Below are 45,686 nucleotides of genomic sequence, written 5' to 3' on the forward strand. Positions count from 1 at the left end.
CCCCCCCCCCCCCCCCCCCCCCCCCCCCCCCCCCCCCCCCCCCCCCCCCCCCCCCCCCCCCCCCCGCCCCCCCCCCCACCCCCCCCCCCCCCCCCCCCCCCCGCGACTCTACAAGACTCGTCTCAGCCCTGGCCGGCGAACACGCGCTCCAGCACCTCGGACAGTTCGTCTTCCGAGAACGGCTTGGTGATGTAGGCCTTGGCGCCCTGGCGCATGCCCCACATGCGGTCGGTGTCCTGGTCCTTGGTGGTCACCAGGATCACCGGAATATGCCGGGTCGCCTGGTCGCGGGCGAGCGTGCGGGTGGCCTGGAAACCATTGAGGTTGGGCATCACCACGTCCATCAGCACCAGGTCGGGCAGTTCGGCCTTGGCTGTTTCCACCCCGGCCGCGCCATCGGTGGCGGTCAGGATCTGGTGCCCGAGTTTCTCGACGATGCGCTGTATCCCCAACAGCTGCGACGGTGAGTCGTCGACGATCAGAATGCGTGCCATGTTGTTCCCCGTGTCATGCCCGCAGTGTAGTGCGGGCACATTGCGGGTGGGAACACGGCCGCTGCCGTCCGTCGCCTGCCTGCGACGTTCAGTCGATCCGCACCACCGTGCGGCCCAGCGAGCCACCGGCCAGCATCAGTTCGAACACACCTGGCAGGTCCGCCAGGCCGACCTCGGCGGTGCAGATGCGGTCCAGGTGCTGAGGCTTCCACGCGCCGCCCAGTCGCGCCCACACCGCTTCGCGCAGGTCGCGCGGTGCGCTGGCCGAGGACACGCCCAGCAGCGACACGCCACGCAGGATGTACGGCATCACCGTCATCTCCAGTTTCGGGCTGGCGGCCAGGCCGGCACTGACCACGCTGCCATAGGGCACGGTCTGCGCCAGCAGGCTGGCCAGCATCGATCCACCGGCATTGTCGAGGCCGCCGCCGAAGCGCGCCGACTGCAGCGGCGCGGTATCGGCCAGTGCTTCGCGCGGCAGCACCTCGGCAGCGCCGATGTCGTGCAGGAAGGCGGCCTGCTCCGGCTTGCCGCTGATCGCATGCACGTCGTAACCGGCACGGTTGAAGATGTCCACGGCCAGCGCGCCGACCCCGCCGGTGGCGCCGGTCACCGCCAGCGGGCCGTGTCCCGGGGTCAACCGGTTGTCCTGCAGGCGCAGCAGGGCCAAGGCGGCGGTGAAGCCGGCCGTGCCCAGCACCATCGCTTCGCGCGGGCTCAGGCCGGCAGGCTGGGCGATGACCGCGCGCGATTCCAACCGCACGTACTGGCTGTAGCCGCCGTCACGGGTCTCGCTGAGCCCGCAGCCGGTGGCCAGCACCGCGTCGCCCTCGCGCCAGGCCGGATCGCTGGAGGCGACCACGGTGCCGGCCACGTCGATGCCACCGACCAGCGGGAAGCGCCGCAGGATCTTGCCCTTGCCGGTACCGGCCAGAGCGTCCTTGTAGTTGACCGAGGACCAGTGGGCGCGGATCAGCACCTGGCCAGGGCTGAGATCGCCCACGCCCAGCTGGACCAGGCCGCTGCGGTAGCCGGCATCGTCGTTTTCGATCCGGAAGGCGGTGAACGGGGTGGTGGGGGCCATCGGCGCTGCCTGACTTCGAGGAAAACGCCACCTTACCCGGTCGTGGCCCTTTCAAACCTGCCAGTCCGCCCCATCTTGTATGATCGGTGAAGATTCACGGCTGGCGCCGCGGGAAGGGCCCGCGCCGCAGCCCACATATTGATGGAGCGTGCATGGCCTGGAATACACCCGGCGGCAACAAGGGCGGACAAGGCCCCGAGGACAATCGACGCGGGCCGTTCGGGTCGCGTGGCGGTGGCAATGGTGGTGGCTGGGGCGGTCTGCCCGGGCCGCTGAAGGACCTGTTCGATGGCGGCATCCTGCGTTGGGTGGCGGCGGCGGTGGTGTTGCTGGTGCTGTTCTCCAGCTTCCAGCTGATCGGCGAACAGCAACGAGGCGTCGTGCTGCGCTTCGGCCAGTTCTCGCGGATCCTGACCCCGGGCCCGAACTTCAAGCTGCCGTGGCCGATTGAATCGGTCACCAAGGTCAATGCCACCGAGATCAAGACCTTCTCGATCCAGGTGCCGGTGCTGACCCGCGACGAGAACATCGTCAACGTCTCGCTCAACGTGCAGTACCGCATCGATGATCCGCAGCAGTACCTGTTCGGTACCGTCGATGCCGACCAGGTGCTGGAACAGTCCGCGCAGAGCGCGGTGCGCGAGGAAGTCGGTCGCGCCGACCTCAATTCGGTGCTGAACAACCGTGGCCCGCTGGCCGTTGCCGCCGAGGAGCGTCTGCAGACGCTGCTGAGTGCCTTCAAGACCGGCCTGACCGTGACCGGCCTGACCCTGCAGGACGCCCGTCCGCCGGAGGAGGTCAAGCCGGCCTTCGACGAGGTCAACGGTGCCCAGCAGGTCAAGGAACGTCTGATCAACGAAGCCCAGGCCTACGCCGCCAAGGTCGTGCCGGAAGCCCGAGGCCAGGCCTCGCGTGCCCGTACCACCGCCGAAGGCTACAAGCAGGCCGTGGTGTCGAAGGCCGAGGGTGACGCACAGCGCTTCAGCCTGCTGCAGGCCCAGTACAAGGACGCCCCGGAGGTGACCCGCAAGCGCCTGTGGCTGGAAACCGTCCAGCAGGTGCTGAGCGAGAACCGCAAGGTGATCGGTGGTGATGGTCGCCAGCTGATCTACGTGCCGATGACCGGCGACACCCGTCCGGGCGCCTCGGCCCCGGCCCCGGTGCCGAATCCGGATGTGGTGATGCCGTCGCTGCCGGGTACCGCAACCGAAGTTTCCCGTGATCCGGGCCGGCCGGTGGCCCGCCCGACCGGGCGTCCGAGCGGCCGTGAGGAGGGCAGCCGATGAGAAGTTCTATCTGGATTGCCGTCGTCGTGGCGGCCCTGCTGGCCCTGCTGGGTTCGGTTTACGTGGTCCGTGAGGACCAGACCGCCATGGTCCTGAACCTGGGCAAGGTGGTGCGTTCGGACATCAAGCCGGGCCTGCACTTCAAGGTGCCGGTGGTGGAAACCGTGCGCGTGTTCGACCGCCGCTTCCAAGTGCTGGACACGGCACCGGCGCGTTACTTCACCGCCGAGCAGAAGGACGTCAGCGTCGACTTCTTCGCCGTGGGTTACATCTCCAACGTGGGCGACTACTTCCGTGCCACCGGTGGTGACCCGCGCGTGGCCAATGCCCGCCTGCAGCCGATCATCACCGATTCGCTGCGCAACCAGATCAACTCGCGCACCCTGCAGCAGCTGGTGTCCGGCGACCGCAGCGAGCTGATCGCCGCGCAGCTGAAGGACATCAACGAAGCGGTGTCCGGGCTGGGCATGCAGATGATCGACCTGCGCATCAAGCAGGTCGACCTGCCCACCGACAGCCAGGTGATCAACGACGTGTACGAGCGCATGCGCGCACAGCGCAAGCAGGAAGCCGCCAAGCTGCGCGCCGAGGGCGAGGAGCAGTCGCTGACCATCCGTGCCCAGGCAGACCGTGACAGCACCGTGCTGATCGCCGAAGCCGAGCGCGATGCCCAGCGCCTGCGCGGTGAAGGCGATGCCGATGCGGCCCGCATCTACGGCAAGGCCGGCTCCGCCGACCCGTCGTTCTATGCGTTCTATCGCAGCCTGGAGGCCTACCGTGGCTCCATGACCGACGGCAACGGCGTGATCGTCCTGGACAAGAACGACCCGTTCCTGCAGTACCTCAAGAACGACCGCTGAGTCGTTCGGCAAGATCCCACGGGGCCCGGCAAGATGCCGGGCCCCGTGTTTTTTCCGGAGTGCCCTGCATGAAAGATCTGTTCGCGGCCATCTGCCTGGTGGCCGTGCTGGAAGGCCTGCTGCTGTTTGTCGCCCCGCTGGCCTGGAAGCGCATGGCGGAGCGCCTGCTGGACCTGCCCAGCCCGGCCCTGCGCAGCTTCGGCGGCCTGGTGCTGCTGGCCGGCCTGAGCCTGCTGTGGTGGGCAAGGCACTGAATGGTGGGGTCGGCCGCGGGCCGGCAAGCCGGCCCGGTCGGGTGTAGCGCCCGAGCCTGCGCTCGGCGCTACAGGGGCGACCGGATGTAGCGTCCGAGCCTATGCTCGGGCGGCACAGCAGCCGAGCATGGGCTCGGCTCTACAGGGGCGACCGGATGTAGCGCCCGAGCCTATGCTCGGGCGGCACAGCAGCCGAGCATGGGCTCGGCTCTACAGGTGCGACCGGATGTAGCGCCCGAGCCTGTGCTCGGGCGGCGCCGCGTAGCGGCGGCACAGCAGCCGAGCATGGGCTCGGCTCTACAGGGGCGACCGGATGTAGCGCCTGAGCCTGTGCTCGGGCGGCTCCGCGCAGCGGCGGCACAGCAGCCGAGCATGGGCTCGGCTCTACAGGGGCGACCGGATGTAGCGCCCGAGCCTGTGCTCGGGCGGCGCCGCGTAGCGGCGGCACAGCAGCCGAGCATGGGCTCGGCTCTACAGGGGCGACCGGATGTAGCGCCCGAGCCTGTGCTCGGGCGGCTCCGCGCAGCGGCGGCACAGCAGCCGAGCATGGGCTCGGCTCTACAGGGGCGACCGGATGTAGCGCCCGAGCCTATGCTCGCGCAGCAGCGATACGGCAGCCGAGCATGGGCGCCTGACCGGCCGGTGAAGCCGTCCGTCGGAAAGGTGGCACCTGACCCCGGAAACCCGGATAATGCACAAAAGCCGGACGGGCCTCCCCGTTCGGCTTTTTCCGTGTCTGGGCCTTCCATCGCCGGCCGCTCCCCGTTTGGAGCCGCCATCCAGGTGCTGGCCAGCCCCGCCACGGTTTACCCGTCCGCGGCCCCGATGGCCGCAACAAATCGAGGAGCCCGTCATGGGTCAGTCTGTCGTAGTGTTGGGTGCCCAGTGGGGCGATGAAGGCAAGGGCAAGATCGTCGATCTGCTCACCGAGGAAATCGGCGCCGTGGTGCGCTTCCAGGGCGGCCACAATGCCGGCCACACCCTGGTCATCAATGGCAAGAAGACCGTCCTGCACCTGATCCCGTCGGGCATCCTGCGTGATGACGCGCTGTGCCTGATCGGCAACGGCGTGGTCATCTCGCCGGCCGCGCTGCAGAAGGAAATCGCCGAGCTGGAAACCTCCGGCGTCGAAGTGCGTTCGCGCCTGAAGATCTCCCCGGCCGCGCCGCTGATCATGCCGTACCACATCGCCCTGGACCAGGCGCGCGAACGCGCTGCCGGCGGCAAGGCGATCGGCACCACCGGTCGCGGCATCGGCCCGGCCTACGAAGACAAGGTGGCGCGTCGCGGTATCCGCATCGCCGACCTGCATTACCCCAAGCAGCTGGAAGAGCTGCTGCGCACCGCGCTGGACTACCACAACTTCGTGCTGACCAAGTATCTGAACACCGATGCGGTCGATTTCCAGAAGACCTTCGACGAAGCACTGGCCTTCGGCGAATACGTGCAGCCGATGAAGTCCGACGTGGCCGGCATCCTGCACGACCTGCGCAAGCAGGGTAAGCGCGTGCTGTTCGAAGGCGCGCAGGGCGCCCTGCTGGACATCGACCACGGCACCTACCCGTATGTCACCAGCTCCAACACCACCGTCGGTGGCGCGCTGGCCGGTTCCGGCGTCGGCGCCGATTCGATCGACTACGTGCTGGGCATCGCCAAGGCCTACGCGACCCGCGTCGGCGGCGGCCCGTTCCCGACCGAGCTGGACGATGAAATCGGCCAGGGCATCCGCGACCGCGGCGCCGAATACGGTGCTTCCACCGGTCGCCCGCGCCGCTGCGGCTGGATGGACATCGTCGCGCTGAAGCGCGCCGTGGCCATCAACGGCATCAGCGGCCTGTGCATCACCAAGCTGGACGTGCTGGACGGCATGGAAAAGCTGAAGGTCTGCATCGCCTACGAATACAACGGCAAGCGCACCGAGTACGCGCCGCTGGACGCGCAGGGCTGGGAAGACTGCACCCCGGTGTACCTGGAGTTCCCGGGCTGGAGCGAGAACACCCACGGCATCACGAACTGGGACGAGCTGCCGCCGGCCGCACGCGCCTACCTGCGTTCGCTGGAAGAGCTGGCCGGTTGCCCGATCAGCATCGTTTCCACCGGCCCGGACCGCGACCACACCATGGTCCTGCAGGATCCGTTCGCCTGAGGTAGCGCCGGGCCAAGCCCGGAAGCGCACTGGTAGCGCCGGGCCATGCCCGGCGTAGGTGACAGGAAAAGCCCCGCGCAAGCGGGGCTTTTTCGTTTTCGGTACTGTGGCGGCACAGCCGGCAGGGACGCGCAGCGATGACGGAGACTTCGGCATGAAGGGCGAGACGGTCGCACGGGTAACCCTGTGGCTGCTGTGGACCCTGTGGACGCTGGCCTGCATCGTGCTGGTGCTGGGCGCGCTCGCCAATTACCTGGCCTCGCGCACGCAGAGCCTGCCGCTAATGCTGCAGCCGGGTGCGACGGCCGAAATCACGGTCTACCGCTTCATCAACGACCCGCTGCGATTGCGCCTGCGTTATGTGGATGAGGGCGCCGATCCTGCGATCGATCCGGAAGTGCGGCTGCGCGCGGATACGCCGACTGACCGTACCGAGTTCCGCGCGAAGACACGCTCGGGCGCACCCGAACTGGAAACCACCCGCGCACTGGAATCGGTCGAGCGGGACCGGTTCGCCGCCTCGTACTTCGGCTATGGCCGCGGTGATGCACTGCCGCGCGGCCGTTCCTCGCTGCGGCTGACCGTGCTGGAGGTCGATCCGGCGCTGGCCGGCCGTGCGGCCTCGGTGGACCTGCTGCCGCCGATGGACGTGCTGAAGCTGACCGACCTGGACTACCTGTGGCTGTGGCCGTTCTTCTTCTGGCAGCCGGTGGCGCTGCTGCTGCTGATCGCGGGTGGCGGACTGGCGACGGCCAGCATCGCGCTGCGGGGGTGGCAACGCCGTCGCCGGGCACGCTAGCGCCGGGCCATCCCCGGCGGGGCAGGCCACTTGCAAAATGCCCAATATGGGTACGATAATGCCCAATATGGGTATTCGAGCTGCCAATGTGTCTTCCACCGGCCCCATCGGGCTGGCCGACGCGCTGTTCACCCAGACCCAGCAGCGGGTGCTGGCCCTGCTGTTCGGGCAGGATCGTCGTGACTTCAGTATTTCCGAGCTGATCAGCGGCAGCGGTGTCGGCTCTGGTGCCGTGCAACGCGAAGTGGCCAAGCTGGTCGCAAGCGGCCTGGTCGAGCAACGCAGGGTCGGCAACCAGAAGCGCTATCGCGCGTTTGCCGGCTCTCCCATCCATGCCGAACTGGTGGCGCTGGTGCACAAGACCATCGGCCTGGCGCAGCCGCTGCGCGAGGCGCTGCAACCGCTGCAGGATCAGATTGCACTGGCCTTCGTCTTCGGTTCGGTGGCCAAGCGCACCGACAGCGCGCACAGCGACATCGATCTGCTGCTGGTCTCCGATACGCTGGGCTATGCTGAGTTGATGGCCGTGCTCGATCCCTTGGAGGATCGCCTCGGACGGCCGGTGAACCCAACGCTGTACACGCATGACGAATTGAATGAGCGCCTGCGCAAAGGTAATGCCTTTCTGCAGCGTGTCCTGGAACAACCCAAGATCTGGGTGATTGGAGGAATGGATGACCTCGCCGTTGCAGAATCTGGTCGGGGCGGGTAAACCGCTTACCGCCGAACCGCCCGATCCGCACGAGATCGAAGGGCTGCAGCGCTCGGGCCTTGCGCGGCTGCGTGACGCACGCAATGCCACGCTGTCGTTGGAAAGCCGCTTCGACCTTGCCTACAACGCCGCGCACGCCCTGAGCCTGGCCGCGCTTCGTGCGCAGGGGTTCCGGCCCAGCAATCGGTACATCGTGTTCCAGTCGCTCAAGCACACGCTGGGCGTGGGTCCGGAAGTATGGCGCGTGCTCGACAAGTGCCACCAGCAGCGCAACATCGCCGAGTACGAGGGCCAACTCGATGTCAGCGGCCGCCTGGTGGAGGACCTGATCAAGGCCTGTGATGCGGTGCGTGTTGCCTCAGGCCTCTGAGCGAAACGGGTGCCGACGCGTCAGCGCCCCGCCTGCAGCAACGGAAACGGGTTGATCGATTCGCCCTTCCACCACTGCTTTTCCGGCCCCAGCACATGCACCTCGAAATGCAGGTGCGGGGCATCGGCGCTGGCATTGCCGGTGCTGCCGACATAGCCGATCACCTCACCACGCTTGATGACCTGCTTTTCGGCCAGGCCATCGGCATAGCGCTGCAGGTGGGCGTAGTAGTAGCACCAGCGGCCGCTGGGCTCGAACTGGTAGATCGTCAGCCCGCCGCGCTCGCTGTCGAACAGTTTTTCCACCGTGCCATCGGCCACCGCCAGCACCGGCGTGCCGGCGTCGGCCATGATGTCGATGGCATCGTGCACGCGGCCCTCGCTGCGTGCATCGGTGAAGGTGTCGCGCAGCTGCGAGGCCTGGATGCCCTGCACCGGCAGCAGCAGGCCGGTTGGCGCATCGCTGGCGCTGGACGGGGGCACGGTCGTGGGAACCGGGGCGTCCGCGTGCGGCGTTGAAGCCGCAGCCGGCGGCGCCGCGGCCACCGCGGCCACCGCAGGTTGAGCTGCGGGCCGGGCAACCGCCACCGGCTCACCCGCATCGCGGCGCAGCCACCAGCCGGCACCCAGCCCGAGCAGCACGCCCAGTACGATCAGCTGCGAAAGACGCATCGCCTCACTCCTGCATCACGACGGGTACCGAGGTATCCACCGCATCGGCCACGCGCAGCGCATCCCAGTTGGTCATGCGCACGCAGCCATGTGATTCGGTCTTGCCCACATGGCCGGGTTCGGGCGTGCCGTGCAGGCCGTAATGCGGCTTGGACAGGTCGATCCAGACCCGGCCCACGGGACTGTTCGGGCCCGGCGGCAGCGTGGCCTTCTTCTCACCCTTGCGCGCATCCCAGAACAGCTTCGGGTTGTAGTGGAACGGCGGGTCGCGCGACACCCCAAGGATCTTCCATTCACCGATCGGCAGCGGATCGTGCTGGCTGCCCGACGACACCGGCACCTGCGCGATGACCTTGCCCGCTGCATCAAGCAGCTGCAGGGTGGAATCGGATTTGTCGACCACCACCTTGGCCGCCTTCGGCAGTGGTGTCGGGGCGATGTTCGGCACCTGGATGCGGCTGCCAGCCTTGCCCAGGTCAACGCCGGGGTTGAGCGCCTTCAGCAGTTCGGGCGAGGCATGAAAGCGCTCGCCGAGCGACTCTTCCACGCTGCCGTAGCCCAGCGCCTTCAGCCTGGCCTGTGCGGCGGGACCCTTCGGCACCGGCTGGAACGGACCGGCCACGTCCTCGGGGGTCAGCGTGTAACTGGCCAGCGGTGCATTGGCATCGGCCTGCAGTGCCTTCCAGGTGGCATCGTCCAGTTCGCCGGTGACGGTCAGCCCGTGCGCGGCCTGGAAGCCGGACACCGCGCGACGCTGGTTGCTGCCCACCTCGCCATCGATCTGGCCGGGCGAGAAATTGGCGCGGTCCAGCAGTACCTGCGCGTGCAGTGGCGAGCGTGCGGCGATGTCCGGTCCGGCGCGTTCGGCGATGGGCGCGGGCAGGTTGGCCGGCGGCGCCTGCGCGAATGCAGGGGAAACCAGCAGCGACAGCGCAAGCACGGCAACGCGGGGTGAAACCATGGGAAGCTCCTGCAGAACGAGCCCCCACCATGCCTGCACCCTGCGACCAGCCCGCGTGAAAACACCAGCGTGTTGCTGAGCGGCAGATGAGCGCTCAACGCGTGGGGTGATCCTCGATGCGCCAGCTCTGCAGCACGCCGAAGCCGATCTCGGCCACGGTGAACAGCAGCAGGATCGCACTGGCACCGTGCAGCACCGCATACACCTGCCACAGCGCGAAAAGCCAGCGCGCGGCGGCATCGAGCCGGCCCAGCAGCGCGCTGGAGGCAAGCACGCGGGCCAGCGACCACATCACCACCACCGAGCCGAGCAGGTTGGCCAGCAGCATGTGCAGCGGGTCCAGCGCGGGCACCTGGCCGGGCAGCTGCCAGGCCTGGGCCAGCGCAGCCATGGCCGCATGCAGCGGTGCGAAGGTCCAAGGCAGGGCGAAGGGCAGGGTGACCACCAGGTCGTAGAACGCACTGGCGCGGACGATGCGGAGGTAGCGGGAGGTGAGCATGGACGCCTTCAACAGGGGGAAAGAGGGCGTACTGTCAGGGTTGAAGTAAACTTCAAGGTCAAGCACTTTCTGGACCCGCCCATGCAGATTGGAGAGCTGGCCCAGGCCTGCGGCCTCTCGCGCGAGGCGTTGCGTTTCTACGAGAAGCAGGGCCTGATCGGCGCGCGGCGCCTGGCCAATGGCTACCGCGATTACCCCGATGAAACGGCGATGCTGGTGCACTACATCCGCACCGCCCAGCAGCTTGGCTTCACCCTGGCCGAGATCGGCCAGCGCCTGCCCAGGCTGTGGGAGCAGGCCGATGCCGGCCCGTTGCTGGCGGCCGCGCTGCAGGAAAAGCTCGCCGACATCGATGCCCGCATCGCCGCGCTCAGCGCCCTGCGCCAGGACCTGGCCACGCGCCTGGCCAGCGCCTGCCCACTGCAGCCGCACGAGGTCGCTGGCTGAACGAAGAATGTGAACCGCCACCGAAGCGTTCATGCTTGAACGGTCAAGGCCAGCGAGCGGTGCGCCGATAAGGGCGCATCCCCTCCACGTTTGGATTTCCCCCCATGAACTACTTGAGGAATGTCAGGGTCGCCTGGCGTCTTGGCCTTGGCTTTGGCCTTCTGCTGCTGCTGGTGGCTGCCGTGGTCACCACCGGCGCCACCGCCACTGCCGTGCAGAAGCGCGCGATGCAGCAGGTGGTCGAGGTCAGCGTGGCCAAGGTGCGGCTGCTGTCGGAAATGCTTGACGCCAACAACCAGATGATGGTCGTGCGCCGCGAGATGCTGATCCGCCAGGGTGACGCGCGCGAGGCCGACGAGCAGCGCATCGCCGACCTGGTCAAGCGCTACGAAACCAGCTGGGCCGCCTACCAGGCACTGCCCGGCGATGCCGATGGCAAGGCGATGGGCGAAGCCATCGCGGCCATGCGTGCGGTTGCGCGCCCGCTCAACAAGCAGACCAGTGAACTGATGGCGCAGGGCGATTTTCCCGGCGCCATCGCGTTGACCCTGGGCCCGGTGCAGGAGGCGGCCAACGGCTGGAACAAGGCGCTGGCCGATGGCGTGGCCTTTGAAGAGAAGGAAAGCCGCGAGGCGGCCGCCGAAGCGATCCGCCTCGGCGAGCGCAGCCTGCTGCAGCTGCTGGTGCTGGGCGGCGTAGCGCTGCTGGTCGGCATCGCCGCCTCGGTGATGATCGGCCGCAGCCTGACCGGCCCGCTGGCGCGTGCAGTGCAGCTGGCACAGCGGCTCACCAAGGGCGAACTGGACCAGTCCTTCCACCTGGGTGGTAGCGATGAACTGACCCAGCTGGGCGAGGCCATGGGCAGCGTGCGGCAGAGCGTGCAGGCCGCCATCTGCGCGCAGCTGCGGATGGCCGAGCAGCACGAGGCCGGTGCCATCGGCTACCGCATGGATGCCAGCGCCTTCCCCGGCGATTTCGGCCGCATGGTGCAGGCCACCAACAGCCTGGTGGAATCGCACGTGCAGGTGGAACTGCTGATGGCCGAAGTCATGCAGCGCTACGCGATCGGCGATCTCAGCCGCGACCTGCCGCAGTATCCGGGCGAGAAGGGCGCGTTCACCCGCACCCTGGCCGCGGTCAAGCAGAGCCTGATGGCGATCAGCGCCCAGATCGACACGCTGGCCCGGGCCGCCGGCGCGGGTGATTTCAGCGTGCGCGGCGATGCCGAGGCGTTCCAGTTCCAGTACCGCGCGATGGTCGAACACCTCAACGCGATGATGGCCAGCTCGCAGGCCAGCATTGCCGATGTCTCCGACGTGCTGCGCGCGATCTCGCACGGCAACCTGACCGCACGCATGGACGGTGACTACGAGGGCGTCTTCGCCCGCATGCGCGACGATGCCAACACCACCACCGCGCAGCTGACCGGCATCGTCCGTGGCATCCAGGTGGCGGCCGACAGCATCAACAACGCCGCGCAGGAACTGGCCGCCGGCAACAGCGACCTCTCGCGCCGTACCGAACAGCAGGCCGCCAACCTGGAAGAAGCGGCCGCATCGATGGAAGAGCTGACCTCCACCGTGCGCCAGAACGCGGACCTGGCCCGCCAGGCCGACAGCGAAGCACATGCGGCCGGTGCGGCCGTGCGCGAAACCGAGCAGGCCATGGCGCAGATGGCAACGGTCATGGGCGAGATCGACCAGTCGTCGGCGCGCATTTCGGAGATCTCCACGGTGATCGATGGCATCGCGTTCCAGACCAACATCCTGGCGCTGAACGCCGCCGTCGAAGCGGCACGTGCCGGCGAGCAGGGCCGTGGTTTTGCCGTGGTCGCCAGTGAAGTGCGCACCTTGGCGCAGCGCGCCAGTGTGGCCGCAAAGGAGATCAAGGAGCTGATCGAGGATGCCGCCGCCAAGGTGCAGAGCGGGCTGGCCGTGACCGTGCAGTCCGAGGCGGCGATCGCCCGCCTGGCCCACGCCAGCTCGCGCACCAACCAGCTGATGAGCGACATCGCTGCGGCCAGCAAGGAACAGGCGGCGGGCATCGAGCAGGTCAACCAGGTGGTGGTGCAGATGGACCAGGTGACCCAGCAGAACGCGGCTCTGGTGGAAGAGGCGACCGCGGCCAGCCGCGCGCTGGAAGAGCAGGCCAACGCGCTGAGTACGTCGGTGTCGGTGTTCCAGATCGAGCAGGACGGCGCACCCCGCGCCGCGGTGGCGCGCGCGGCCTGAGCGCTGCGCCGGTAGAGTCGAGCTTGCTCGACTGCTTGTGGCAGAAGCAGCCGAGCAAGCTCGACTCTACCGCGCGGCCCCCTTTTCGCGGCGCGCCTGCTGGGCGCCAGCAGCGCGGTCCTGTTCTTCTTGTGGGCGCAGCAGCGTGCGCGGACCGCCCTGCGTGCTCCCTGCCAATGCAGGCGGTGACGCCCAGATCCCCGCACCTGACGCTGCAGGTGCGGGCGGCGTTGCCTCGGTGATGATCAATCTTTGGAGCGCGTTCGCGCAGCCTTTTTCGCTGCCGTCTTGCGTACCGCTGTCTTCCGTCCCCGGGTTGCCGCCGCCTTCTTGGCGGCGGCGCTGCGGCTTGAGGCGGTGGCCTTGGTCGCCGGGGCCTTCTTCGCCGCGGTTTTCTTTGCCGCCGGCGAGGCGGGAGCCCTTTTTGCGGAAGCCTTTTTTGCGGTTGACTTCTTGGCAGGTGACTTTTTGGTAGCCGATTTCGTTGCAGCAGACTTTTTCGTGCCCGACTTCTTTGTAGCCGCCTTCTTCGTAGCCGTCTTTTTGGCAGCGGCTTTCTTCGCTGGCGCCTTCTTGGCCACCTTGCGCGCGCTGCCGCTGCGCTTGCCACCGCCATCCTGCTTGTTGACAGTGGCCCAGGCGATCCGTTCGGCGGTGCCTTCACTGGCGCCGCGCTCGCGTTCACTTTCCTCGATGTGCTCGGCTTGACGCTTCTGCTTGTCGGTGTAGGCGGATTTGTCACCACGGGGCATGTCGCTTCTCCTGTGAGGGACGGTCAGGCCAGCAGGCGCAGCTTCGGCTCGCGCGCCCACTGGCGGGTGGCCGCCGCAGCGAGGAAGGCCTTGGCGTCTTCCGCTTCGACGATGCCGGCGTCGTCGCCCACGCGCGCCGCCTTCAGCAGCGCCTGGCCGCCGGCATCGCTGGCAATGGCCTTCAGGTGTGCCCACGCGTGGCTGACGAACTCGACGGCGGCGGCTTCCCTGGCCAGCGCCTTGGCGCCCTCTGCGCTGAGCACCACGGCCACGGCGTCGAACACGGCCGAGGGTGTGCCGGCCAGCTGGCCATCGGCGGCTTGGCGCTTACCGTCGCTGAGCGTGGCACCGCCCACTTTCGGCGCCACCAGCTTCACCTCGGCACCGGCTTTCTGCGCGGCCTTGCGCAGGCCGGCGATCAGCCCCGCATCGGAGCCCTCGTCGAACAGGATGCCGATGCAGCGCCCCTGCAGCGTGTCTTTCGTACGGCCGATGATGCGCACCTCGGGAACGGCGGGCATGTCCTGGGCGGGCGTTGCGGTCGGCGCAGCGTCGGGCAGGTCGCCCAAAGCCAGTCCGTCGGCCACGCGCTTGGCCAGCGATTCGTCGATGTTGCGCAGGTGGCTGACGGTACGCACGCGCACCTTCAGCGTTTCCACTTTCGAGAGCTCGAACACCAGCGCCGAGGCGAGGTGCGCCTGCTCCGGCTTTTCCAGACTGCGGAAGAACGCACGCGCCTGGCTGTAGTGGTCGGCGAAGCTCGCCGCACGCGTGCGTCCCTTGCGTCCGTCGTCGGCAGTTGCATGGCTGCGGAAGCCGGCCAAGGTTTCGCGCGGGCTGTCGTCTTCCAGCGAGCTCGGATCGTAGGCCACGCGCCCCTTCGGCACCTGCATCTGCATGTGGCCATCGCGCTGGTGGTTGGCGAACGGGCACTTCGGCGCATTCACCGGAATCTGGTGGAAGTTGGGCCCGCCCAGGCGGATCAGCTGCGTGTCCAGGTACGAGAACAGTCGGCCCTGCAGCAGCGGGTCGTTGCTGAAGTCGATGCCGGGCGGCACGTTGGCGGGGCAGAACGCGACCTGCTCGGTTTCGGCAAAGAAATTGTCCGGCCAGCGGTCCAGCACCATCCGCCCGATCACCGTCAGCGGCACCAACGACTCGGGGATGATCTTGGTCGGGTCGAGGTGATCGAACGGGAACGCGTCGGCCTCTTCTTCGGTGAACAGCTGCACGGCTAGTTCCCATTCGGGGAAATCGCCGCGCTGGATCGCCTCGAACAGGTCGCGCCGATGGAAATCGTTGTCGGCCGCCTGCAGTTTCAGCGCTTCGTCCCACACGGTGGACTGGATGCCCAGCTTCGGTCGCCAGTGGAACTTGACGAAGGTGGACTCGCCGGCCTCGTTCAACAGGCGGAAGCTGTGCACGCCGAAGCCTTCGATCATGCGCAGCGAACGTGGAATGCCACGGTCGCTCATCGCCCACATGATCATGTGCATCGATTCGGGCATCAGCGAAATGAAATCCCAGAACGTGTCATGCGCGCTGGCCGCCTGCGGGAACGCGCGGTCCGGCTCCATCTTCACCGCATGCACGAGGTCAGGGAACTTCATCGCATCCTGGATGAAGAACACCGGGATGTTGTTGCCGACCAGGTCCCAGTTGCCTTCCGGCGTGTAGAACTTGACCGCGAAGCCACGCACGTCGCGCGGGGTGTCGACCGAACCGGCGCCACCGGCCACGGTGGAAAAGCGGGTGAACACCGGCGTCTTCGTGCCGACCTCGGTCAGCACGCGCGCGCGGGTGTACTTCGCCAGCGAACGGGTCAGTTCGAAGTAGCCATGGGCGGCGCTGCCGCGCGCATGCACGATGCGTTCGGGAATGCGCTCATGGTCGAAGTGGGTGATCTTCTCGCGGAGGATGAAATCCTCCAGCAGGGTAGGACCGCGCGGGCCCTCGCGCAGCGAATTCTGGTTGTCGGCTACCGGGATGCCCTGGTTGGTGGTCAGCGCCGGGTGGCTGCCGCCGGCAAGCTGGTGCAGTTCGTCACCCTCGCCGCGGTGCTGGTCAATGCTGGGGGAAGGTGCGCGCTTGCTGGTGGGCTTGCTGGCGGCCATCGGGATGTCTCCGCAGTTGCAGGGGGAAAGCAGTGACAATCCTTTGTCGCCTGTTAACGCTTGGTTGGGTCGGGGTGAACGTACAGGCAAAACCGGGCTCGGGTATGCTTGCCGTATGCGAGTCGAACCCACCGACATCGAAGCCCTGTTCGACGCCATCCCGGACGTGCTGTTCTTCATGAAGGACCGCCAGGGCCGCTACACCCACGTCAACCAGACCATGCTGCGGCGGCTGGGCCTGCGTGCGCGCAAGGATGTCATCGGCCGTACCGCTGCCGAGATCTACCCGACCGGCCTGAGCGCGGACTACGTGGACCAGGACGCGCGCGTGCTGTCCGGCGAGGTGATCGAGAACCTGATGGAGCTGCACCTGTTCGCCAACCGCGAACCGGGCTGGTGCCTGACCTGCAAGCGGCCGCTGCTGGTGGATGGCAGCATCCAGGGGCTGATCGGCATCTCCCGCGACCTGGGCCAGAAGGACAGCCTGGGCAGCCAGTACGAGCAGCTGCGCCTGGCCTTGGCCCACCTCAATGCGCACTACGCCGAAAACGTGCGCATGCAGACCCTGCTGGACATCACCGGGTTCTCGCTGTCCAAACTGGAGCGCAGCTTCCGCAAGGTGTTCCAGATGACCCCGCAGCAGGTGCTGACCCGGCTGCGCATCCAGATGGCCATGCACCTGCTGCACGGCGACGACAGCATCGCCTGCATCGGCCAGGCCTGCGGTTTCAGCGACCAGAGCGCGTTCACCCGCAAGTTCAAGGCTGAAACCGGTTTCTCGCCGCGGGCCTATCGGGCGCGTATCGGAGAGAATGTCGGTGGCACTGTCGGCGAAGCCATGCTGCCCTGAGCGGTCTGCTGCACTGTGCCTATCCCCGTGGGTGGGGGACAATGTAAGGTGACGCCCCTGTAGCCGCCGCCAGTCCCGCCGATGCCCGCCAGCCCCGTTACGCCTGCCTCGTCTTCCCGCCTCGGCCATTCGCTGAAGCCGCGCCAGCTGATCATGATGGGCTTGGGCAGCGCGATCGGCGCCGGCCTGTTCCTCGGTTCCGGCGTGGGCGTGCAGGCGGCCGGTCCGGCCGTACTGGTGTCCTATCTCGTCGCTGGCGCGCTGGTGATCATCGTGATGAACGCCCTGGGCGAAATGGCAGCGGCCAAGCCCACCAGCGGCGCGTTCTCGGTGTACGCGGCCGACGCCATGGGCGCCACGGCCGGTGCCACCGTGGGCTGGCTGTGGTGGGTGCAACTGGTCATCGTCATCGCCGCCGAGGCGGTGGGTGCGGCCGGCCTGCTGGCCACGGTCTGGCCGGTGATACCGGTGCCGATGGCGGCGCTGGCCTTCATGCTGTTCTTCACCGCGATCAACCTGCTCGGGGTGAAGAATTTCGGCGAGTTCGAATTCTGGTTCGCCATCCTCAAGGTGGCCGCCATCCTGGCCTTCATCGCCATCGGCATCGCCCTGCTGATGGGCTGGCTGCCGCAGGTGGCCTCGCCGGGGCTGAGCAACTTCACCCAGCACGGCGGCTTCGCGCCCAAGGGTCTGGCCGGCATCGGCGCGGCCCTGCTGGTGGTGGTATTCGCCTTCGGCGGCACCGAGATCGTGGCGGTGGCCGCGGCCGAGACCGAAGACCCCGAGTGCAGCATCGCCCGTGCCATCCGCACCGTGGCCTGGCGCATCCTGGTGTTCTACATCGGCTCGCTCAGCGTGATCATCGCGGTGGTGCCGTGGACCAGTGAATCGCTGAAGTCGCCGTTTGCCGCCGTGCTCGCGGTCGCCAACATTCCGGGCGCGGCCACGGCCATCACCTTGATCGCGGTGATCGCACTGCTGTCGGCGCTCAATGCCAACCTCTACGGCGCCTCGCGCATGATCTATTCGCTGGCGCAGCGCCGTGAGGCACCGGCCGTGCTGGGCTGGACCGACCCGCGCCAGGTGCCGGTCATTGCCGTGCTGGCCAGCGTACTGTTCGGGTTCGCCGCCACCATCATGGAGCTGCTGTTCCCGGACAAGGTGCTGCCGGTGCTGCTGAACATCGTTGGTTCCACCTGCCTGCTGGTGTGGACGCTGTCGCTGGTCTCGCAGCTGGTGCTGCGCCGCCGGGCCGACCGCCTGGGCACCCGCCTGCCGTTCCGCATGGCCGGCTTCCCGTGGCTGACGGTGTGCGCGCTGGGCATCCTGGCGCTGATCTTCGGCCTGCTGCTGAGCGAAGCGCATACGCGCCTGCAGTTCCTGTCGATGGTGGCGCTGACCGTCGTCATCGCCGCCGGCAGCGCCATCGCCCGGCGCATGCGTGAAGCCTGATCCTGTAGCGCCGACCCGATGGTCGGATGCCGTTGCTTTGCCTTTGTAGAGCCGACCCTATGGTCGGCTGCTGTTCGCGCAGACGCCAGCCGAGCATGGGCTCGGCTCTACAGAGGCTGCGGCCGCCAGCCGAGCATGGGCTCGGCTCTACAGAGGCTGCGGCCGCCAGCCGAGCATGGCTCGGCTCTACAGAAGGCATACATCCACCGTGCCATCCTGATCGCGTGGGCCGTCACCGGCCTGTCGAACAGGAGTACCGCATGCTGCGCAGTCGCCCGTTCCTGATGTTCACCGGCCAGGCCGAGGCCGCCATGGCCCTGTACGCCGACGCCTTCGCCGATTTCCGCCTGCTGGCCCTGCAGCACCACCCTGAAGGTGCCGGCGCCGGCGTGCCCGGGCAGGTGCGCCAGGCCATCTTCCTGCTGGGGGGCACGCACTACCTGTGCTTCGACAGCCTGGACGTGCACGACTTCACCTTCAGTCCGTCGATCTCGCTGTTCGTCGAATGTGCCGGCAGCGAGCAGTTCGAGCGCGCGGCACGCGTGCTGGGCGAGGGCGGGCACTGGCTGATGCCGGTGGGTGACTACGATTTCAGCAACCGCTACGGCTGGGTGCAGGACCGCTACGGCGTGTCGTGGCAGTTGAGCCTGGGGCAGATGCCGGACCCGTGAGGCACAACGAAAACGGCCCGCTTGCGCGGGCCGTTCCGTTTACCGGTGCGTCGAGCGCTTACGCCTCGACTTCGTCGTCCTTGTAGGCATCGACCGGGATGCAGGCGCACATCACGTTCTTGTCGCCGTACACGTTGTCGACGCGGGCCACCGGCGGCCAGTACTTCTGCAGCTTCAGGCTGGGCAGCGGGAAGGCGGCCAGCTCACGCGGGTAGGCGTGGGTCCACTCGCTGGCGGTCACTGCCGTCGCGGTGTGCGGGGCGTTCTTCAGCGGGTTGTCCTCGCGGTCCAGGCGGCCGTCTTCGATCGCGCGGATTTCCTCGCGGATCTGGATCATCGCGTCGATGAAGCGGTCCAGCTCGTGCAGCGATTCGCTCTCGGTCGGCTCGACCATCAGCGTGCCGGCCACCGGGAAGCTCAGGGTCGGGGCATGGAAGCCGAAGTCGATCAGGCGCTTGGCCACGTCTTCGGCGCCGATGCCGCTGGTCTTCTCCAGCGGACGCACGTCGAGGATGCACTCGTGCGCCACCAGGCCGTTGCGGCCGGTGTACAGGGTCTTGAAGTGCGGGGCCAGGCGCCTGGCGATGTAGTTGGCGTTGAGCTGGGCCACCTGGGTGGCCTTGCGCAGGCCTTCGCTGCCCATCATGGCGATGTACATCCAGCTGATCGGCAGGATCGAGGCGCTGCCGAAGCTGGCCGCGCTGACCATGCCGACCGGGCCGTTGTCACCCAGCTTGCCCGGCAGGAACGGGGCCAGGTGTTCCTTAACCGCGCACGGGCCGACGCCCGGGCCGCCGCCGCCGTGCGGGATGCAGAAGGTCTTGTGCAGGTTCAGGTGGGAAACGTCCGAACCCCACTTGCCCGGCTTGGCCACGCCGACCAGGGCGTTCATGTTGGCGCCGTCGGTGTACACCTGGCCGCCGTGCTGGTGGATGATCTCGCAGATCTCGACCACTTCCTCCTCGAACACGCCGTGCGTGGACGGGTAGGTGATCATGATCGCGGCCAGGCGGTTGCTGTACTTCTCGGCGTTGACGCGGATGTCTTCGACATCGACGTTGCCGTTGGCATCGGTCTTGGTCACCACGACCTTCATGCCGCACATCTGTGCCGAGGCCGGGTTGGTGCCGTGCGCCGAATCCGGAATCAGGCAGATGTCACGGTGGTCCTCACCGCGCGAGCGGTGGTAGGCGCGGATCGCCAGCAGGCCGGCGTACTCACCCTGCGCACCGGAGTTCGGCTGCAGGCTGACCGCGTCGTAGCCGGTGCACTCGACCAGCATCGCTTCCAGCGTCTCGATCAGTTCCTTGTAGCCCAGTGCCTGGTCGGCCGGTACCAGCGGATGGATCTGCGAGAACTCCGGCCAGGTCACCGGGATCATCTCGGCGGTCGCGTTGAGCTTCATGGTGCACGAGCCCAGCGGGATCATCGTGCGGTCCATCGCCAGGTCCTTGTCGGCCAGCGAACGCAGATAGCGCAGCAGCTCGTGCTCGCTGTGGTGGGTGTTGAACACCGGATGGGTCAGGAACGCGGACTGGCGCAGCAGGGCAGCCGGCAGTTCGTCGGCGGTGCTGGCATCCAGTGCATCCACATCGGCCTGCGCACCGAACACGGCGGCCAGGGCGACGATGTCGGCGCGGGTCGCGGTCTCGTCCAGGCTGATGCCGACCGAGTCGCTGTCGATCGCGCGCAGGTTGTAACCGGCGGCGCGGGCCTTGGCGTGGATCTCATCGGCATGCACGCCGGTGATGTGCAGGGTGTCGAAGAAGTCGCCACCGACCTGCACGCCGGCGCTGCGCAGCGACGCGGCCAGGATCGAGGCCAGGCGGTGGGTGCGACGGGCAATGCGGGCCAGGCCTTCCGGGCCGTGGTAGACGGCGTACATCGAGGCCATCACCGCCAGCAGCACCTGCGCGGTGCAGATGTTGGAGGTCGCCTTCTCGCGGCGGATGTGCTGCTCGCGGGTCTGCAGGGTCAGGCGGTAGGCCGGCTTGCCTTCGGCATCGATGGAGACGCCGATCAGGCGGCCCGGCATCGAGCGCTTGTAGGCATCACGGCAGGCCATGAACGCGGCGTGCGGGCCGCCGAAACCGAACGGCACGCCGAAACGCTGGCTGTTGCCGACCACGATGTCCGCGCCCCATTCGCCGGGGGCGGCCAGCAGGGTCAGGGCCAGCAGGTCGGTGGCCACGGCCACCAGGCCGCCGCGCGCATGCACGGCATCGACCAGCGCCTTGTAGTCGCCGACCTGGCCGAAGGTGTCCGGGTACTGCAGCAGCAGGCCGAAGGCCTCCGCCTCCAGTGCTTCGGCCGGGGTGCCCACGCGCAGCACGATGCCCATCGGCTCGGCACGCGTGCGCAGCAGTTCCAGCGTCTGCGGGTGCACGGCGTCGTGCACGAAGAAGGTGTCCGACTTCGACTTGGCCGAACGCTTGGCCAGGGTCATCGCTTCGGCGGCGGCGGTGGCTTCGTCCAGCAGCGAGGCGTTGGCGATCTCCATGCCGGTCAGGTCGGCGCACAGGGTCTGGAAGTTGATCAGTGCTTCCATGCGGCCCTGCGAGATTTCCGCCTGGTACGGGGTGTAGGCGGTGTACCAGGCCGGGTTTTCCAGGATGTTGCGCAGGATCACGTTCGGCGTGTGGGTGCCGTAGTAGCCCTGGCCGATGAAGCTGCGCAGCACGGTGTTCTTGTCGGCAATGGCACGGATCTTCGCCAGCGCCTGCACTTCGGTCATCGATTCCGGGAGTGCCAGCGGTGCCGGCGACTTGATCCTGGCCGGCACGATGGCATCGGTCATCGCATCCAGCGTGGCGTGGCCGACGACGTCGAGCATCTGCGCGATCTCGGCATCGTTGGGGCCGATGTGCCGCTCGACGAACGCGGAATGATGCTCGAGCTCACGCAGGGAAGGGGTGTTCTGGGACATGGCGAAGGATCCGTCAGGAAAGGGCGCATGCACGTGCACAAGCCGCCGGCTGGCGGTCTGCGGGGCGCCCCTCTGTCCTTTTGCCTGAGAGTTTGGAAGCGCGGCTGGCCGCAGCTTCGTGCCCCTTCGGCGCCGGATCGAACCGGTCTCTCCAGAGTTCTGTTACGGGTGGTATCGGGCCTGAGCGATTACGGGCGTTGCGCCTTCGGCAGCGGTGTTCCGCTTCTCCCACCATGTTGCCCGCCCATTATACGGGTTGCCATAGCCGGTTGCTGCGGCTGAACACGGGCCCGGGGCGGGGGTAGGGTGCCTGCGGGCCTGAATGGCCGATGGCCCGGCCATGCGTTTTGTGCAGCGGTCGATGGCATCGGCCGCAATCCGGGCCTATCATGGCCGGACTCTCGTATTCATCTGGCGCCGTCCCTTCTGCAGGGGATCGGCGCCCGCCGTGCGTGCCGCGCATGGTCCAGCCGGACGCTTTGCCGATGACCCCCGCTGTTGCCCCTTCCACCCGACGCATGGCCCTGCTGCTTGCAGGCCTGGCCATGTTCGGCCCGTTCTCGATCGACACCATCTTCCCGGCCTTCCCGCAGCTGGCCCAGCGCCTGGCGGTCGACGAAGTGGCCGTGCAGCAGACCATCAGCGTCTACCTGCTGTTCTATGCGCTGATGAGCCTGGCGCACGGGCCGTTGTCCGATGCCTGGGGCCGCAAGCGGGTGATCCTTGGCGGCCTGGTGGTGTTCATCGGCGCCTCGGTCGGCTGCGCGCTGTCCACCGACCTGGGCACGCTGCTGGTGTTCCGCGCGCTGCAGGGCCTGTCGGCCGGCGTCGGCATGATCGTCGGCCGCGCGGTCATCCGCGATCTCTACCACGGCCACGATGCGCAGCGGCTGATGAGCCAGGTGTCGATGCTGTTCGGCATCGCCCCGGCCATCGCGCCGATCATCGGTGGCTGGATCCTGCTCAGTGGCGCCGGCTGGCCGCTGATCTTCTGGTTCCTGGTGGTGTTCTCGCTGCTGCTGCTGGTCTGCACCGCCCGTTTCATGCCGGAAACCCACCCGGTGGCGGCACGCGTGCCGCTGTCCCCGCGTGGCCTGCTGCGTGACTACGTGCGCATCGGTTTCAACCCGCGTTTCCTGCGCCTGGCCCTGGCCGGCAGCATCAACTTCGGCGGCATCTTCCTGTACATCGCCTCGGCGCCGGTGTTCGTGATGCAGCACCTGCACCTGGGCGAAGGTGGGTTCGCCTGGTTGTTCATTCCCACCATCGGCGGCATGACCACCGGTTCGTTCCTGTCCGGGCGCATGGCCGGGCGCACCACGCCCACCCGCCAGATCGGCATCGGCTTCACCCTGTGCGCGCTGTCGGTGCTGCTCAACGTGAGCTACGTGAGCCTGGCGCCCCAGTTCGCCCTGCCGTGGGCGGTGCTGCCGATCTTCCTCGGCGGCATGGGCATGGCGCTGATCTTCCCGATCCTGGCGCTGGCCGTGCTCGACATGTACCCCCACCAGCGCGGCCTGGCGTCGTCGCTGCAGGCGTTCATCCAGCTGATGATCAGCACCGTGGTGGCCGGCCTGGTGTCGCCGCTGCTGAGCGGCAGCCCGCTGCACCTGGCCCTGGGCCAGGCCGCCTTCTTCGCCGGCGGCTTCGTGTTCTGGTACTGGGAGCACCGCCGCGAGCGCGCAGTGCAGGCAGTGGCCACGGGCCATTGAGCAGCGCGGGCCAGTGATCGATGCGCCGTGAAACGGCGTCGTGGCCGGGGTGCGTTATCCTTGCGCCCCCCTCGCAGCGGTATCGCCCCCCCATGTCCACCACCTCCAAGACCCGCCGCGACCAGCGCCGCCGCCAGGAAGAAAAGGCTGCCAACAAGGCTGCCGCGCAGGCCTCGCCGGTAGAACCGCATGCCGAATTGCGCGATGCGCAGCGCACGCTGCTGGCCGGCGTAGTGCGCCGCGATGGCGAATGGGTGCTGGGCATGGATGGCCGCATCGCCGGCCACAGCGAGAGTGCCGCGCAGGTGCTGGCGCTGATCATGCAGGCCGGTGAACTGCACGAGCGCAAGGGCACGCCGGTGCGCCTGGTGTATTCGGATGCGCTGCGCGATGCCGCGCAGGCCGAGGCCAAGGAGAAGGGCCAGACCTTCGAGGAATACAAGGCCGAGCTGGCCGCGGCGATGGCGGCGAAGAAGAACAACTGACCTGCATCTGCGGTAGTGCCCGCCAGCGGCCGGCACTGCCAGAAAGGGGCGGATCCTTGCGGACCCGCCCCTTCTTTCATTTCGCCGCCGGTGCCGCGTTGGCCTGCCAGCCGCACATCTGGCCCTGGTTCTGCTGCTTCAGCCAGTCGTTGACCGGGCTGAAGTACTCGATCATCGGGCCGGCATCGAGCTTGTCACTGCCGGTCAGCTCCTTCAGCGTAGCTTGCCACGGCTGGCTGGCGCCCTTGCTCAGCATCGCCCAGTACTTCTGCCCGGCTTCCTTGTTGCCGTAGAAGGTGCACTCATGCAGCGGGCCCTTGAAGCCGGCCGCATCGCACAGGCCCTTGTAGAACTGGAACTGCAGGATGCGCGCCAGGAAGTAGCGGGTGTACGGGGTGTTGCCCGGCACGTGGTACTTCGCACCCGGATCGAAGAACTCCTCGCCACGGGTGCTGGCCGGCGCCACGCCCTGGTACTTCGCCTTCAGGTCCCACCACGCCTTGTTGTAGTTGTCTGGGGTGATCGAACCATCGAACACGCCCCAGCGCCAGCGGTCGATCATCAGGCCGAACGGCAGGAACGACACGCCCGACAGCGCCATGCGCATCTGGTTGTTGATGACCGCCTCGCGGCTCTCGGTCGGCGCGTCCACCAGGCCGATCGAGCTCAGGTACTTGGGCGTCATCGCCAGCACGATGGTGTCGCCGATCGCTTCGTGGAAGCCATCGTTGGCACCGCCCTGGAACAGCGGCGGCAGCGGGTTGTAGGCCAGGTCGTAATACAGGTGGCCCAGCTCGTGGTAGATGGTGGTGAAGTTCTCTTCGTTCGGCTTGATGCACATCTTGGTGCGCACGTCGCCTTCCATGTTCATGTCCCAGGCACTGGCGTGGCAGACCACGTCGCGGTCATCGGGCTTGATGAACTGGGTGCGTTCCCAGTACGACTGCGGCAGCGAGGGCATGCCCAGCGACACGTAGAAGTCCTGCGCGCGTTCGGTCATCTGCTTGGCGGTGCGCAGTTCGGCCTCGCGCTGCGCCTTGTACTGCGCAGCGACGTTGGCATCCTTGCCGGCCTTGGCCAGTGCCGCGCTCAGGTTGGCCTGGTACTGCTTCTCCAGCGCCGCGGTGATGTCCAGGCTGCCGGCACCCGGGTACGGTTCCAGCTGGTCCCACAGGTTGGACCAGTCCTGCTGCCACATGTTGCCCATCAGGTGCGCGGCGATCAGGCCGTTGCCCACTTCGGCCTTGTCCTTGCCGTAGGTTTTGTCCAGCTTGCCGCGCGCGTAGCAGTGCAGCTGCTCGTACATCGGCTTGACCTGTTCCCACAGGCGGTCGGTTTCCGGCCCGATCTGCTCCGGCGGCATGTCGTAGCCGCTGCGCCACATCTGCCCGGCATCGGTGAAGCCCATGCCCTTGGCGCCTTCGTTGACCAGGCTGACGAACTGCTGGTAGTCGCCGCGCATGCTCTTGGTGGTGCTGTGCCAGCCCTGCCAGGCATCGAGCTGCTTGTCGTAGTCGCGGCTGCGCGCCAGCACCTGTTCCAGCTCGCCAAGCTGGCGGCAGGAGTTGGGATCGTTGGCATCGGTGCAGTACTTGCCTGCGCCGTAGCTGCCTTCCATGCGGGTGGCGATCTGGGTCAGCTGGGCCAGCTTGGCCGGATCACGCGGCGCCGGCATCGAGGACATCAGCTTGAGCAGGTGGATGGCGCGCTTGCTGTCCTCGCTCATCGGCTGGCCTTCGAACTTGCCGGCCTGTTCGATCCAGCTGTTGAGCTGGGTCAGCGAGCGCTCGTTGGCCTTGGCGGCGATGCGTTCGGAATCGCTGTTGATGTAGGTGGAGGACAGCCACTGTGCCGAGGTCATCTCCGGGTAGGCGGCCTTGAATTCGGCGTTGATGCGGGCGACGAACTGGTCGGCGGTCTCGCCGGCGGGCGCGCTGGCGGTGGCGGCCTCGGTGCCGGGCGAAGGTTCCTTCTTGCAGGCGACCAGGGCCAGCGTGGCGGCGGCGATAGCCGAGGCCAGCAGGAGATGGCGGTGAGTCACGGGCGGTCCTTGGGTGGTGAACGACGGCCGAAGGCTAGTGGGCGCGCGTGCTGACCGCAAGTGGGGAAGGTAGGTGGGGTTCGGCAGGGCTGCGCCCTGCACCTGCAGAGGCCAAGGCAACGCCAACGTCGAAAGCGGGGTATCCGTGAGTTGGCGGGGCGGTGTCGGATTGCGGGGACGCCGCAAGTACGTCCTTGTAGGCTTGGCAGCCGCATCCATGCGGCTGACACCCCGCAATCCGACACCGCCCCGCCTTCGACAGGTTCACGCGGCTGTTGGAACCTGCTGTTGGTGGGTGCCGCCCGTTGGTCGGCACGTCTGTCAGATATCGAATGAATTCATTCGTGCCGACCAACGGTCGGCACCCACCAGAGCAGAACACCGTTCCAACAGATCGCGGGAAACTGTCGAAGGCGGGGTGGGTCCGGTTGAGGGGGTGTGAGCGCCATGGATGGCGCGACCAAGCCTCCATGGAAGGATTTACGGCGTCCCCCTCAACCGGACCCACCCCGCCAACCCTCAGCAAACCGGCTTTTGATGTTGACGTTGACGTTGACGTTGATTCTGCAGGTGCAGGGCTGCAAGCCCTGCCAGAACACCTCCCCTCAGCTCTCGCAGCCGGCGAAGAGGTCGCGAGAGCGTTCGTACAGTGCAGTCTTCACCTGCATCAGCCCCAGCACCGACGGGAACAGGTTGTCGTGGTCGGTGTGCGCCGCCGAACGCTTGCGCAGGCACTGCAGGTCCAGCCCGCGGCTGCGGGCGAAACCCGGCGAGAACCACATCGTCATCGGCACGCTGGTCTGCTCGGCCGGAGCGATCGCGTACGGTACGCCGTGCAGGAACAAGCCCTTCTCACCCAGCGATTCGCCGTGGTCGGACAGGTAGATCATCGCCGTGTCGTAGTCCTGCAGGCTCTGCAGCGTGCCGATCGTCTTGCTCAGGAAGTGGTCGGTGTACAGCACCGCGTTGTCGTAGCTGTTGACGATCTCCTCGCGCGAGCAGCGGCCGATGTCACGCGTATCGCAGGTCGGCTTGAAGCGCGCGAAGGCGGCTGGGTAGCGCTCGAAGTAAGCCGGGCCATGGTTGCCCAGCTGGTGCAGCACCACCACCCGATCGCCCGGCTTGGCACGCACCTGCGTGGCCAGGTCCTGCAGCAGGATCTCATCCATGCAGCGGCCATCCGCACACAGGCCGGGTGTGGTCGCGTCGGACAGCGACTGGAAATCAAGACCTTCGCAGACGCCCTTGCAGCCGGACTGGTTGTCACGCCACAGCGGTGTGACGCCGGCGCGGTTCAATACGTGCAGCAGCGACTGGTGCGCGCGGATCTTCTTCTCGTCGTACTCGTGGCGGCCCCAGGGCGAGTACATGCAGGGCAGCGATACTTCGGTGCTGGTGCCGCACGAATGCATGTCCGGGAAATTGATCACCGGTGCCTGCGCCAGTTCCGGGGTGGTGTTGCGCCCACCGTTGAGGCCCCAGTTCTGCGCACGCACGGTTTCGCCCATCACGATCACCAGCAGCCGCGGCTTGCTGGTCGGCGCGCGCGGGGTGGCCTTGGCATCGGTGCCGATCGGCAGCTTCGGCGCGTGCTGCACCGGGTTGTCGCTGCGCAGCGCACGCGGCAGGCCCAGCAGCACGTTGGCCGGGGTGGCCAGGTAGCGCACTTCGCGCTGGTTGCGCATCAGCGCCGAGACATCCTGGAACGAAATCAGCGCGCCACCCACGGCGGTGACCGCCGCCACCAGCAGGAAGCCCACGCGCCACAGCAGGGTGCGGCCCCAGCTGCGGCGGCGCAGTTCCACGCGCCACAGCAGCACCATCGGCAGCACCGCCAGCAGCAGCACCGGCCAGACCAGCGAGGCCGTCATCAGCTCGCGGCTTTCCTTCGGGTCGGTGGCCAGCACGTTGCGCAGCATGTCCGCATCCAGGTAGATGTGGAACTGGCTCATGTAGTGCGCGGCGAAGGCGGTCACCAGCAGCAGCGCACTGGTCACGACCTTGGCATTCCAGCGCCAGACCAGGATGCCCAGCAGCACGCCGTGCGCGCCAAGCAGCAGCAGGAACAGCGACAGTGCGTAGCGCAGGCTGCCGGGATGGCTGGCCATGGCGCTGTGCCAGAACAGGCCGTTGCCGGCGACGGCGAAGAACAGGCTGGTCAGCGCGATCAGCGCTTCGGTGGACAGCTGTGGGCGCCAGCGGTGAAGGCTGGCGAGCGCCGGCAGGCGCAGCGAACGTTGGACCGATGCATTCATGCACGCGCCTCCTGGCGGGTCGGACGTTCCAGCGTGCGCCGGGCCAGCAGCCGCTCCGTGATCAGGAACAGGCCCAGCGACAGCAGCCAACATAGCGACGCCGTGGCAACGTCATGCGAAAGAAAATGGGCGCCGCGCAGCTGCTGGCTGATGCCGAACACCAGGCCGCTGCCGAGGCCGATCCACAGCCCCGCCCAGCGCCACAGCGGGCGCCAGAGCAGGGCGAAGAAGTACAGGCACAGCCAGGCGTAGCCGGCGCTGGCATGGCCGGCCGGGAAACAGGCGCGCGCGGGCATGCCCTGGGGACGGCTGGCCAGGAGGCCGATGAAGGGTTCGTGGCCGCCATAGCGCAGCAGGTCCCAGGGGCAGTCCATCGGCACCAGCGCCTTGAGCAGAGAGATCAGGCCGGTGCCCAGCGCCATCGCCACCACCACATAGAGCAGCGCCCAGCGCAGGGTGCGGTCGCGGCCGCGACGCCAGTGGTGGAAGCACAGCAGGATCGCCACCAGTGCGGCCGCCGTGCTCAGCCACTTGCCGCCCTTGTGCACGACCGCGCGGGTCAGCCAGGCATCCTGCAGTGCCCAGTGGCCGCCCTCCAGACGGAACAGGTGGTCGGCCACCCACTGGTCCCCCCCGAAGCCCATCAACAGCACGAACAGCGGAACGCCGACGGCCAACGGCAGCAGCAGGTGCGTCAGTGCGAAACGCGATGCCAGCCACGAAGGTGTGAAGGCAAAAGCCGGGACAAGGGGACGAGCGGGCATGCGGGAAGGGGCCATGGCAGGAATCCGCGGCCATGCTCGTCACCTTCATGTCGGAGAAGGGTCGTACATCTGTTCGCGCCGGGTTAACGCGGCCCCGGCGCGAGCCAGCGTTCAGTCTTCTTCTTCTGAAGCACCGGCACGTTCGGCATGGCAGCCGGCGTCCCAGGCACTGCCCGGCAGCAGCTGCCAGCGGTTCCGGTTGGCGATGCCGATGTCGATCACCTGGGCCGGATCGACGCAGGGGCTCATGGCCTTGTCCAGCACCAGCACCCAGCGCTTTTCCGGGGCCTCGGCCAGCCACTGGCCGGCATCGTGCCACTGCTCGGCCCAGGGGCGCTTGAAGCCGAACTCACGTACCGGCCGGTCGGCCTGCAGCAGGTTCTGTTCGCGCCATGCGACCAGCGCCAGCTCGGCATCCGGACCGATCCGCTTGCCGACGCGCTGCATCAGCGCCGAGGCCGAGGCGTAGGGGTCCAGCGTGGGCATCAGCACCAGCCCATACAGCATCCACAGCATGCCGTGGGTCAGCAGCACCAGCAGGGCCGCACGACGCACCCGCAGCCAGACCGACAGCGTGGCCACGGCAATGGCGAAGACCAGCAGGCCATTGCCCAGCACCGGCAGCAGCGAATCGGGCATCGCCCGTCGCGCCAGTTGGGCCTGCACCCAGTGGCTGTCGGTCATCATCATCACGCCCAGCGTGCCGGTGGCCAGCATCAGCACCATGCTGTAGCCGAACAGGTAGCGGCGCACGCACAGGCGGCGCAGCAGGCCCGGCAGCAGCGGGGCCACGGCCAGGGCCATCGCCGGCAGCATTGGCAGCACGTAGACCTCGCGCTTGCCCGGGCTGGCGCTGAAGAACAGCAGCACCAGCAGCGCCCAGCCCAGCAGCAGCCACTGCCGGCGGTCGCCGCGGCGCAGGCGGTGCCACCAGGGTTTGGCCAGCAGCGGCAGCAGCAGGCTGCCGGGCAGCCACAGCGTCAGGATCACCTGCAGGTAGTACCAGACCGGCTGGCGGTGGTGCCAGGCGTTGGCGTAACGGGTGCCGGTCTGCTTGAACAGCAGCTCGTGCGCATACGACTGCAGCGATGCGCTGGGTTCGTGCAGCAGGGCCCAGCCCAGCGGCGCCAGCCACACCGCCGTACCCAGCAGGAAGGCCGGCAGCAGCCAAAGCAGGGTGGCCGGGTGCGGGCCGGACACGGCCTGCCCGCGGCGGCGCTGGTGCAGCCACCAGCCCAACCACGGCAGCACCATCAGCAGCGGCAGGAAGCCCACACCCTTGGTAACCGTTCCCAGGCCAGCGGCGAAGCCAGCCAGCCACAGCGCAGGCAGGTTGCGGCGTTCACTGAGGTGGCGCAGCAGGCCCCACAGGGCCACGGTGGTCATCGCCACCAGCACCATGTCGATCTGTGCGCGCTTGGCCATCAGCCCGAACTGCAGCGTGCAGAACAGCGCCGCCATCGCGTACAGGGAATGCCGTGGCGACCACAGCCGTCGCGCCAGGTCCGAGACCAGCCACAGGCTGAGCAGGGCCGCCAGCAGCGAGGGCAGCAGGAACGACCACTGCCAGCTGCCGACCACCTGGTGGGCCACCGCCTGCAGCCACATGAACACCGGCGGCTTTTCCGCGTAGAGCTCGCTGCCGCGGTGCGGCAGCAGCCATTCCCCGCTGTCGACCATGGCCCGCGCGGCCAGCACGAAGCGCGGCTCGTCCGGCGGCTGCGGCTGGCGCATGCCGATGCCGGCGCCCAGCGAGACAATCATCAGCACCCAAAGCAGGGGCAGGAACCAGCGGCGGGGCAGGGCTACGGGCACAGCGGGCTCCGGGAGCAAAACGGCCATTTTCGGAAACAGGGCGTTGGAAAGGCGTCGGAGGCAGGCGCAGGGCGACCGCATTCCGACATGGTCAGCGCTACCATGGTACGAACTTCTGTGGACATTCCGTGCATGCGCCTGTTGGTGATCGAGGACAACCGCCAGTTGGTGGCCAACCTGTTCGACTATTTCGAGTCGCGCGGGCACGTCCTCGACGTGGCCCCCGATGGCATCACCGGCCTGCACCTGGCCGCCAGCCACCCCTACGACGCGGTCATCCTGGACTGGATGCTGCCACGCATGGAAGGGCCGGAAGTGCTGCGCCGCCTGCGTACGGACCAGGGTTCGGAAGTGCCGGTGATCATGCTGACCGCCCGTGACGAGCTGCCGGACAAGATTGCCGGCTTCCGCGCCGGTGCGGATGACTACCTGACCAAGCCCTTCGCCCTGCCCGAACTGGAGGTGCGGCTGGAGGCCCTGCTGACGCGCGCGCAGGGGCGCAACCCGCGCAGGCGCCTGCAGGTGGCCGACCTGGTGCTGGACCTGGCGACCCTGGAGGCCCAGCGCGGTGGCCACGCGCTGCATCTCTACCCGGCCTGCCGCAAGCTGCTGGAAGTGCTGATGCGGGCCAGCCCCGGCGCGGTTACCCGCCAGCAGCTGGAATTCGCCCTGTGGGGCGACGAGCCGCCGGATGGCGACCTGCTGCGTTCGCACGTCTACGAACTGCGCCGCAGCGTGGATGGCCCCTTCAACGACAAGCTGATCCATACCCTGCCGCGCGTCGGCTACCGGTTGGCGGCCAGTGGCAGTGCAGGCAGTGGAAGCGATGAAGAAAGCGCCTAAGCCGGGCCCGCTGTACCGGCGTGTGATCGGCTGGCTGCTGGGCTACCTGGCGCTGATCTCGCTGGCGGTGTTCAGCGTGGGCAACTACGTGCACGAGCATGCCGAGCATGCCGCTTGGCGCGCGCTGCTCAATTCCGAACTGGACAGCATCGTCGAGCACACCGAGCACGAGCCGCAGTACCACTGGCAGGATTCGGACACCCTCAGTCTGTACCGCTTCGACGAAGCGAACATGCCTGAAACCCTGCGCGACCTGCACCCGGGCCTGCATGACGGGGTGATGGTGGGTGAGCGCGAGACGGCGGTGATGGTCCGCGACACCGGCACGATGGGGCGGGTCGCCCTGGCGCTGGACATCTCCGACTTCCACGACCTGGAACAGTTCGCCACGCGCTGGGTGATGCTGGCCGGCATCATCATGGTGTTCGTCACCGTGCTGATGGCCTCGTTCGGCATGGAACGCGTGGTGCGCCCGCTGAGCCTGCTGGCCCAGCACATCGGTGCGCTGCGGCCGGGCGAGCAGGGCCAGCGCGTCGACGTCGACCCGCGCGGCAGTTCGGAACTGCACACGATTGCCGACGCACTCAATGACTACCTGGATCGCAACGAGCAGTTCGTCGAGCGCGAGCGGGTGTTCATCAGTACGGCCAGCCACGAGCTGCGCACGCCGATCGCGGTGATGACCGGTGCGGCCGAGCTGGCGCTGGAGCAGCCGGGCCTGCCCGAACGCGCGCGCCAGCAGATGCAGCGCGTGCTGCGTACCGCGCAGGGCGTGGAGCAGCTGATCGAGCTGCTGCTGGTGCTGGCCCGCGATCCGGCCCGGCTGGCCGCGCGCGCCGAGCGCATCGCGCTGGACCAGCTGCTGCCGGAGATCGTCGACGACCATCGCCACCTGCTGGGTGACAAGGACCTGAGCATCGGCATCCAGGCCGCACCGGTGGACATCGTCGCGCCGCTGGCGGTGGTGCAGGCCGCGATCGGCAACCTGCTGCGCAATGCAATCGAGAACAGCGGGCGGGGCCACATCGAACTGCGGCTGAGCGCGCAGGCGGTACTGACCCTGCAGGACCCGGGCCATGGCATGGCACCGGAAGAGATCGCCGCCATCCACGCGCGCATGGCCCGTGGCGAACGCGCCGACCGCGGTGGCATCGGCCTGGACCTGATCGCCCGCCTGTGCGAGCACCTGCGCTGGACCCTGCACCTGCAGCCCGTCGAGCCGCGCGGCACCCTGGTCACCCTCGACTTCGGCGCGTCGCGTCCCGGCTGACCGACCAGAGCAATCACCGCCCTTTCGGGCGCTCCACGTGCTGGTCGATCAGGATCACGTTGCCGTCCGGATCGGCCAGCTGCAGATACCCCGTGCCCTGTCCGTCCGGATCCGTGCGCGTGGTCAGCTCGATGCCCTGTGCATCCAGCGCCTCCTGCAGTTCGCGCACATCTTGGAACTCGCCCAGCTCCTGCCGGAACTGGTCCCAGCCCGGGTTGAAGGTCAGCAGATTGCCTTCGAACATGCCCTGGAACAGGCCGATGACGATGCCGCCATTGCGCAGCACCAGCCAGTTGCGTGCGGCATCACCGCCGGTCACCACGAAGCCCAGCGCTTCGTAGAACCCACGCGAGGCCGCCAGATCCTTCACTGACAGGCTGACCGAGAAAGCACCCAGTTGCATGACCTGCTCCAATGGCGATGGGCTGATTCTGCGCAGGTCGTGGTGCCGCGGCAAGCAGCGCAGCATGACCCGGCGTGAAGGCGATGTTAACCTCGGGCAGCGCCGCATCCTGCGGCGTTTTTTTCCGCTCTTTCGATCGACAGAGGATCCCATGCCGACCGAACCCGCTACTGCCCTGATCAGCAACGACATCGTGGGCCTCGGCCTGATTGCCGCCACTCTTGCCCTGATCTTCTGGGCGGCCAATGGCCCGACCCCGCTGCTGAAGAAGATCTTCGCCTGGGTGCCGGCCCTGCTGCTGTGCTACTTCATCCCCGCCATCTACAACACCGCCGGTGTCATCGATGGCCACAACACCGCGCTGTACAACCCGGTGGCCCGCGACGTGCTCCTGCCGGCCGCCCTGGTCCTGCTGACCCTGTCGATCGACCTGAAGGGCATCGCCAAGCTCGGCCCGAAACTGCTCGTGGTGTTCTGCGCCGGTACCGCCGGCATCGTGCTCGGCGCCATCGTCTCCTTCCAGACCATGAAACTGATCCACCCGGAAACGGTGGCCGGTGACACCTGGGCGGGCATGGCCGCGCTGGCCGGCAGCTGGATCGGCGGTGGTGCCAACATGGTGGCCATGCGCGAGGTGTTCGGTACCGACGCCACCACCTTCGGCCAGTTCGCGGTGGTCGACGTGGCCTGCGCCAGCCTGTGGATGGCCATCCTGCTGTTCCTGGCCAACCGTGCGCAGCAGATCGATACCCGCAACGGCGCCGATACCCGCGCCATCGATGAAATGAAGGCACGCATCAGCGCCTACGACGCACAGAACGCCCGTATTCCCAGCATGACCGACCTGATGATCATCGTCGGCGTGGCGCTGGGTGGCGTCGGTCTCGCCCATGCAATCGCGGCGCCGCTGGCGGGCTGGTTCAAGGCCAACGTCAGCTGGGCCAGCCAGTTCAGCCTGGACAGCCAGTTCGTCTGGGTCATCCTGCTGTCCACCGCGATGGGCCTTGGCCTGAGCTTCACCCGCGCGCGCCGGCTGGAAGCCGCCGGTGCCTCGCGACTGGGCACGGTGTTCCTGTATTTCCTGATCGCCTGCATCGGCATGCAGATGAATCTGCTGTCGCTTCTGGACCGGCCTTGGCTGTTCCTGTTGGGCGCGATCTGGATGGCAACGCATGTGCTGGTGCTGTGGGTCGTGGCCAAGCTGCTGCGTGCGCCGCTGTTCTTCTTCGCCATCGGCTCGCAGGGCAACATCGGTGCGGCGGCGTCGGCACCGGTGGTGGCGGCGGCATTCCATCCTTCGCTGGCGCCGGTGGGCGTGTTGCTGGGCACGGTGGGCTATGCCACCGGTACCGGCCTGGCCTATGTCACCGGCTTGATCCTGAAGTGGATGGCCAACGCCTGATCACGCGGGGCTGCAGCGCCGAGCCCATGCTCGGCGGCTGCAGGGCCTGACGCATGCGCCTGCCGCTGCCGGAACTGTGCGGCGGATAACGGAATGTCGGGCGCGTGCCACGTAGCGTGGCGGCATGCGTCGCGTGGGGAAGCGGGGGGGCTCGCGGCGCAGCCTCCGCTGGCGGCTGCCAGCTTTCCCGACAGGTATGTTCATGACGAATCAATGGATGTTTCGTGCATCGGCGCTGCTCGCGCTGATGCTGGGCAGCGCTTCGGCGCTGGCACAGGCCCCGCTGCAGGCGCGGCCCGCCGATGTGCAGGCAATCTCCGATGCCAGTGCGCGCGAGGTCGCCGCGCTGATCGCGCAACCGGGCTTCGCCGACACCGCGCTCTCGGCCCTGCGTGCCGCGCCGGAACGCGGCGTGGCGCTGCAGCAGGTGGTGACGCGCTTCGATCCGCAGGCGCGTACGCTGGCCAGCAGCAGCCTGGCCCGGCAGGACGGGCAGCTGCGGCTGCGCAAGGGCCTGCCGGAGCAGGGGCCCTCTCTGCTGCAGCTGCGTGCCTACGTGCCCGAAGGCACGTCGCTGGATGCCGTCGCGCCGCGCCAGCTGTGGGTGGCCAGCCTGCCGCGTGGCAATGACCGCGACTGGACCACGCTGAACGCCTACGACGCCCAGGGCCGTGCACATTTACTGGACGCGAGGCAGGCCCCGGATTTCCCCGTGCTGATCGTCGATGTCGACACCCGCCGCTCGGTGGCCGAGGGAATGGCCCTGGTCAACGCCGGGCTTCGCGCGCGTGGCCTGCAGTCGCCAGAGCGCATCAGCCTCGCGGCCAATGGCGCCAGCGCGTCGCTGGACATCACCCGGCTGGACCGCATCCGCCTGGCCGATGACCAAGAGCCGTGGGCCTTGGGCGCGGCGGAGGTGTTCGCTATCGTTTCCGGCCTGCAGGTCGACACGACCGAGCCGGAAATGGTCACGGTCGACATGCCGTACCTGGACTATGACAACACCGATTACACCCCGCAGCAGGCACTGGTGATCTGGGGCAACTACCGGTTCAACGCGGCCAACGTGCAGTTGTTCGAGGATGACGGCGACACCAACTACCAGGAGCTGCTGGTCGCCCTGACCACGGGCGTGAAGACCGCGCTGGGGGCGTTCGCGCCGGAGTATGCGGTGATTGCCGACATTGCCGGTGCGATCCTCAAGGCCATGCCGACGTCCTGGTTCGCCAACGACATCGACTACCTGGACAGTTTCTACCTGCTGCAGCGTGGGCAGGCGTACACCGATCGCATGGGGGCGGCCAACAACGCCAAGGTCACCCTCACGCCCATCACCCTGGTGGAGTAGGACAGCAGGGCTTGCAGCCCTGCACCTGCTGGTAGTGCCGGCCGCTGGCCGGCAACCTCAAGATCAAGAGCCGAAGCTGCATTCCGTGGGATGGCGGGGTGGGTCCGGTTGAGGGGGACGCCGTGAACCCGTCCATGGGGGCTTGGTCGCGGCATCCATGCCGCTCACACCCCCTCAACCGGACCCACCCCGCCTTCGACAGTTTGCTGCGAGCTGTTGGTAACGGCGATGCGCGGCTGTTGGTAGGTGTCGACCTTGGTCGACACGATTTTTCTGTCAGATATCGACAAACAAAATGGGGTCAGATCCGTTTCCCTTCGGAAAACGGATCTGACCCCGCATGTGTCTCGCCGTCACCGGCAATCTGTCAGAGGTGGGGCGGTGTGGGCTTGCAGGACCGTTGGCGCCATGGATGGCGCCATCGAGCCCCCATGGATGGATTTACGGCGTGTCCTGCAAGCCCACACCGCCCCGCCAAACAAACAGAAACCCAGAGCCGACGCTCTTGAAGTTGCAGTTGCTCCGGCTTCTGCGGGCGCCGGGCTGCAAGCCCGGCACCCACCCAGACACCTCAACAGCAGCGACCGCCGTTGCGACCGCCGTAGCGCGCTTCCTGCCGTTCGCGGAAGAACGTCTTGTAGTCCATCGGCTCCTGATCCGGATGCTTCTCCAGCATGTGCCGGACGTAGTTGTCGTAATCAGGAATGCCACAGCAAAGACGTGCGGTCTGCACCAAGCGCCGCCAGATGCGGCGGTGCGTCTGGTACTGGCCGACGGGAACCAGTTGCGTGCTCATTACAGATCCACCATTTCGTGCGGCTTCAGCGCCACGTACGGGGTCTCGCGGTCGCTGCGCTGCGGATTGCGGCGGGCCGCCAGAATGGTCTTGATCGAGTACACCAGCACCGCACCCACCACCAGCAGGAACAGCGCGGTCAGGCTGGTGTTGACGTAGGCATTGACCACGATCTGCTGCATCTGCGCCACCGACTTGGCCGGCGCGGTGATCGTGTCGCTGGCGATCGCCGCCTGGTACTTGTGCGCCTGCGCCAGGAAGCCCTGCGCCGGGTTGCTGTCGAAGATCTTGATGAAGCCTGCATAGGTGGTGCAGATCAGCAGCCACACGGCCGGAACCGCGGTCACCCACGCGTAGCGGTCACGCTTCATCTTGAACAGCACCACCGTGCCCAGCATCAGCGCGATACCGGCCAGCATCTGGTTGGAGATGCCAAACAGCGGCCACAGCGTCTGGATGCCACCGAACGGATCGACCACGCCGGTGTACAGCAGGTAACCCCACAGCGCCACGCAGCCGGCAGTGCCGATGATGTTGGCCGTCCACGACTCGGTCTTCTTCAGCGCAGGGATGAAGTTGCCCAGCAGGTCCTGCAGCATGAAGCGACCGGCACGGGTACCGGCATCGACCGCGGTCAGGATGAACAGCGCTTCGAACAGGATCGCGAAGTGGTACCAGAAGGCCATCATCGCGTCGCTGCTGCTCGGGATCGCTTCGTGCAGGATCTGCGCGATACCCACCGCCAGCGTCGGTGCGCCACCGGCGCGATGCAGGATGGTCGGTTCACCGATGGCCGCCGCGGTGGCGGTCAGCTGTTCCGGACTGATGGTGAAGCCCCAGGTGTTGGTGATGAAGTGCGCCGCCGAAGCCGCATCGGCACCGATCACCGCCGCCGGGCTGTTCATCGCGAAGTAGATGCCCGGATCGATGATCGAGGCGGCCACCAGCGCCATCACTGCCACGAACGACTCCATCAGCATGCCGCCGTAGCCGATGTAGCGCATGTGCGATTCATTGGCGAGCAGCTTGGGCGTGGTGCCCGAGGAGATCAGGGCATGGAAGCCGGACACCGCGCCGCAGGCGATGGTGATGAACAGGAACGGGAACATGCCGCCCTTCCACACCGGGCCGTCGCCGCTGGCGGCGAACTGGGTCAGCGCCGGCATCTTCAGCTCCGGCATGACCACCAGGATGCCGATGGCCAACGCGATGATCGTGCCGATCTTCAGGAAGGTCGACAGGTAGTCGCGCGGGGCCAGCAGCAGCCACACCGGCAGAACCGAGGCGACGAAACCGTAGCCGATCAGCATCCAGGTGATCTGGACGCCGGTGAAGGTGAACGCCGGGCCCCAGGTCGGGTCGGCCGCCACCTTGCCGCCGAACCAGATCGCGGCCAGCAGCAGGACCAGGCCGACCAGCGAGATCTCGCCGATCTTGCCGGGGCGGATGTAGCGCATGTACACGCCCATCAGGATCGCGATGGGCATCGTCGCGATCACCGTGAACATGCCCCAGGGGCTTTCGGCCAGCGCCTTGACCACCACCATCGCCAGCACCGCCAGGATGATGATCATGATCAGGAAGGCACCGAACAGGGCGATGGTGCCCGGCACCTGGCCCATTTCCTCTCGCACCAGGTCACCCAGCGAACGGCCGTTGCGGCGGCTGGACAGGAACAGGACCACGAAGTCCTGCACCGCGCCGGCCAGCACCACGCCCACCACCAGCCACAGCAGGCCGGGCAGGTAGCCCATCTGCGCGGCCAGCACCGGGCCGACCAGCGGGCCTGCACCGGCGATGGCGGCGAAGTGGTGGCCGAACAGCACGTGCTTGTTGGTCGGGACGTAGTCCAGACCATCGTTGTTGATCACCGCCGGGGTGGCCCGGGTCGGATCGAGCTGCATCACCTTGTCGGCGATGAACAGGCTGTAGAAGCGGTAGGCCACCAGGTACAGCGATACCGCAGCGACCACGATCCACAATGCGTTGATGTGTTCGCCGCGGCGCAGGGCCACGGTGCCCAGACAGAATGCGCCGAGCAGGGCGAGCGCCGCCCAGCCTATTTTGGAAAACCCTTTCATGAGGTGCTCTCTCCCGGAAAGATGTTCAAAGGGTCCCGCGTGACCTGTGCACGGTCAATCGGTACGGAACCTTTCTGCGGTAGTACTTTGGTCGAACACAACGCGGGCGCCGCCGCGCGGCGGACATGACGCGCGGCGAACACCAGCGATGGAACAATCGGTTGCGGCGCCGCCCATTGGCGTTGCGGCGTGCGGCGTCCATCTTCACTGGCATCCATCCAACAGGAGTCGCCATGAGCCTTCCCGAACCGGTCCGCGTGCAGCGCACCATCCGTGGCATGCCCACCTCCGACGGCGCCGGCGTGCGGCTGACCCGTGTCATCGGCGGCCCGTCGCTGCCCGACCTCGATCCGTTCCTGCTGTTGGACGAATTCGGTACCGACCGAGCCGAGGACTACATCGCCGGCTTCCCGGAGCACCCGCACCGTGGCTTCGAGACCGTCACCTACATGCTGGACGGGCGCATGCGCCATCGTGACAACCACGGCAACGAGGGCCTGCTGACCCCGGGCAGCGTGCAGTGGATGACCGCCGGTCGCGGCCTGGTCCATTCGGAGATGCCGGAACAGGAAAGCGGGCAGATGCGCGGCTTCCAGTTGTGGGTGAACCTGCCGGCGCGCGACAAGATGACCGACCCGAAGTACCAGGAGTTCGCGCCCGAGCGCATTCCGGTGGTGCAGCCGGCCGACGGCGTGGAGGTGAAGGTGATCGCCGGTACCGTCGATGGCACGGCCGGCCCGATCGCCCAGCCGGCCACCGATCCGGTGTACCTGGACATCAGCCTCGAGGCCGACCGCGCCTGGACCTACACGCTGGCGGAAGGGCACAACGCCTTCGCCTACGTGTTCGAGGGCGGGGTGACGGTGGGTGAGCAGGACGCCGCGCGTGATGTGGCCCGCCAGGAACTGGCGGTGCTGGGCGGCGGCGAACGGCTGCACCTGTCGGCCGGGCGCGAAGGCGCACGGTTGATCCTGGTGGCGGGTCGCCCGCTGCGCGAGCCGGTCATGCGCCATGGTCCGTTCGTGATGAACACCCGGCAGGAACTGATGCAGGCCTTCGTCGATTTCCAGGAAGGCCGCTTCTGAGGGGGAGCGCCGGGCCATGCCCGGCGGCTTTCCCCGCGTCGCGCGCAAGCGCCCGTTCGCCGGGCATGGCCCGGCGCTACCGATCAATGTTGAAGTGAGGGAATGCTGCCAGGCAGTCATCCCCGTGTCCGCTCAGCGTCCGTCGGCCACGGCCGACGGGGTCAGGCTCATGCCCTGCGCCAGCTGCTGCAGGCTGCCCAGTTCCTGGGTGCTGCCCGGGTAAAGGGCGATCTGCGCGTAGCGGCCCTTGTCCAGCTTGATCACGCTGATGCGCCGCTCGGCATAGCCCGGCGGCTGCTGGCCGCCCAGGTCGGGCTGGTACCAGTACATCGATTCACCGCCGAAGCTGCCCTTTTCCTGGCGCAGCGAACGACTGAGCGGAATGCCCGGATCGCGCTGGCTGAGCATCAGGCTCAGCACTTCACGGCCATCGGCGGTGGCCGCGCGGCACACCACGAAATCAGCTTGTGCCTGCTCCTGCCACTGCAGGCCGCTGCTGGCGGGCAGCGACGGACACTCGACCGGAGCCTGCGCGGCGGCCTGGGCCGCGGCAAACAGCAGGCTCGACAACACAACAGGCGCGAACTTCATGCATCCCCCCAAGGTGGCGTGTCGCAAGGCTCCACCGGCGCGCCGGTGGCGGTAGCATCCCATCCCCGGATGCCGCGCCGTCCGCATGTGTACGGACGGTCACCCCGACCTTAACGGAACGTGAGCAATCGCACAAATTGCGGTTACAACCGTAACCATCACGAGCGGTAGAGTCGACCGTTGGTCGACTGCGGTTCTACCGCGGAAGCGGAATGAATTCTTTGTCGTCGCCGGGGATGGTACCGAAGCGACCGGCCTCCCAGTCGTGCTTGGCCTGTTCGATGCGCTCCTTGGAGCTGGACACGAAGTTCCACCACAGGTGGCGCGTGCCATCGAGCGGCTCGCCACCGAACAGCATCGCCTTCACCGGCGTCTTCGCGCGCAGGCGGCCAACGGCGCCGGCCTCGGGGATGACCAGGTGCTGGGCGGGGATGTCCACGCCATCCAGCTGGGCCTGGCCCTCGAGGATGTACAGCGCGCGTTCGCGATGGCCGTTGTCGATATCGATCTCCGCATCCGGGTCGAGGTCGATGGCCACGTTGAGCGTATCGGCAAACACCTTCACCGGCGATTCCTCGCCATAGGCGCGGCCGGCGATCACGCGCAGCCACGCGCCGTTGCGGCGCTGCTCGGGCAGGGTAGCGGCGGCATGGTGGTAGAACGCCGGCTCGATCTCCTCGTGCGACTTCGGCAGCGCGACCCAGGTCTGCATGCCGTGGATCGGGTTGTCGTGGTCGCGATCCGGTGGCGGCGTGCGTTCGGAATGGGCGATGCCACGGCCGGCGGTCATCCAGTTCACGTCACCGGGGCGGATGACCTGGTCCGAGCCCAGCGTGTCGCGGTGGCCGATGGCGCCGGACCACAGGTAGGTGACGGTGGCCAGGCCGATATGCGGGTGCGGGCGCACGTCGATGGCGGTGCCGGGGTGCATGATCGCCGGGCCCATCTGGTCGACGAACACGAACGAGCCGATGCTGCGGGCCTGCAGGGTGGGCACGGCGCGGCGCACTTCCAGGCCGCCGATGTCGTGGACGCGCGGGGCGATGATGGTGGTCATGCGGGCGTTCTCGCTGGCAGGGATCAAGAGCGCCAGCATGGCATGCGGTCGTGGCGGGCACATGCCCCATGCGGGTAACAGGTTGTTCCAGCCAACGGCGCAGCCCCTCGTGGCTGTTCTGGCGGATGGGGGGGGGCATGTGTTCGGGCCGGGCGGGTGGGCTGCGCAGGGAACGCTGCAAGTACGTCCATGTAAGCTCCGTCGCCGCATCCATGCGGCTCACGCCCCTGCGCAACCCACCCGCCCGGCCCCCGACAGTTTCCGGGCGCGTCAGCCACGGAAAAGAAAAAAGAAAATCAAAATCAAACGCAGGTCGCTTCGCTCGTACCCACCCAGGCGTGGACCAAGCGTGTCGACCAAGGTCGACACCTAACGGATTCGGGGTTTACCCACTGTCACCGGAAAGCTTTCCGGGGTGGGGCGGTGTGGGCTTGCAGGACCGCAGGCGCCACGGATGGCGCCTACGAGCCCCCAAGGATGGGTTTACGGCGTGTCCTGCAAGCCCACACCGCCCCGCCCAACAAACAGAAAAGCCAGAGCCGGCTGCTGCTACGGCTCTGGCTTCGGCTGTTGTTGTTGCTGTTGCCTCAGCAGGTGCCGGGCCGCAGGCCCGGCCGACAAACTCAGACCACGGGTTCGCGCAGGACCGGGTTGTCCCAGCCCGGGCGCGGGGCGAATCGGTCGCCGTGGCGCTGCTGCAGCGCCTTCAGCCGCCCGACGATCGCATCGGCACCCACCGCACGGATGTGCTGGATCGGACCGCCGCGGAACGGGGCAAAGCCCGTACCGAAGATCACTCCGGCATCAAGCAGGTCCGCGTCGGCCACCACGCCTTCGTGCAGGCAGGCCACCGCGTCGTTCAGCAGCGGCAGGATCAGGCGGTCTTCCAGGTCCGCCGGGGCCTGGTAGTCGCGGGCCACGTCCGGCTTCTTCGCCCGGCCGTTTTCCCAGGTGTAGATGCCCTGGCCATCCTTCTTGCCGCGCTTGGCCGGGTCCACCGTCGCCAGCGCCTCGGGCACCTGCAGGCCCAGGAACGGTGCCAGCTCCTTGCCCACGCCGGCGGCCACGTCCAGGCCCACCGTGTCGATCAGTTCGATCGGGCCCATCGGCATGCCGAACTTCACCGCCGCCTTGTCGATCACCGGGCCCGGAATGCCTTCGGCATAGGCGGTGGCCGCTTCCAGCATGTACGGGAACAGCACGCGGTTGACCAGGAAGCCCGGACTACCGGCCACCGGCACCGGGAACTTGCCCAGCGCCTTGCAGAACGCGGCCAGGCGGCGCTCGGTCTCCGGCGCCATGCCGTCGTGGTGGATGATTTCCACCAGCGGCATCTGCGCCACCGGGTTGAAGTAGTGCAGGCCGGCGAACTGGGCCGGGCGCTGGATGTGGTCGCGCAGTTCCACCAGCGGAATCGACGAAGTGTTGGTGGTCAGCAGCGCGTCCAGCTTCATCTTCGGTTCCAGCGTCTGGTACAGCGCACGCTTGGCCTCCGGGTTCTCGATGATCGCTTCGATGACCAGGTCGGCCTCGGCCACGCCGTTGCCTTCCAGGTCGGCACGCAGGCGCGCCGCTACCGCCGGGCGCTTGCTCTCGTCGCGCACCTTCTTGGCGAACAGGGCCTGCGCACGTTCCATGGCCGGGTCGATGAAGCGCTGCTCACGGTCCTGCAGCGTCACCTCGAAGCCCTTGTAGGCGGCCCAGGCGGCAATGTCGCCGCCCATCACGCCGGCGCCGACCACGTGCACGTGGCGGATGCCGGAATCGCCGCCGCCCAGGCCCTTCAGGCGTTCGGTCAGGAAGAAGATGCGGATCAGGTTGCGCGCGGTTGGCGTGCTGGCCAGCTTCACCACGGCGCGGCGCTCGGCGTCCAGGCGCGCCTGCACCGGCTTGCCGGCGGTGCGCTGCCAGGTACTGATCAGCGCGTACGGCGCCGGGTACTGGTCCTTCTTCGCCTTGCGTGCGACCTGCTTGACCATCTGCGGGGCCAGCAGCTTGCGCGCCAGCCAGGTGTTGGTTGCCCAGGCGGTGGCGCGCTGCTTGAACGGGCGGGTGGTGCCGGACAGGGCCAGGGCCACGGCGGTATCGAGTACCACCGCTGGGGCCACCACCTTGTCGACCAGGCCGATGCCGCGGGCGGCCGAGGCCGACAGGGTGCGGCCGGTCAGCATCATGTCCATCGCCGCGGGCGCGCCCACCAGCTGCGGCAGCCGCGCGCTGCCGCCCCAGCCCGGGAAGATGCCCAGCTGGGTCTCCGGCAGGCCGATGCGGGTGCTGCTGTCATTGGAGGCCACGCGGTAGCGGCAGGCCAGCGCCAGCTCGGTGCCGCCGCCCAGGCAGTGGCCGTGGATGGCCGCCACGGTGGGGCAGGGCAGCTCGGCCAGCTTCTGGTAGGTGGACTGGCCGCGGCGGATCGCGTCGTTCACGGTGCCGCGGCGGTCGAACTCCTGGAACTCCTTCAGGTCCGCCCCGGCGATGAAGCCGGCCTTCTTCAGCGACTGGATGACCACGCCCTTGGGCGGGTCCAGGGCGATGCGCTCGAGCAGGTCGCCCAGCTCCAGCAGCACGTCCTGCGACATCGCGTTGACACTGCTGTCCTGACGATCCAAAGACAGCACGACCACGCCGTCATCGCGGATCTCGGGGTGCCAGTGGCTGAAGCGGAGACCATCGAAGCCTGAGAGCATGAACGTTCCATCCGGTTGTGTATGGAGAAGCGGCTATGATCCAGAGGTTGTTTCCCCCGCGTCAAATCCCTATAGCTGGGGAGTGGCGACCCCGGATCCATGGCCCCGGACCGGGACGCTAGCGGAACGGTGGTTAAAAGCTGGTGCGGCGCCAGGTGATCGGCGACTGAACTTTTCCCGGGATTGGCAGTCTCATTGCCCGACGTCGGTTGGGCTGACAGGAGTGCGGCCCCTCATGGCCGATGTTGAAACACCGCAGGAGCTGGATCTGGAACTGGTCCGGCGCGTGCAGCGCGGCGAGAGCGCGGCCTTCGATGTCCTGGTACGCAAGTACCAGCACCGGGTCGTCGGTCTGGTCGGTCGCTACATCGCCGACTGGAGCGAATGTCAGGACGTCGCCCAGGACACTTTCATCCGCGCCTACCGCGCGATCGGAAGTTTCCGTGGCGATGCCCAGTTCTCCACCTGGTTGCATCGGATCGCCGTGAATACCGCTAAAAACTACCTGGCTTCACACAACCGACGCCCGCCGACTGATGACATCGACATCGGCGACGCCGAGCAGTTCGATACCGGGACACGCCTGCGCGACACCGACACGCCCGAACGCGAGTTGATGCGCCAGGAGCTGGAACAGACGGTGATGAAGGCCGTCAACGCGCTGCCGGAAGAACTCCGGTCGGCGATCACCCTGCGCGAGGTGGAAGGCCTGAGTTACGAGGAAATCGCGCAGAAGATGGGGTGCCCGATCGGCACCGTGCGGTCCCGGATCTTCCGGGCGCGCGAGGCGATCGACACTGAACTCCGGCCGCTGCTGGACATCGGCAGCGCCACCCGCGAGAAGAGCCGCGTATGACCCACAGTCCGTTGAACGAATCGCAGAACCACCAATCCCCCGCCGGGCAGCGCCTGGACCAGCGCCACCGCGAACAGCTGTCGGCCCTGGTCGATGGCGAGCTCGGTGCCGATGAGGCCCGCTTCCTGCTGCGCCGCATGGAACACGACCCGGAACTGTCCGGCAGCCAGGAACGCTGGCAGCTGCTCGGTGACGTCATGCGTGGCCAGGCCTCGCTGCTGGCCCCGCCGGGGTTCAGTGCCGCCGTGGCTGCTGCCATCGCCGCCGAGCCGGCGACGCGGGCCGAGCCGCGCCGCCTGGTGCGCCGCACCGGTTGGCGTGCCTGGGGTGGCGGTGCCGCACTGGCCGCCTCGGTGGCCGCCGTGGCCCTGTTCATGGGCGGCGAGAAACTGAAGGATGCCGGTCCCGGCGAAGCCCTGCCGCAGGTGGTGGCCAGCCAGGCCGAACTGGCGCCTGCGCCCGACCAGGCCGCGGTCACCGAAGCCTCGGCCGACTCCGCTGCGATGGCCGTGGTCGCCGCCCCGGCCGTGGCGATGGCCACCAGCCGCCGCCAGGACGCCCGCCGCGCCAGGGCCACCCGCAGCCAGCAGGCCGCGCGCGTGGCCCAGCGGGACGA

Annotated in this window: 39 protein-coding genes and 1 riboswitch; of the genes, 21 read left to right on the plus strand and 18 right to left on the minus strand. The window is 67.6% G+C overall.

Annotated elements, in window-relative coordinates; translation table 11 throughout:
* Positions 1 to 122 precede the first annotated feature (122 nt).
* Together pilH and NQ204_RS14925 are read right to left on the minus strand one after the other, a co-directional pair.
* Positions 123 to 494 (minus strand): twitching motility response regulator PilH, encoded by a 372-nt coding sequence (gene pilH, locus NQ204_RS14920; RefSeq protein WP_116864317.1) that lies wholly within the window; start codon positions 492 to 494, stop codon positions 123 to 125.
* An 88-nt stretch (positions 495 to 582) separates the two neighbouring features.
* The gene (locus tag NQ204_RS14925; RefSeq protein WP_256644289.1) at positions 583 to 1,578 is read right to left on the minus strand and encodes a YhdH/YhfP family quinone oxidoreductase; all 996 of its coding nucleotides are present in this window, start codon (positions 1,576 to 1,578) and stop codon (positions 583 to 585) included.
* 152 nt (positions 1,579 to 1,730) lie between these two features.
* Between NQ204_RS14925 and hflK the strand changes: the two genes are divergently transcribed.
* The 7 genes from hflK (at position 1,731) to NQ204_RS14960 (ending at position 8,005) form a co-directional block, all read left to right on the plus strand.
* On the plus strand, positions 1,731 to 2,864 hold the full coding sequence (hflK, locus tag NQ204_RS14930) for an FtsH protease activity modulator HflK (protein ID WP_256644290.1): 1,134 nt from the start codon (positions 1,731 to 1,733) through the stop codon (positions 2,862 to 2,864).
* Positions 2,861 to 3,724 (plus strand): protease modulator HflC, encoded by an 864-nt coding sequence (gene hflC, locus NQ204_RS14935; protein WP_116864314.1) that lies wholly within the window; start codon positions 2,861 to 2,863, stop codon positions 3,722 to 3,724. The genes hflK and hflC overlap by 4 nt, the downstream gene beginning before the upstream one ends.
* A gap of 68 nt (positions 3,725 to 3,792) precedes the next feature.
* Entirely contained in the window at positions 3,793 to 3,978 is a 186-nt protein-coding gene (locus NQ204_RS14940) for a DUF2065 domain-containing protein (protein WP_116864313.1), read from the plus strand.
* Positions 3,979 to 4,831: 853 nt separating this feature from the next.
* On the plus strand, positions 4,832 to 6,124 hold the full coding sequence (locus tag NQ204_RS14945) for an adenylosuccinate synthase (protein WP_116864312.1): 1,293 nt from the start codon (positions 4,832 to 4,834) through the stop codon (positions 6,122 to 6,124).
* A gap of 154 nt (positions 6,125 to 6,278) precedes the next feature.
* Positions 6,279 to 6,923, plus strand: a complete 645-nt coding sequence (locus tag NQ204_RS14950) for a hypothetical protein (protein WP_116864311.1) — start codon at positions 6,279 to 6,281, stop codon at positions 6,921 to 6,923.
* Between the two features lie 58 nt (positions 6,924 to 6,981).
* Positions 6,982 to 7,635 carry a nucleotidyltransferase domain-containing protein gene (locus NQ204_RS14955; RefSeq protein ID WP_256644291.1) on the plus strand — a complete coding sequence of 218 codons (654 nt, stop codon included), beginning with the start codon at positions 6,982 to 6,984 and terminating at the stop codon, positions 7,633 to 7,635.
* Complete coding sequence (locus NQ204_RS14960; protein WP_256644292.1) at positions 7,598 to 8,005, plus strand: hypothetical protein; 408 nt, start codon at positions 7,598 to 7,600, stop codon at positions 8,003 to 8,005. Before NQ204_RS14955 ends, NQ204_RS14960 begins: the two co-directional genes overlap by 38 nt.
* 20 nt (positions 8,006 to 8,025) lie before the next feature.
* Here NQ204_RS14960 and NQ204_RS14965 read toward each other — a convergent pair whose 3' ends face one another.
* From NQ204_RS14965 to NQ204_RS14975, 3 genes are all read right to left on the minus strand, one after another.
* A complete protein-coding gene (locus NQ204_RS14965) occupies positions 8,026 to 8,676 on the minus strand; it encodes a M23 family metallopeptidase (protein ID WP_116864309.1) in 651 nt (216 codons plus the stop codon).
* A gap of 4 nt (positions 8,677 to 8,680) precedes the next feature.
* Positions 8,681 to 9,637 carry a L,D-transpeptidase family protein gene (locus tag NQ204_RS14970; RefSeq protein WP_256644293.1) on the minus strand — a complete coding sequence of 319 codons (957 nt, stop codon included), beginning with the start codon at positions 9,635 to 9,637 and terminating at the stop codon, positions 8,681 to 8,683.
* 94 nt (positions 9,638 to 9,731) lie between these two features.
* A complete protein-coding gene (locus NQ204_RS14975) occupies positions 9,732 to 10,136 on the minus strand; it encodes a hypothetical protein (protein WP_116864307.1) in 405 nt (134 codons plus the stop codon).
* 81 nt (positions 10,137 to 10,217) lie between these two features.
* Here NQ204_RS14975 and NQ204_RS14980 point away from each other — a divergent pair, with 81 nt between their 5' ends.
* Entirely contained in the window at positions 10,218 to 10,583 is a 366-nt protein-coding gene (locus tag NQ204_RS14980) for a MerR family transcriptional regulator (RefSeq protein WP_116864306.1), read from the plus strand.
* A gap of 104 nt (positions 10,584 to 10,687) precedes the next feature.
* A complete protein-coding gene (locus tag NQ204_RS14985; RefSeq protein ID WP_256644294.1) occupies positions 10,688 to 12,814 on the plus strand; it encodes a methyl-accepting chemotaxis protein in 2,127 nt (708 codons plus the stop codon).
* A 245-nt stretch (positions 12,815 to 13,059) separates the two neighbouring features.
* On the opposite strand, the gene NQ204_RS14990 is transcribed toward NQ204_RS14985, so the two are convergent.
* Positions 13,060 to 13,566 (minus strand): hypothetical protein, encoded by a 507-nt coding sequence (locus NQ204_RS14990; protein ID WP_256644295.1) that lies wholly within the window; start codon positions 13,564 to 13,566, stop codon positions 13,060 to 13,062.
* A 23-nt stretch (positions 13,567 to 13,589) separates the two neighbouring features.
* The gene (locus NQ204_RS14995) at positions 13,590 to 15,680 is read right to left on the minus strand and encodes a catalase (protein ID WP_256644296.1); all 2,091 of its coding nucleotides are present in this window, start codon (positions 15,678 to 15,680) and stop codon (positions 13,590 to 13,592) included.
* Between the two features lie 115 nt (positions 15,681 to 15,795).
* On the opposite strand from NQ204_RS14995, the gene NQ204_RS15000 reads away from it, so the two are divergent.
* The 3 genes from NQ204_RS15000 (at position 15,796) to NQ204_RS15010 (ending at position 18,653) form a co-directional block, all read left to right on the plus strand.
* Positions 15,796 to 16,530, plus strand: coding sequence for an AraC family transcriptional regulator (locus NQ204_RS15000; protein ID WP_256644297.1), 735 nt, complete (start codon positions 15,796 to 15,798; stop codon positions 16,528 to 16,530).
* A gap of 81 nt (positions 16,531 to 16,611) precedes the next feature.
* Positions 16,612 to 17,982 carry an amino acid permease gene (locus NQ204_RS15005; RefSeq protein ID WP_256644298.1) on the plus strand — a complete coding sequence of 457 codons (1,371 nt, stop codon included), beginning with the start codon at positions 16,612 to 16,614 and terminating at the stop codon, positions 17,980 to 17,982.
* 260 nt (positions 17,983 to 18,242) lie between these two features.
* Positions 18,243 to 18,653, plus strand: a complete 411-nt coding sequence (locus NQ204_RS15010; RefSeq protein WP_079222771.1) for a VOC family protein — start codon at positions 18,243 to 18,245, stop codon at positions 18,651 to 18,653.
* Positions 18,654 to 18,711: 58 nt separating this feature from the next.
* Here NQ204_RS15010 and gcvP read toward each other — a convergent pair whose 3' ends face one another.
* Entirely contained in the window at positions 18,712 to 21,579 is a 2,868-nt protein-coding gene (gene gcvP / locus NQ204_RS15015) for an aminomethyl-transferring glycine dehydrogenase (protein WP_256644299.1), read from the minus strand.
* Between the two features lie 62 nt (positions 21,580 to 21,641).
* Positions 21,642 to 21,744, minus strand: a riboswitch (glycine riboswitch).
* Positions 21,745 to 22,064: 320 nt separating this feature from the next.
* On the opposite strand from gcvP, the gene NQ204_RS15020 reads away from it, so the two are divergent.
* Positions 22,065 to 23,291 carry a multidrug effflux MFS transporter gene (locus tag NQ204_RS15020; RefSeq protein ID WP_256644300.1) on the plus strand — a complete coding sequence of 409 codons (1,227 nt, stop codon included), beginning with the start codon at positions 22,065 to 22,067 and terminating at the stop codon, positions 23,289 to 23,291.
* Positions 23,292 to 23,383: 92 nt separating this feature from the next.
* On the plus strand, positions 23,384 to 23,776 hold the full coding sequence (locus NQ204_RS15025) for a hypothetical protein (protein ID WP_079222768.1): 393 nt from the start codon (positions 23,384 to 23,386) through the stop codon (positions 23,774 to 23,776).
* A 76-nt stretch (positions 23,777 to 23,852) separates the two neighbouring features.
* Here the strand turns inward: NQ204_RS15025 and NQ204_RS15030 are convergent, their stop codons facing one another.
* The 4 genes from NQ204_RS15030 to NQ204_RS15045 all read right to left on the minus strand — a co-directional run bounded on the left by NQ204_RS15030 (position 23,853) and on the right by NQ204_RS15045 (position 30,651).
* Complete coding sequence (locus NQ204_RS15030; RefSeq protein ID WP_116864299.1) at positions 23,853 to 25,817, minus strand: M2 family metallopeptidase; 1,965 nt, start codon at positions 25,815 to 25,817, stop codon at positions 23,853 to 23,855.
* Positions 25,818 to 26,422: 605 nt separating this feature from the next.
* The gene (locus tag NQ204_RS15035; RefSeq protein ID WP_256644301.1) at positions 26,423 to 28,072 is read right to left on the minus strand and encodes a phosphoethanolamine transferase; all 1,650 of its coding nucleotides are present in this window, start codon (positions 28,070 to 28,072) and stop codon (positions 26,423 to 26,425) included.
* On the minus strand, positions 28,069 to 28,836 hold the full coding sequence (locus tag NQ204_RS15040) for a phosphatase PAP2 family protein (protein WP_256644302.1): 768 nt from the start codon (positions 28,834 to 28,836) through the stop codon (positions 28,069 to 28,071). The genes NQ204_RS15035 and NQ204_RS15040 overlap by 4 nt, the downstream gene beginning before the upstream one ends.
* 111 nt (positions 28,837 to 28,947) lie before the next feature.
* Positions 28,948 to 30,651: an ArnT family glycosyltransferase gene (locus NQ204_RS15045; RefSeq protein ID WP_256644303.1), complete on the minus strand. Its 1,704-nt coding sequence runs from the start codon at positions 30,649 to 30,651 to the stop codon at positions 28,948 to 28,950.
* A 132-nt stretch (positions 30,652 to 30,783) separates the two neighbouring features.
* Between NQ204_RS15045 and NQ204_RS15050 the strand changes: the two genes are divergently transcribed.
* Positions 30,784 to 31,494 (plus strand): response regulator transcription factor, encoded by a 711-nt coding sequence (locus NQ204_RS15050; RefSeq protein ID WP_116865131.1) that lies wholly within the window; start codon positions 30,784 to 30,786, stop codon positions 31,492 to 31,494.
* On the plus strand, positions 31,478 to 32,764 hold the full coding sequence (locus NQ204_RS15055) for a sensor histidine kinase (protein WP_116865132.1): 1,287 nt from the start codon (positions 31,478 to 31,480) through the stop codon (positions 32,762 to 32,764). Before NQ204_RS15050 ends, NQ204_RS15055 begins: the two co-directional genes overlap by 17 nt.
* Positions 32,765 to 32,777: 13 nt before the next feature.
* Here the strand turns inward: NQ204_RS15055 and NQ204_RS15060 are convergent, their stop codons facing one another.
* A complete protein-coding gene (locus tag NQ204_RS15060; RefSeq protein WP_108769603.1) occupies positions 32,778 to 33,167 on the minus strand; it encodes a VOC family protein in 390 nt (129 codons plus the stop codon).
* 151 nt (positions 33,168 to 33,318) lie between these two features.
* Between NQ204_RS15060 and NQ204_RS15065 the strand changes: the two genes are divergently transcribed.
* Both NQ204_RS15065 and NQ204_RS15070 read left to right on the plus strand, forming a co-directional pair.
* Positions 33,319 to 34,569 (plus strand): DUF819 family protein, encoded by a 1,251-nt coding sequence (locus NQ204_RS15065; protein WP_116865133.1) that lies wholly within the window; start codon positions 33,319 to 33,321, stop codon positions 34,567 to 34,569.
* 217 nt (positions 34,570 to 34,786) lie between these two features.
* On the plus strand, positions 34,787 to 35,917 hold the full coding sequence (locus NQ204_RS15070; protein WP_165835751.1) for a DUF3103 family protein: 1,131 nt from the start codon (positions 34,787 to 34,789) through the stop codon (positions 35,915 to 35,917).
* Between the two features lie 571 nt (positions 35,918 to 36,488).
* Here the strand turns inward: NQ204_RS15070 and NQ204_RS15075 are convergent.
* Together NQ204_RS15075 and NQ204_RS15080 are read right to left on the minus strand one after the other, a co-directional pair.
* On the minus strand, positions 36,489 to 36,713 hold the full coding sequence (locus tag NQ204_RS15075) for a YbdD/YjiX family protein (RefSeq protein WP_108765908.1): 225 nt from the start codon (positions 36,711 to 36,713) through the stop codon (positions 36,489 to 36,491).
* A complete protein-coding gene (locus NQ204_RS15080; RefSeq protein WP_116865352.1) occupies positions 36,713 to 38,794 on the minus strand; it encodes a carbon starvation CstA family protein in 2,082 nt (693 codons plus the stop codon). Before NQ204_RS15080 ends, NQ204_RS15075 begins: the two co-directional genes overlap by 1 nt.
* A 233-nt stretch (positions 38,795 to 39,027) precedes the next feature.
* Here NQ204_RS15080 and NQ204_RS15085 point away from each other — a divergent pair, with 233 nt between their 5' ends.
* A complete protein-coding gene (locus tag NQ204_RS15085) occupies positions 39,028 to 39,879 on the plus strand; it encodes a pirin family protein (protein ID WP_256644304.1) in 852 nt (283 codons plus the stop codon).
* Between the two features lie 132 nt (positions 39,880 to 40,011).
* Here the strand turns inward: NQ204_RS15085 and NQ204_RS15090 are convergent, their stop codons facing one another.
* The 3 genes from NQ204_RS15090 to NQ204_RS15100 all read right to left on the minus strand — a co-directional run bounded on the left by NQ204_RS15090 (position 40,012) and on the right by NQ204_RS15100 (position 44,214).
* Complete coding sequence (locus NQ204_RS15090; RefSeq protein ID WP_116865350.1) at positions 40,012 to 40,470, minus strand: hypothetical protein; 459 nt, start codon at positions 40,468 to 40,470, stop codon at positions 40,012 to 40,014.
* 196 nt (positions 40,471 to 40,666) lie between these two features.
* Positions 40,667 to 41,527, minus strand: coding sequence for a pirin family protein (locus tag NQ204_RS15095; RefSeq protein ID WP_116865353.1), 861 nt, complete (start codon positions 41,525 to 41,527; stop codon positions 40,667 to 40,669).
* Positions 41,528 to 42,150: 623 nt separating this feature from the next.
* Entirely contained in the window at positions 42,151 to 44,214 is a 2,064-nt protein-coding gene (locus NQ204_RS15100) for a 3-hydroxyacyl-CoA dehydrogenase NAD-binding domain-containing protein (RefSeq protein ID WP_256644305.1), read from the minus strand.
* Between the two features lie 235 nt (positions 44,215 to 44,449).
* Between NQ204_RS15100 and rpoE the strand changes: the two genes are divergently transcribed.
* Together rpoE and NQ204_RS15110 are read left to right on the plus strand one after the other, a co-directional pair.
* On the plus strand, positions 44,450 to 45,070 hold the full coding sequence (gene rpoE, locus NQ204_RS15105; RefSeq protein WP_079222753.1) for an RNA polymerase sigma factor RpoE: 621 nt from the start codon (positions 44,450 to 44,452) through the stop codon (positions 45,068 to 45,070).
* A partial coding sequence (locus tag NQ204_RS15110) for a sigma-E factor negative regulatory protein (RefSeq protein WP_256644306.1) occupies positions 45,067 to 45,686 on the plus strand: 620 nt, incomplete at its 3' end. The genes rpoE and NQ204_RS15110, both read left to right, overlap by 4 nt.

This window comes from Stenotrophomonas testudinis (assembly GCF_024499815.1).
Taxonomy (GTDB): Bacteria; Pseudomonadota; Gammaproteobacteria; order Xanthomonadales; family Xanthomonadaceae; genus Stenotrophomonas.

Coding starts and splice junctions, on each gene's coding strand:
- NQ204_RS14995 (WP_256644296.1), bottom strand. CDS start 15,680: ATGGCCGCCAGCAAGCCCACCAGCAAGCGCGCACCTTCCCCCAGCATT.
- NQ204_RS14960 (WP_256644292.1), top strand. CDS start 7,598: ATGACCTCGCCGTTGCAGAATCTGGTCGGGGCGGGTAAACCGCTTACC.
- NQ204_RS15040 (WP_256644302.1), bottom strand. CDS start 28,836: ATGCCCGCTCGTCCCCTTGTCCCGGCTTTTGCCTTCACACCTTCGTGG.
- NQ204_RS15095 (WP_116865353.1), bottom strand. CDS start 41,527: ATGACCACCATCATCGCCCCGCGCGTCCACGACATCGGCGGCCTGGAA.
- NQ204_RS15005 (WP_256644298.1), top strand. CDS start 16,612: ATGCCCGCCAGCCCCGTTACGCCTGCCTCGTCTTCCCGCCTCGGCCAT.
- NQ204_RS14965 (WP_116864309.1), bottom strand. CDS start 8,676: ATGCGTCTTTCGCAGCTGATCGTACTGGGCGTGCTGCTCGGGCTGGGT.
- NQ204_RS15020 (WP_256644300.1), top strand. CDS start 22,065: ATGACCCCCGCTGTTGCCCCTTCCACCCGACGCATGGCCCTGCTGCTT.
- NQ204_RS15000 (WP_256644297.1), top strand. CDS start 15,796: ATGCGAGTCGAACCCACCGACATCGAAGCCCTGTTCGACGCCATCCCG.
- NQ204_RS15070 (WP_165835751.1), top strand. CDS start 34,787: ATGTTTCGTGCATCGGCGCTGCTCGCGCTGATGCTGGGCAGCGCTTCG.
- NQ204_RS15055 (WP_116865132.1), top strand. CDS start 31,478: ATGAAGAAAGCGCCTAAGCCGGGCCCGCTGTACCGGCGTGTGATCGGC.
- NQ204_RS14975 (WP_116864307.1), bottom strand. CDS start 10,136: ATGCTCACCTCCCGCTACCTCCGCATCGTCCGCGCCAGTGCGTTCTAC.
- NQ204_RS14955 (WP_256644291.1), top strand. CDS start 6,982: ATGCCCAATATGGGTATTCGAGCTGCCAATGTGTCTTCCACCGGCCCC.
- gcvP (WP_256644299.1), bottom strand. CDS start 21,579: ATGTCCCAGAACACCCCTTCCCTGCGTGAGCTCGAGCATCATTCCGCG.
- NQ204_RS15080 (WP_116865352.1), bottom strand. CDS start 38,794: ATGAAAGGGTTTTCCAAAATAGGCTGGGCGGCGCTCGCCCTGCTCGGC.
- NQ204_RS14945 (WP_116864312.1), top strand. CDS start 4,832: ATGGGTCAGTCTGTCGTAGTGTTGGGTGCCCAGTGGGGCGATGAAGGC.
- NQ204_RS15090 (WP_116865350.1), bottom strand. CDS start 40,470: ATGAAGTTCGCGCCTGTTGTGTTGTCGAGCCTGCTGTTTGCCGCGGCC.
- NQ204_RS14990 (WP_256644295.1), bottom strand. CDS start 13,566: ATGCCCCGTGGTGACAAATCCGCCTACACCGACAAGCAGAAGCGTCAA.
- NQ204_RS14925 (WP_256644289.1), bottom strand. CDS start 1,578: ATGGCCCCCACCACCCCGTTCACCGCCTTCCGGATCGAAAACGACGAT.
- NQ204_RS15050 (WP_116865131.1), top strand. CDS start 30,784: ATGCGCCTGTTGGTGATCGAGGACAACCGCCAGTTGGTGGCCAACCTG.
- NQ204_RS15065 (WP_116865133.1), top strand. CDS start 33,319: ATGCCGACCGAACCCGCTACTGCCCTGATCAGCAACGACATCGTGGGC.
- hflK (WP_256644290.1), top strand. CDS start 1,731: ATGGCCTGGAATACACCCGGCGGCAACAAGGGCGGACAAGGCCCCGAG.
- pilH (WP_116864317.1), bottom strand. CDS start 494: ATGGCACGCATTCTGATCGTCGACGACTCACCGTCGCAGCTGTTGGGG.
- rpoE (WP_079222753.1), top strand. CDS start 44,450: ATGGCCGATGTTGAAACACCGCAGGAGCTGGATCTGGAACTGGTCCGG.
- NQ204_RS15075 (WP_108765908.1), bottom strand. CDS start 36,713: ATGAGCACGCAACTGGTTCCCGTCGGCCAGTACCAGACGCACCGCCGC.
- NQ204_RS15025 (WP_079222768.1), top strand. CDS start 23,384: ATGTCCACCACCTCCAAGACCCGCCGCGACCAGCGCCGCCGCCAGGAA.
- NQ204_RS15010 (WP_079222771.1), top strand. CDS start 18,243: ATGCTGCGCAGTCGCCCGTTCCTGATGTTCACCGGCCAGGCCGAGGCC.
- NQ204_RS15035 (WP_256644301.1), bottom strand. CDS start 28,072: ATGAATGCATCGGTCCAACGTTCGCTGCGCCTGCCGGCGCTCGCCAGC.
- NQ204_RS15060 (WP_108769603.1), bottom strand. CDS start 33,167: ATGCAACTGGGTGCTTTCTCGGTCAGCCTGTCAGTGAAGGATCTGGCG.
- NQ204_RS14980 (WP_116864306.1), top strand. CDS start 10,218: ATGCAGATTGGAGAGCTGGCCCAGGCCTGCGGCCTCTCGCGCGAGGCG.
- NQ204_RS14950 (WP_116864311.1), top strand. CDS start 6,279: ATGAAGGGCGAGACGGTCGCACGGGTAACCCTGTGGCTGCTGTGGACC.
- NQ204_RS14940 (WP_116864313.1), top strand. CDS start 3,793: ATGAAAGATCTGTTCGCGGCCATCTGCCTGGTGGCCGTGCTGGAAGGC.
- NQ204_RS14970 (WP_256644293.1), bottom strand. CDS start 9,637: ATGGTTTCACCCCGCGTTGCCGTGCTTGCGCTGTCGCTGCTGGTTTCC.
- hflC (WP_116864314.1), top strand. CDS start 2,861: ATGAGAAGTTCTATCTGGATTGCCGTCGTCGTGGCGGCCCTGCTGGCC.
- NQ204_RS15100 (WP_256644305.1), bottom strand. CDS start 44,214: ATGCTCTCAGGCTTCGATGGTCTCCGCTTCAGCCACTGGCACCCCGAG.
- NQ204_RS14985 (WP_256644294.1), top strand. CDS start 10,688: ATGAACTACTTGAGGAATGTCAGGGTCGCCTGGCGTCTTGGCCTTGGC.
- NQ204_RS15085 (WP_256644304.1), top strand. CDS start 39,028: ATGAGCCTTCCCGAACCGGTCCGCGTGCAGCGCACCATCCGTGGCATG.